Here is a 41,936-nt window from a genome sequence, read left to right as displayed (position 1 = left end):
GCAGCAGATTCATCAGATCGGCCTCGACGAAGTAAAGCGCGACGAAGCAGAGATGCTGGTCATTGCGCAGAAACTCGGCTTCAAGACGGTCGCTGATCTGCGTGCATCCGTGGCCGCGAATCCCAAGCTGCATCCGACCACGAAGGACCAGTACCTCGATGCCTACCGCACCGACATCGACAGGATGAAGACGAAGCTGCCCGACCTCTTCGGCCGTCTGCCGAAGGCGCCGCTCGCGGTTGAAGCGGTTCCGGCCTTCATCGAAAAGGACCAGGCGCCCGCGTACTACGAGCGCGGCACGCCCGATGGCAGCCGCCCAGGTACGGTCTACGTAAATACTTACGATGTGCAGCATCGCTCGCTTGCCAACGTCGAGTCGATCGCCTACCACGAAGGCCTGCCCGGCCATCACCTGCAGATTTCCATCGCGCAGGAGCTGACCGGCCTTCCGGAGTTCCGTAAATATCTCGGCTATACCGCTTACACCGAGGGCTGGGGACTCTACGCGGAGCGACTGGGCAAGGAAGTCGGCTTCTACCAGGATCCTTACTCCGACTACGGCCGGCTTGAGACAGACGTTTTCCGCGCCATCCGCCTCGTGGTCGATACCGGCGTCCACTCCGAGCACTGGTCGCGCGAGCAGATGGTGCAGTACTTCAAGGACCACTCCGGCCTCGACGACGCGACCGTGCAGTCCGAAGTCGACCGCTACATTGCGTGGCCGGGACAGGCACTCGGCTACAAGATCGGCCAGCTGAAACTGCTCGAACTCCGCGCGGATGCGGAGAAGACGCTGGGGCCGAAGTTTGACCTCAAGGCCTTCCATGACGAGGTGCTCGATTCCGGCGCTCTGCCGCTCGACGTCCTCGATCAGCGCGTGAAGAGCTGGGCCTCGCAGCAGGCCGTCACCGCGAAATAAGTCCCAGGGGAGACAGCGGGCAGCACTCTGATCCCGCCCTCCACATTGAAGGGCTGCGCCGGCTCGCCCGCATCTTTCTCACTACGCCCGATCGGCTTTTGCAGGAACTCACAGAGCTTGCGGTCGAGCTATGCGGCGCGGACAGCGCGGGCATCAGCATCGAACGGGAGAACCCCACGGATGACGACTACTTCCGGTGGATCGCCGCGGCCGGAGAGTATTCCGCCTTCCTGGATGCCTCGCTTCCCCGCTATCCGAGCGCGTGCAGCATCTGTCTCGAGCGCGACCACCCACAGCTTTTCCGCGTAGGCAAGCGCTTCTTCGACATCCTCGGCGTCACCGCTCCTCCAGTCACCGATGGCCTGCTGCTGCCATGGAACACGGAGAAGACGCGCGGCACCATCTTTGTGATGGCGCATGGACGGCGGGAAGCCTTCAACCAGGACGATTGCGAGCTGATGCAAACCCTTGCCGGTTTCGCCGCCATGGGCATGCGGCATCGCGAACAACATCAGCTCCTGGTGGAGCAGGCAGGCGCCACCGCCGCGGCTGCCATGGCGAACGAACTGGCCCACCGCATCAACAACCCGCTGCAGGGGCTCACAAATCAGCTCTACCTGGCGGCATCCGGCAGCTACGGAGAGGAAGCACGCAGGCTCGGCGAGGAAGCCTCGGTCGAACTGGCGCGGCTTTCCGCCCTCGTGCAGGAGTTGCTTACGCTTCCCGGACTGGACCCGCGCAAATTGCGGACCTGAAGAAAACCAGGGCTCCTGTACTCTGATTCCAGCATGAATACTGCGGTTATGAATCCAGACCTCTCCTCATTACGTGTAGCCGTGCTCGGTGCCGGCAAGATGGGCGGCATCCTGCTGCAAGCCTTCCTGAAGCAGCAGATTCTCACCCCCGAACAGCTGCTGGCGACCGTCGCGCACCCTGAGCGCGCCGCCGTCCTCTCCGCGCAGTGGGGTGTCGAGGTTTCCACAGACAACCTCGCCGTGGCCGAGCAGGCCGACATCATCCTGCTGGGCGTGAAGCCCTTCCAGATCCCCGACCTTATCGCGCAGATCCGCCCCGCGCTCACGCCGAACAAGCTGCTCATCTCGTTCGCGGCATCGGTAAAGACCGGCGCGATCGAAGAGGCGGCGGGCATCGAAATCCCGGTCATTCGCTCGATGCCGAATACGCCATCCATGCTGGGCGCGGGCGTCTCGGCGCTCTGCCGCGGCCGTTTTGTTTCCGACGCGCAAATGGCGCTTGCCGAGCGTATCTTCGAGACCGTCGGCCGCACCGTGATCGTCGATGAAAAGCACATGGACGCGGTCACCGGTCTCTCGGCCAGCGGTCCGGCCTTCATCTACATCATTCTGGAATCGCTCGCCGAAGCGGGCGTGAAGGTGGGCCTGCCGCGCGATATCGCTACACTGCTGGCCGCGCAGACGACCTTCGGCTCGGCCAAGATGGTGCTTGAGACGGGCTACCATCCGGCGCTGTTGAAGGACGCGGTAACAACGCCCGCCGGCTGCACCATCGACGGCATCCTCGAACTCGAAGAAGGCGGCCTGCGCGTGACGCTGATCAAGGCCGTGATGCGGGCCGCGCAGCGCGCGAAGGAACTGGCCGCGGGCTAAGGCTGGTTGTCATCCGACCGAAGCGGAGGGATCTGCGGTTTGGCTTTCATGATGGAGATGATTCGATGAAAAGGCACAACAGCAGGTTCCTCCACTTCGCGCCCTTTGGCGCTCCATGGTCGCTCCGGTCGGAATGACAACACGCAAGAGAGCAAGCAGGCAGTGAAGCCGAGCATGCGCTGGGTGCTGTTTACAGAACTGCTGCTGTTGTTTCTGCTCGTGCCGCTGGCGCTCTTCCTGCTCCCGCCATTTCTGCCGCCGATGCCCCTGCTGTGGGCCCTCGCCATCTACTGCACAGTCACATTGCGGAGCGATCCGACGTTCCAGCGTACGCAGCTGTGGAATCGCAACGCGCTACCCGGCTCGCTGGCCACAATGCTCACGTTGTTTTCGGCCGCCGCCCTCCTGCTCACACTTTTAGTCTGGAAGTTCGCGCCTGCGCAGCTATTCACCCTGGTGCGGCATCACCCGGTGCTGTGGACGCTCATCATGCTGCTCTACCCGGTGCTCTCGGTTTATCCGCAGGGGCTTGTCTATCGCGTCTTCGTGATGCATCGCTACCGCGAACTTGTCCCGCAGAGGCAAAAGGAAACGGCGCTGATTCTGCTCAGCGCCGCTTGCTTCGCGATGATGCACCTTGTCTTCCACAACTGGGTCGCGATCGCGCTCACCTTCCCCGGCGGATTGCTCTTTGCCTGGAGGCAGCAGCGAACTCGGTCGCTGCTTACCTCCTCAGTGGAGCACGCACTCTATGGCGGTTATCTCTTCAGCGTGGGACTGGGCATGTACTTCTACGCCCGGCTGGTCTGAGAAGAGATTCGTAACGACACTTACGCCTGGGGCGCTGCGTCGTTCACCTTCTGGTCGGTTTCCTTGGTCTTGTCCGAAGCCTTGGTCTCTGCCTGGTGCGCGTTGTCCTTAGCCTTGGAGCCGGCTTCCTTCTTCGGAGCGAATACCTTCTCCGTGCCTTCCTTGGTCTTGTCGGCGGCCTTTTCGGTACCTTCCTTGGTCTTGTCGTAAGCCTTGGTGCTGCCTTCCTTGGTCTTATCGTAGGCCTTGTGCGTGCCGCTCTTGGTGTCCTTCGCCGCTGTCTTGGTACCGCTCTTGGTCTTGCTGTATCCCTTCTCCGTGCCGCTCTTTACCGCGTGACCGGTGTCCTTGGCCGCATCCTTGGTGTCGGTGCCGGCGGTCTTGATGTCCTGCTTCGCTCCGGAATCCTGTGCGAAGACGATCGAACCGGTCCCACCGAGAAGGGTGGCGGCCAGCAGGAAGCTAAATGCCCGTGAGTTCTTCATAGATTGGGACAGATTACCGTGGATTGCCAGAAGTTGCCTGCCCGCCCGCTAAAATAGAAGTGGAGTCGCCATGAACGCTGTGTCCGCACCCTTTCCTGCGACCTCGCTGCCGGTGCAACAACCTGCGCGGGGCCTTCGCCGCTTTGCCTGGGGCGTGGTGGCCTACAACGTCCTCGTCATCATCTGGGGAGCAGCAGTGCGAGCCACCGGATCCGGCGCAGGCTGCGGCGATCACTGGCCGCTGTGCAACGGTTCGGTGATTCAGCATCATCCGACCATCTCGACCATCATCGAGTTTGCGCACCGCTCCATGAGCGGCGTCGCTCTGATCGCCATCGTGGCACTGCTGGTGTGGACCGTCCGCGCGACCGCAAAACGGCACCTGGCACGCGCAGCCGCCGTCGCAGCGCTGGTGCTCACCTTGAACGAGGCTCTCCTCGGCGCGCTTCTCGTACTGCTCGGCAAGACGGCTACCGATCAATCGGCCTCGCGCGGCGTCTATCTCGCCCTGCACCTGGCCAACACCCTGCTCATGGTTGGGGCGATGACCCTCACTGCGCACTTTCTTTCGCGTGAGCGCGGTTTTATGCGCGGCAGTGTGGAGATGCGCAGGCCCACATTGGCCATCACCGGCCTCCTTGCCGTGATTATCACCGGCATCTTTGGTGCCCTGGCCGCGCTCGCGGACACACTCTACCCCTCGCCCAATGTTCGCGCAGCCATCCTCGAAGACTTCGCCGCGGACTCGCCGACACTGGTACACCTGCGCTGGCTGCATCCGGTCATCAGCCTCGTGGCCGGAGCCTTCATTGTCTGGATCGTCTTCCGCGCCTTCCACTCGGTCGCCAATCGCGGTCTCGCTGCCGGCGTCATCGGTCTGCTCGTGCTGCAATACTGGCTGGGCTTCGCGGACCTCGCACTGCTCGCCCCCGTTGCGCTGCAGATGCTGCATCTGCTCGGCGCGGACCTCCTTTGGATCGCGCTGGTCGTGCTCACAGCACGGCTCTATCTGCGTCCGATTGGCTGTACCGAAGGCATGTGCGGTAGGTAGGGCTCAGAGCTCAGACGAGAAGTATCAGGGCGCGGCTTTAGCCTTGCCAATACCGGATAATCTCGAAAGGGCTTCAGCCCCCCTGTGCCAGTAACAACAAGCTCTGTCATTCCGACCGGAGCGAAGCGCAGTGGAGAAACCTGCGGTTCTCTTTCAATAAGCGTAAATTCGGGTGCCCCACGTCTCGATTCTGAGACGCGGGAGAGCACGAATCCCGCAGACCCTCGTTCCGGCCATAATAAGAACTCCAGACCCGCGACCGAAGGGAGCGGAGGCCGAAGGAAACCGCTCTGCGCGAAGCAGAAAAAAATGGCCCGGCGGGAGCCGGGCCAAGTCACTCATCGGGAAACACTCAGAACCGGAGACGTCCGGTGATCTGGATATTTCTGGGGCCGTTTTCGATAGCCGTCGGAACGCCGAACCCGAAGTCTGCGGGATTCGTATCCGGCGGCGAGAAGTAGTGGCGATTGAAGGCGTCGAGGAATTCGGCCTTCAACTCGAAGTCCAGACTCTCGTGAATGGGAATGTCCTTGAGCAGGCTGAAGTCTTCGCTGAGCCACTTCGGCATGCGGATGCCGGTGACACGCGGCGTATTGCCGAGTTCGTAAGGCACGTTGTTTCCAGCGATCGCATTTGTAACATTCACTGCTGCATTCTGGTCATGGAAAGCAGGGTTGGCCTTCTGATAGGTCGAAGCGCTGGTGTCCGATCCGTTGAAGAAGCTGTTGCTGTTTGGATCGCTGCCGACGCCGCCGTTGAGATACGAGAAGGGATTGACGTGTCTCCAGCCCCGCTTGTACGCGGCGCTCTTGACACTCGCCCCCGAGATCTCGTCATACCGGATGGACTGTTCCCAGCCCGGAATGCCGACCGTGCAGCAGAAGGCCAGAGGCTGACCGTTCTGATAACGCTGCACGCCGCCGATCTTCCATCCACCCAGCGTGTAACTAGCGATCCCGTGGTTGAGCCACTTCTTCCCCTTGCCGAACGGGAGCTCATAGAGATAGCTGACGACGAAGCTGTTGGGCAGATCCTGAATACTGATGGCCTTTTCTTCCTTCAGATTCGCGGGGTTCTGCACCTGGGGCTGTCCGGGGTTGGTGTTGGGCAGAGCGCTGTCGGTGTCATTCTCATTCTTTGAGAAGGTGTACGACGCCTGCAGGCTCAGGCCGTTGTGGAACTGCCGCGCCAACGAAACCAGCAATGCTTCATAGCTCGAATGACCGGTCGCCTGCAGGCAGCAGCCTGAGTCGATGTAGTCATACTGCGGGAACGGACGCAGCGCCTGCTGCACGGTGACGCCATCGCCCCACAGGTTGAAGTAACCGGTGAACGGCACAGCCACCCCATAGGGATTGTTCATCAGCTGCGCATTCAGCGTATTACCGCCGGTTGAGAATTCCTTGTTGTAAGGAATGTTGTTGATGTTCTGGTTGTTCGCCTGCAGGTTCTGGCCTGCGCTGCCCACGTAGCCGATGGTCAGCACCAGATCCTGCGCCAGCTGCTGCTGCACCTGCATATCCCAGTTGTAGATCGCCGCCGGACGGCCAGCCTTTTTCTCGATATAAGAGCCAGGCAGATAGGAGCCGTTATAGAGGCCGGGATCGAGATCCGGCGGAGAAGCGAACGCCGGATATCCGCTGTCGATCTGGAAGGACGGATCGAAGCCGTTCTTCGAGGGGAAGGTGGGGCTGGACTTGTAGCCTGCATTCATCGAGCCGCCGAAGTCGTCATACTGCAGCGGTCCGTAGAGGATGCCGAAGCCGCCGCGCAGCACCGTCTTGGTGTTGAGCCACGGCGGAGTGTAGGCAAAACCCAGGCGTGGCGCAATGTCCTTGTAGTACGTATCGGCCCACTTCGCATTGCAACCGTTGCACTGCGTGCCAAAGACCAGCGCGCCGGGTACACCATATTCCGGATCGGTCGCCGTCGCGCTGAAATTCGAGGTGTAGTTCAACGCTTCGTGCCGCGGGACATCGACGCTGTAGTTCACGCCCAGGTTCAGCGTCAGGTTGCGGTTCACCTTCCAGTCGTCCTGCACATAGCCGGAGTAGTACCAGGAGATCCAGCGCGACTGGTGTGAGTAGAGGTTCTGGCTGCCGCCGCAGGCATTGCCGAGCAGCTCGCTGGCCAGTCCGTTGCCGTTGTTCGCGGAGCCGGTATAAGCCGATGTCTGCCCCGTGCAGAAGTTGATCACGGGAGAGTTGCCGTCGATCGGCGAGTACTGCTGGTAGCGCATGTCCACGCCGAAGGTGAGGCTGTGCGCGCCCTTCTGCCACGTCACGCTGTCGACAAGGCGGATACCGTTATCGATGTTGTCGTCGTTCTGCGCCGGATTGCCCTCGTTGGTCGTTACGCCGTTGGTAATCTGCGGGAAGTTGAACGAGTCTGCATTCCCGATGCCCGCCTGCTCGGTGTAATTGATCTTGTTAAACAACGGGAAGGCGTAATTGATGCTGTTGCTGCGATTGGTGCCGACAATCAGGTGGTTGAGCAGGTTTGGCGTGAGCGAGTAATCCCAGCCCAGGCGCCAGAAGTGCGTGTCAAAGTCCTGCTTCCAGGTGTTGGGATCGATCGGATACGGCAGAATCTGCGGTGTGCCCGAAACGCGGTTGTTATCGCGCGTGCTGTAGGAGCTCCACAGCTTGCTCTTCGCCGTCAGGTTCGCGTCGATGCGCAGGGTGTAGGTGGTGTTCTGAATCGGAGACGTGCTCGAAAGCACGTAGTTATTGAAGACGTTGCTGTTCGTCGCCTGCGGGAAATAACTCAGCAGCTTCAGCGCCGCCGGCGAGAAGCCCCCGGGGATCTTGTTGCCCGGGAATGCGGTGCGGCACTCCACGCCATTCACCGTGCGCGTGGTCGAAGGGTCGAAAATCTGCCCCTGGTAAACCGGCGTTCCATCGCAGGGGTTCGTGCCTACGATGTTCGAGGTGTTGAAGAGAGCCGGCGCTGAGAAGTCGCCGCCAAGCTCCGCCGCCGTGGGAACGGTCGCCGTCGTAATCGCGCCGACCGAGTAACGGATCTGCTCCCAGCCGTAGAAGAAGAACAGCCTGTCCTTCCCGTTGTAGAGCTTCGGTATCCAGATGGGACCGCCGAGATTGCCGCCGAAATCGTTCTTGCGATCGACCGGAGTTGCATAGGTGGAGCGGCAGGCCGGGGTATCGTTCGCTCCCGCGCAGTTATACGATTCAAGCCCGCCGTTCAGCCACGAGTTCGCATCGAGATCGGTGTTGCGGAAGAGCTCGAAGGCTGTGCCGTGGTAGCTGTTGCCGCCGCTCTTGGTGGTGAAGTTCTCAAAGCCGCCGGTCGTGCGGTTGTACTCGGCTGGAGGGACCGCGTCGGTTACCGTCAGCTCTTTCAGGTTCTCGACCGAAGGAGCCTCTTCGTCGAAGGACGAGCCGTTTTCACTGCGCTGCTGGCTGAGACCATCAATCAGCACTTCGGCGCCGTAATCCTGGCCGCCGGCGATCTTGCTCTCAAAGACGCCGTTGTTGCTGTTCGCTGTGCCGGGGCCAGTGTTGCCGGGTAAGAGGAAGATGAAGGCCTCCGGCGAACGCAACGCGCCCACGCCGCCAAGCGCCAGCGGCAGATCGTTGTACTGCTGCTCGGTGATCGATCCGGTGATATCGGAGCTTGCCGTCTGCAACTGCTGCGACGATGCATCGACCGTGACCGTTTGCGTGGCCGAGCCAACCTGCAGCGTGACATTCACCGCCGTGGTCACCTGCAGGTTCACCTTTACGCCGGTGAGCTGCTGCGCCTGGAAGCCGGTGGCCGTCACCGCGAGGTTGTAGGTGCCGATGGCAGCTTCGGGAAACCGGAAGGTGCCCGCCGAGCTTGTCGTGGCCTGCAGCTTGAAGCCCGACTGCGTTTCGGTAGCGACGACCTGTGCCCCGGGCACCACCGCCCCCGTGGAGTCGGCAACCGTGCCGACCAGCGTGCCATATACCGTTTGTGCGCCCGCCCAATGGCATGCGAGCAGAAGCCCCAGGCACATTAGCGCCAGACGGCTCCTCCACTGAATCCCTGCGTTCATCCTTGCCTCCTGGAAAAATCCTTCACGCGAAGCCCTACGGTGCTGCTTGTCTCTCGGTACTGCTGCGGCTCGCCAGTCTGCGCCGGAGAAGCCGTTTCAATCGTGGAAAAGTTGTTTCATTTACGATTCATGTAAGCGCATTCATTCATTAATGGAAACGCATACATTCACGAAACGAGCCAACTTATACGCGCCACTCACAAAACATGTCAACAGGAAAGGATGCGCTTCCAGCCGGGCTTTTATCGTGTGAAATTTGTTTGTGGCACGTCCGTCAGGGATTCCGCGCGAGGCGAATCTCCGCATTTACGCAAAAACTTGGCAAGCACGATCCCACGCGTGCAAACTTGTGCCAGCAGTCCAGCGACCCAAGAGAAAACGATTTACTACGGCACTTCGCCGTATAGGCCCCAGACCACCATCGCGCCACACCCAGCCGGATTGACCAGAAGGAAATTGATGAGCCAGAGTGTCCCGCAGTCCACGTCCGTCCTAGCCTCTGCCCCCGACGCCGCACAGAGCCGGGAAGGCGAAATCTCCATCAAGTTTGAGCGCCTGCTTCCCTTCCTCGAAGAGCGCGGATTCTCCGCCGTGCTGCTGAGCCGGAACGAAAATCAGGCCTGGATCACGGCCGGGCAGTTCGAAGCCCGCGTCGCGCTGGGATCGGAGTCCGCGGTCGCATCCTTTCTCATCACGAAAGGTGGCCGGAAATATTGCATCACCAGCGAGAACGAAGCGCCGCGTCTCACGCACGAAGAGCTCGCAGGGCTCGGCTATGAGCTGGTCACGTATCCGTGGTGGGGTTCGCCTGCCGGCATCATCGGGGAGCTCGCGGGCGATCGCCTGGGCGCCGACACACCGCAGCCCGGAGCCGAACTCATCAACCTGACCGGCCTGCGCGCGCCGCTGCTCGAGACAGAGATTGCCCGCTTCCGCCAGCTTGGTGTGGAGACCGCTGAGGCCACGGTCGCGGTGCTCGAAGATCTCGAGCCCGGCGTGACCGAGCACGAGATGGCCGCGCAGATCTCCTTCGAGCTGCTGGTCCGCGGCATTACCCCAACCGTGCTGCTGATGGGCGCGGACGAGCGCATCTACAACTACAAGCATGCCGTACCGCGCTCTGGCGTGCTGGAGCGCTACGGCATGCTCAATCTCTGCGCACGCCGCTCCGGGCTGGTCATCTCCATCACCCGCTTCGTCCACTTCGGCGAGCCGCCGGCTGAGCTGCTGCGCAACTTCGAGCACGTAGCAAAAATCAACGCAGCGCTGCTGCACGCGACCAAGGACGGCGCAACCTCGTCCGCTCTCTATGCAGCGGCAGCCGAGGCCTTCGCCGCAGCGGGCGCCCCGGATGACATCCGCCTGCATCACCAGGGCGGCCCATGCGGTTATGGCGAGCGTGACTGGATCATCACGCCTGAAGGCGCGCAGCGGGTTACGCTGCCGCAGGCCTATGCCTACAACCCCAGCCTGCGCGGCGCCAAGGTCGAGGACACGGCCATCGTGACCCCTTCCGGCGTTGAGGTGATCACCGCAACACCGACGCTGCCGGTCATCGAGACAGTGCTTGACGGCGTGGTCTACCCGGCGTCGAATGTGCTGGTGAAATAAGCAGCGCTCTGAGGTGAGTGGCATTTGGATGTCACTCACCTTGTCTTCTTCAAATCCGTTTCGCTTCCCACATCTTTAAGGAGCAATAGAAATGCCGGTACTTGCTTCGCTTTGCCGCCGCGCTGCCATCGCGGCGCTTTCTGCCACGGTGATGATGCCCTTCGCCTCGGCGCAAGCCACACAATACGCGGACCAGCCACCGCTGCTGGTGGGTGCTGCCTGGTATCCCGAGCAGTGGCCCGAATCGCAGTGGGAGCCCGATCTCGAGCGCATGGAAGCCGCGCACATCCATCTCGTCCGCGTCGGAGAGTTCGCGTGGAGCACCATGGAGCCGCGTGAGGGCGAGTACCACTTCGAATGGCTGGAGAAGGCGATCGCACTCGCCGCGAAGCACCACATCTGTGTTGTGCTCGGCACACCGACTGCGGCGCCGCCCGCATGGTTCACGCAGAAGTATCCCGACACGCTGCGCGTCGATAACGACGGCCGCCGCGATGAGCACGGCAATCGCCAGCAGTTCTCTTTCGCGAGCACGAAGTATCGCGAGCTTGCCTACAAGATCTCCGAGCAGATGGCGGAACGCTTCGGGAAGAACCCCGATGTCGTCGGCTGGCAGCTCGACAACGAACTGGCCGCGGACTCCTTCGATCCCGATGCCATTGCGCAGTGGCATGCCTATCTCAAGCAGAAGTACGGCACCATCGACAACCTGAACAGGCACTGGGCCGCCGCGTACTGGAGCCAGTCGTATAACGACTTCGACCAGATTCCCGCGCACAACTCCGACGAAAATCCGGCGCTGCTGCTCGAGTGGAAGCACTTCGTCAGCGAGACCTGGAAGAGTTATTCGGAAAACGAGATCCGCGCCATCCGCCCGCACGCGGACAAGCGCCAGTTCATCACCACGAACACCATGGGCTGGTTCGACGGTTTCGATTCGTACGTGGAGCACTCGGTGCTCGACATCGCCGCATGGGACGACTACATCAGCACCGACGTGCTCGATCCCTACGACAACGGCCTGCGCCACGACCTGACGCGCGGCTACAAGCAGAAGAACTTCTGGGTGATGGAGACCGAGCCGGCCTTCGTGAACTGGCGCCCCACCAATAACGCGCTCGACAAAGGCCAGACGCGCGACCTCGCATGGCAGGCCATCGGTCACGGCTCCGATGCGGTCGAATACTGGCAGTGGCGTGCCGCTCCCAATGGGCAGGAGGAGTACCACGGCGTGCTGGTCGGCATCGACAGCAAACCCGTTCCGGTATACGACGAGGTGAAGCAGGTCGGCGAAGAGTTCGATAAGGCAGGCAAGGCGCTCGCCGGCACCTCGCCGCATGCGGACGTTGCACTGATCAATGATTTCGACAGCCGCTGGGCCATCGACTTCCAGCGCCACAGCGCGCATTTCTCTCCCACCGCGGAGATGACGGACTTCTATCGCCCGCTGCGCGACGGCGCACAGTCTGTCGACGTCATCAGCGTGCATGCGCCGCTCGACAGCTATAAGGTTGTCGTCGCCCCCGCACTCAATGTGCTGCCGCAGGAAGTCGGCGATCACCTGCTGGCCTACGTAAAGCAGGGCGGCAATCTCGTTCTGGGCCCGCGCTCAGGCATGAAGGACGAGTACGATGCGCTGAGTGTTCAGCGTCAGCCCGGTCCGTTGGCCGAGGCGCTCGGCGCGAATGTCTCGCAGTTCTACGCGCTCGACAAGCCTGTGCCCGTGGAAGGCGACGCAGGCTCCGGCGAAGCGAAGGTATGGGCTGAGACCATCGCCGTCCATTCACCGGAGACAAAGGTGCTGATGCATTACGGCGCCAGCAATGGCTGGCTCGACGGACAGCCCGCAGTGGTTACACGGCATGTCGGCAAGGGCACCATCACTTATATTGGCGCGTGGCTCGAACAGCCCCTGCTGGATAAGCTGGTGGCCTCCGTGCTCTCCGATGCCGGCGTGAAGCCGCTGATCGCCAATGTCCCCAGGGGCGTCGAAGTCTGCGAGCGCTCAGGCGACGGCAAGCATGTCTTCATCCTGATCAACCACACGCAGCAGGCTCAGCAGGTAAGCCTGCCGTCTGCGATGCATAACCTGCTCGGGGATGGCACCGTCTCATCCGTCGAGCTGCCGAAGTACGGCGTTGCCGTCCTCGCACAATAACTTCACACGACAGAAAAGCCGGAGGCTCAAGCGCCTCCGGCTTTTCTATTTGTCACTGTGACAGTTACTTGAGTGAGCGCAGCAGATCGCAGGCGCGCTGCAGATCATGCTCGCGCTTGGCGAAGCAGAAGCGCAGCAGGTTCTCACCGCCCCCTTCGGTGAAGAACGCCGTGCCCGCTACAGCTGCGACGCTGGTCTCGCGCAGCAGGAAACGGGCTCTCTCCTTCGCATTCGCACCTGGCAGCCGCGAAGCATCGGCCAGCACGTAGTAAGCGCCGGTCGGAACCGAGGGCGTCATGCCGATATCCGTAAGCGCGGAGCAGAGCAGATCGCGCTTCGCCTGGTACTCGCCCGACATGCTCTCGTAATAGGTGCGCGGCAGCTCCAGCAGGCCAGCGGCAGCGCCGTACTGAAAAGCCGAGGGGCTGCAGACATACGTCAGGTCATGAAAGTATCCGATGGCCCCGGTCCACTTTCTGTCCGCAGCGAGATAGCCCACACGCCAGCCGGTAATCGAGAAGGTCTTCGAGAGGCCGGAGATGGTGATCGTCCGCTCTTTCATGCCGGGCAGCGATGCCGGGCTGATGTGCTCGGTCCCGTCGAAGACAAAATATTCGTAGATCTCGTCGGTGAAGACGAAGAGGTCGTGCTCGATCGCCAGTTCGGCGATGGCCTCAAGCTCCTTGCGCGAAAAGACCTTGCCGCAGGGATTCGAAGGCGTGTTCACGATAATCGCCCGTGTCTTCGGCGTGATCGACGCGCGCAGCCGGTCCAGATCGAGCTCCCACGTATGCGTCGCCAGCGGGACGGCGACGGGCTTCATCCGCAGCGCGAGCAGCGTGTTCAGGTGGTACCCGTAGAAAGGCTCGAAGAGAACGACTTCATCGCCCGGATTGAGCAGCGCAAGCGCCGTGGCGTACAAGCCGCCGGTTGCGCCGGAGGTGACCAGCACCTCGCCTTCAGGATCGGCTTCGATGCCATTGTCCCGGGCCAGCTTCTTTGCGATGGCCTGGCGCAGCACCGCAACGCCATCGAGGCGTGTATAGATGTTGTGGCCCTCATGGATCGCCGAGATCGCGCGATCCACCACCGGTGACGGCACTTCCGTGTCACAGATACCCTGCGCAAGGTTCACGCCGCCCAGGCGGTCGCATTCGACGCTCATGGAGCGGATTTCGGACTGAACAACATGAGGGGCAATCTGGCTGAGTTGCAGCTTCGTCGTAGCAGTGGCCATAAGGATTGCATCCATGATGTCATTGCCGGCGGCGGGAATCTACCGAAATGTGCCATTGAACCCGTGCCGGAGCTGCCTCTATGCTGCGAAAGTAGCCGGCAGAGTCGGGATCTTCAAGAAAGCTGGGAACTTCGAGATGAAGAGTAAGTGCGGGATGATTGCCGCGTGGATGCTAGGCGCGGCGCTGGCTGGTCATGCAGGGATGGCGCAGACACAGACGCAGGAACAACTAGTCTGGTCGGATGAGTTCAATGGACCGGCCATGAGTCAGCCCGATCCACAGAACTGGACTTACGATACCGGCAAAGACGGCTGGGGCAATCACGAGCTCGAGACCTACTGCAGCTGGAGATCCTCGGCTGCGCCCTGCAACACCGACGCTCCCAATGCCTATGTAGGCGGCGATGGCTATCTGCACATCATCGCGCATTCACTGGGCAATGGCGTCTTCACCTCCGCGCGGCTCAAAACCAAAGGGCTACACAGCTTCCTTTACGGACGGATTGAGGCGCGCATCCAGATGCCTGCCGGTCAGGGCCTGTGGCCTGCATTCTGGATGCTCGGAGACGATATCGATCACGTGCCGTGGCCGGCCTGCGGAGAGATCGACATCATGGAAAGCGTCAGCAAGACGCCGACCATCAATTACGGCTCCGTGCATGGCACCGGCTTCACCGGCACCTCGATCACCAGCATGTACCAGCTGCCCGGCGGCGCGCAGTTTGCCGAGGGCTTTCACACCTTCGGCATTCTATGGTCGCCGAAGGAGGTTCGCTTCTATGTCGACGACCCCTCGAAGCCCTATGCGATCGACAAGCCATCGGACCTCCAGGGCGGAGGCATCTGGCCCTTCGATACGCGCAAATTCTTCCTTTTGCTGAACCTTGCCGTCGGCGGAGACTGGCCCGGCGCGCCGGGACGCAACAGCAGCTTCCCGCAGGAGATGCTGGTCGACTATGTGCGCGTCTACTCGATGCCCGCGGCGCGCTGACGCAGCTCATCGCGCCCACGCAACACCAGCTCACGCGTCTGCCGCGCGGCCGCACGCCGGTCGGGATAAGGAACGTCCGCGGGGAGGAAGCGGATTCGCGCGCGGATGCCCTTCTTCCCCAGCACGGTGAGTAAATGCGGCCCAAAGGTGATGTCGCCGTAGTAGCAGAGATCCGCCTCGCGGACATCGCTGGCGACATAACCGATGGCGGCCGAAGCGATTGGCTCCCTCGCCCCCAGCGCTGCCTCAAACAGCGCCGGAAAGAAGGGCAGCACGTGGCTGCCGTCCGTACTGGTGCCTTCGGGAAAAAGAACCACCGGGATACCGGCGGCAAAGGCAGCCCGCATCTTCTCCGCAACGGAGGCCAGCACAGAGCCCTGCCCACGCTCGACAAAGATGGTGCCCCCGCAGGAGGCCAGCAATCCGAAGAGCGGCCATTGTCTTACTTCGGACTTCGACACGAAGACACAGGGGCCTAGTGTGGAGAAGAACAAGATATCCAGATAACTCAGATGGTTGGCGACGATCAGCCCGCGCGAGGGCATAGGAGCCGAAGCCTCTACCTTCATGCCGAGGCGGGATACCACCCGCATGCATGAGGCTTGAAGCCAATGCGCCCGCTGCTGCAGGCTTACCCCTCCGCCACTGCGCAGCTGCAGCAGAAAAAACCGCAGCTGTAGTTCGAGCAGGGTCACGAGCAGCAATGTCCCGCGAAATACAATCCGGAGCGGCCGGATAACTCCCTGAATCAGGCCTCTTCGCCCAGAAAGCGGTTGCGCGCAGCCGGGCTGAGGTTCTCGAGGTCCAGCAGCGTCAAGAAGTCGATCGTTCGGAATTCCCTGTCCCATGCCGGCGTGCTGCAAATCCTCGCTCCTACCCCAATGTATGCCCTCAGCAGGCGAGGCACCTTCTCCTGGATCTCGCTGGGCGCTGCCGCCTGCGGAAGCATATACTCCTCGCGCGGTTGTGTAAGGAACGGACCCGGAGCGAGAAACGGAATGAGCTGCTCATACACAGACCAGCCTGTCGCCGGCACCTCGGAATTGAGAGAAGAGCAGCCGATCAGATAGCGCAGTCCGTGCGAGCGGGCATAGGTTGCGATGGCGCGCCAGAGAAGGTTCAGCACTTCGCTCGTTCTATGTTCCCGGTCGATGGAAGCGCGCCCGAGTTCCAGCAATTGATCGCGAACCGGCTCAAAAGGCGATAAGTCGAATTCCTGATCGCTGTAGTAACCAATATTGCGTAAAGCCATGGCGCCGGACTGCATGCGATAAGTGCCCACCACTTCGCCGTGCATGCGGTCTGTCACAATCAGGTGATCGCAGAATAAGTCGAATGCGTCCTGATCCATACCAGTGGAGTAGGAACTTGAGAGCCCTTCCCCCAGTTCTATATTGAAGACCTTGAAGCGCAGGCGGCAGGCAGACTCACGCTCCGCAAGCGATTGAGCAACCCGGATCTCATATCGCCCCTTCTCAGTAGTGGTCCGGGGGGGCGGCGTGGAAGAGACATGTGAGGACGAAATATGGAGGGACGGGACATGCGTCTCAACCGCAGTCTGTCCTCCGCCCTCGAATTCATGCGGCAGCGCAGCAGCATGATATGGGGTCATCATGCTGCTATCATGCGTGCGGAAATCAAACTGAGTCTTAAAGTTTTGCTAAAAGAGGACAAATTATCGTTAAACGCCGCAATGATTCGGCAGTAACATAGATGCAGCATTTTCCCGATTTCAGGGAGAGATGAACGCTATATCCTAGTGCCGTATTGGCTAGGATTGGTGTTGCAAGTGTTTCTCCCAACTGTTGCAACTAAAAAAGTAAATTAAGGATAAAAAAACTTTATGAACCGTGAACAAATTATCGCAGCCCTCGACGAAGAGATCGCGCGACTTCAACAAGTGAAGAAACTCCTCCAGAGCACAAGTGGACGCAGCATCGACGGTAGCGGCGCAGCTGTAAAGCCTGCTTCCAAGCGGATTCTGAGCCCTGAAGCTCGCCAGCGCATCGCCGCAGCGCAGAAGCGTCGCTGGGCCAAGCAGAAAAAGGAAACCTCCGCATCCCCTGCTAAGAAGTAGTTCGGATGCTGAAAGTCAAACTCCTCCACCCGCAAGCCCAGCCCCCTACCGTTGCCTACGCGGGCAGCGATCTGGGCTTCGACCTCTACTCCATCGAAGATATCGACTTACCTCCCGGCGTGCCCGTAAAGGTTCGCACCGGGATCGCAGTAGAAGGGCCCGCTGGCTGTGGTTTTGTACTCGGAGATCGTTCCTCCATGGCTTCCAAGGGAGTTACTTATGCGGGCGGACGCATTGACGCAGGTTATCGGGGAGAGATCCTGGTATGCCTCATCAATGTGAACCAGCCTGTTTACTCCCTGGCTGTTGACCGCAATGATTCCGGCTTCGTACAGGATGTGCGCCTTGAGCGAAGCGATGCCACGATTCGTATCCGTAAAGGTGACAAAATCGTGCAGATGTCGCCGTTCCAGGCTCAAACAACTTTGCCCATCACTGTTGTAGACGAACTCGCTGAAAGTGATCGTGGCACAAAAGGTTTTGGTTCCTCGGGGCGATAAACAACTCGCCATCCCTATCGTCATTTCGGGAATAACCGGGTTCGAGCGCCTGCCAATAAGTGAATTGGCAGGCGCTCCATCATTTTCAGCCGCAGGAATGTAACCAGCTTTCTGTCATCGGAAGTAATCGAAACCTGTGATTTATGTAACAGGTTAAGTATTAACAGTGTGCCCAGTTTTTTCCGCCTGACTTATCCGGCAAAGAATCTGTGTCGTCGCACACATCTTCTCCTAAAGAAAAGCAGGAGCGAGAGGCGATGAAAGGGCGAAATTCGGCTGCCGCAAGAGATGCCGCTCCGGCATCCACTCATGCGCCCAACCAAACTTTCGGTTTCATTTCTGGCCCGCAAACCCGTCAACAGCGCGTGAAATCTTCGGTTCACGTCGTCTCTCAGATGGGCTGAAAGCCGCATTTTTGTAGTCCCGCCGTTAACGATCTACAATAAATCCACCACCGCGCGCGAACCCTCCTGTATCCGGTTCCGGCCGCGGTGCATCTTTTTTATATGATCGAGCACCCGCTTCCCGAAGCCCTGACCTTTGATGACGTCCTGCTTGTTCCTGCCTACAGCGACGTAGTTCCCGCGCAGGTAAGCACGACGACGCGCCTGACGCGCCGGATCAGCCTGAATACCCCCTTGCTGAGCGCGGCCATGGACACCGTAACCGAATCGCGCATGGCCATCGCCATGGCGCAGCTGGGCGGCCTTGGCATCGTGCACCGCAACCTGTCGCCGGAGCAGCAGGCCAGCGAGATCGACAAGGTAAAGCGCTCGGAGAGCGGCATGATCGTCGATCCGGTGACCGTCTCCCCGGATCAGCTCATCTCCGACGCCCTCGATGTAATGCGCCGTTACAAGATCTCCGGTGTGCCCGTTACCAAAAACGGCAAGCTGGTCGGCATCCTGACCAACCGCGATCTGCGCTTCGAAACCCGCGCCGACATTCCGATCCGCGACGTGATGACCAAGGAAAACCTCATTACTGTGCCCGTAGGCACCACGCTTGAGGACGCAGAGCTGATCCTGCACAAGCACCGTGTCGAAAAGCTCCTGGTCGTCAACGATCAGTACGAGCTCAAAGGCCTCATCACGGTCAAGGACATCCAGAAGAAACTCAAGTATCCCAACGCCTCGAAGGACGAGCAGGGCCGCCTGCGTGTCGGCGGCGCCATCGGCGCGACCGGCGACTACCTGGAGCGCGCCGCAGAGCTGGTCAAGAATCGCGTGGATGTTCTCTCGATCGACTCCGCGCACGGCCACTCTTCGCGTGTGCTCGAAGCGGTGCGCGAGATCAAGCGCAAGTTCCCGGAAGTGGACCTGCTGGCGGGCAATATCGCCACCTATGCGGGCGCGAAGGCGCTGATTGAAGCGGGCGCGGACGCGGTCAAGGTCGGCATCGGTCCCGGCTCCATCTGCACCACCCGCATGGTCACCGGCGCAGGCATGCCGCAGATCACCGCGGTCAGCGAAGCCTATCGCGCGGGCGTCGAGTTCGACATTCCGATCATCGCCGACGGCGGCATCAAGTATTCGGGCGACCTGGCCAAGGCCATCGCTGCCGGAGCATCCTCGGTCATGATCGGCTCGCTCTTCGCCGGCGTGGACGAGAGCCCGGGCGAGACCATCCTTTACCAGGGCCGTTCCTTCAAGACGTATCGCGGCATGGGCTCTCTCTCTGCGATGGCCCAGGGCTCGGGTGAGCGCTACTTCCAAGGCAAGGAAGACATGTCGAAGGAAGGCACAGAAAGCGTCGTCGCCCGCGAGAAGAACGGGCAGAACCGCCTGGCCAAGTTCGTACCGGAAGGCATCGAGGGCCGCGTGCCCCATCGCGGACCGCTCGAGGCGATGGTCTACCAACTCGTCGGCGGCCTGCGTTCCGGCATGGGCTACCTCGGCTGCGGCTCGATCGAAGAGCTTCAGCAGAATGCCCGCTTTGTGCGCATCTCGAACGCCGGCCTCAAGGAAAGCCACGTGCACGATGTCATCATCACGCGCGAGGCCCCGAACTACCACGTCGAGTAGCTGCTAACTCATTCAAATAAAAGCTGAATGCCCGGCTTCCCATGGAAGCCGGGCATTTGCTTTTTACACACATATATAGCTGTCATTCCGACCGGAGACGGCGGTTTCGTCTCGCGTAGTGGAGGAACTTGCAGTTCTGGCCACCCTCGAAAGCGTTCCACAACGAAAAGCCTCACCGCAGGTTCCTCCACTACACTCCCTGCGGCCACTTCGGTCGGAATGACAACTTCGATGCCCTCGGCTACGTTCCCCAGCACGCAGCCCGCTTCCTCGTAATCACCCGCAGCCGCGTGCGCCAGTCCTCTCCCACCCCCACAACCTGCCATGGAATCTCGGGAGAGAGATGGCTAAGCACCGTATCAGTCGCAGGATGCAGCCGCAGCACCGGCGTCACCAGATAGAGCAGAGGCGGCGCATCCGATAGCTCTACTCCCTGAAAATATCCCTGCCGGGATAGCGTGCCCTGGCGCTGCAGCTCGCGGACGCGCGTCCAGTAATCGAGCGCCTGCAATGGGAGCTGCAGGTCGTCGTCCGCCTTTACCTCGATCACCGCGAGTCGTCCTGACCGGGTCACGGCGAGCAGATCCATGAGTCCTCGCATGAGCCCGCGCTCGCCAACGCTTGCGGCTGCAACCTGCGTGTACACGGGCCCCGGGCAGAGCGCCGGATCGATCTCCTCCAGGCTGCGGCGGATCACGGACTCCAGCCATCGCTCCGGCTGCAGACGATAAAGCGGGTTGCGGAGGTCTTTTTCCGGCCGCCGATGCTCCCACAACTGCCGGGCAAGCTCGCAGAAGAGTGATTCGGTCTCCACGGTGAGCGGTGTTTCATGCGGTCCCGCGCCAAATGTGACCTCGCCGTTCAGCGCAAACGAATTCCCCGTAAAGCCTTGCCGCACCCGCGCATACTCCAGCCCATGCAGCGCGAGCGAGACCTCGGCCGGGGAGTTCGCCCGAATCTCTGAAAGCTCGCGCAGACCTGGAGGAAGCAGCCCCAGCAGCCGGTCCAGCTCTCCCCGGCAACGCTCGATCGCCGATGCCGGATCGAAGGCCCGAACCAGGCGGGGCTGTGCCAGGCCAATCTCCGCGGGAGGCACGAGATGACACATCTCGCTCTTGGCCTCGACTCCATACAGCTCCCAGGAGGCGACACGCGGATTGAACCATGGCAGCAGCGTGCGTGTGAACTGCGTTTGCCCATCAGGCACAAAGAGCTTCAATCCTGCAATCACCGAGCGCCCTCCGCCGTGCGCCCGGCAATGAGCCAGCCACAGCACTCCCAGCGTCAGAATGCCTTCCACTGTCGCAGGAGATTCGTCCGGACCGGCGGAGAGGATGGCCCAGGTGGAATGGCCGCGGCTCAGAAGCCCGCGAACATAACCAGGCCCGAAGCTGTTCTCCAGATCGGGCGAAACCGTCAGGCTGTCGATCGTGTAGTCGGGAAACTCGCGGCGCAACAGGCGCTCGAAGATGCGGAGATAACGCTCGCGCCCGGCACGGCGCGTCGACGGAGCGGAGCGCTCACGGCCTGATACCAGCTCGAGCGCCTGCGGCTTTGCCTGCCCGAAGCGCACTGTCTCGATGCGCAGCGAATCCTTGCGCACCCGCACGGACGAGATGGTCCGCACCAGATTCCGCTCCTCCGACCAGAGGTGCCAGAGACAGCGATCGCGCTCGGTGGTTAAAGAGGAATGAGCTATCTGCAGGTCGAAGAGAACGCGCCCATCTTCGAGAACCTGCGCCTGCGGATGCTCGAGGAGAAACTCTCCCAGCAGCCTGGCCAGCTCCTGCGCAGGCTGCTGGACTGAAGCAGCAGCCGCGCGTGTCGCCGTGGAATCCATCCCCGCGAGCATGCGCGGCACTGTCCCGGCCGATCAAGAAAATAGTAGCTGCCGGTCTACCAGCTGCGATTCTTTCGTAATGCCGTCACGTGCGCCACGTGGTGATCGGAGTGCCAGGCATAACTGGCCACGACCCATGCCAGCGTCGAACGCCCGCCCACGGAATGGATATAGCCGCGCGACTCCCAGTCCTCCGGCTTGAGGCCTTCAAAGACCGCGACCCAGCGGCGATGGAGTGAGTCCAGCAGCTCGAGCGAGATCTGCACCGGGGTGTGCGCGTCAGGAAGCTCGGCCCAGAGATTTTCGTCATAGGCCAGCGCCGGCGGCCAGTCTTCGGTGAGTGCCTGCTTCACGCGGCAGTAGGCATTCATATGGCTGTCCGCGACGTGGTGCACCAGCTGGCGAACCGTCCACCCTCCCTCGCGATACGGCGTGTCGATCTGCTCACGGCTCAGGCCATCGACAGCAGAACGAAGATTCTCGGGCAAGGCGCCGATCGTGGTGATGGCGGCACGAAGGACTTCAGGGGTGTACTCGACAGGGGCAGAAAAGCGCCCGATGGGGTAACGAGGATCAGACAGTGCAGGCGTAGCCATGGCTTCGACGTTAGCACAGCAAATGACCCTCTTCCTTTCCTGTTCCGGCTCCAAAGGACCAAAGCGGAAACGAACTCCTGGAAACCTTCCTTGCGGCGGATGACTCACCCTGGCAACAGCTCTACGATCCGAATCAAGGAGCTGAGGGGGCTGGCCTCACTGATCGAACTTGCCATGATCGTGCGCAATGGCGGCACAGCGCTGGCCCGCGCCATGGAAAGCGCGCGCCCTGCCGTCGATCGCATCGTGATCGGAGATACCGGCTCGACCGATGGTTCCGTCGAACTGGCGAGGAGCCTCGGCGCGGATGTCTTCGATGTGCCCTGGCAGGATGATTTCTCCCTCGCGCGCAATACCGTGCTCGCAGCATGCCGGGGAGACTGGGTCCTGATCCTCGACGCCGATGAGATGCTCGACCCAGCGGGAGCAGCCATCCTCCGCACGCTCACGGCCAAATCCGATATCGACGCGTGGGAGGTCTGGCGGTGGAACTATATCCGCACACGCAGCAGCCGCAGCGGAGTCGAATCATCGCGGCCGAATCCATACCTGCTGGAAGAATCGCGCCCCTATCCCGCCTACACGCGGCACCCCAACACGCTGCTCTTTCGCCGAAGGCCGGACCTGTACTTTGAATACGCGGTGCATGAGACCGTCGCGCGACGTGTCCACGCGCTGAAGCTGCGAACCGCAGAGGCGCCTTTCGTCATTCACCACTTCGGCAATGCCGAGGACTCCGAGGAGAAACGGCAGGAGAAACTCGAACGCTATCACCAGATGGGCATCCGCAAAGTCGAGTTGCATCCGCGGGATGACTGGGCACACTACGAACTTGGCCTAAGCGAACTGGAGTACCGGCGCGATCCGCGGGAGGCGCTCCTTTGTTTTGAGACAGCTCTGAAGCTGCAGCCGGATTTTGCCCCCGCATGGCTCTACGCCGGAATCTGCCTGACCCGGCTTGGGCGTCCTCGCGAGGCACTCACCTGCCTCGCACACGCTGAAGCCCGGTCGCGCCCCAATGCCCTGCTGCGCGAGGCCGCGGGCGATGCGTTCTTTCATTCCGATGAAATTGCGCAGGCTGCCGGGCAATACCGGCTCGCGGGAGGAGATGCGGAGCTGTCTCCGCTCGCCGCCTGCAAGCTCGGGGCCTGCGAGGTCCGGCTGGGGCAGTCGGCGCAAGGCCTGGCCAGGATTCAATCCGCGGTCGAATCCGAGCCCGGGGCCGCGGAACTTTATGACATCTGGACGGCAGCAGCCATGCTGGCGGGAGAGATCGAGACTGCCGCAAATGTCGCCGAGCGGCGGCTGCGTATCGCCCCGGCCTCGGCAGTCTCTTCGCCAGACCGCTTCGTGGTCGCGGCAGGCCTTCAGGCGCGCCTTGGACAATGGCAGCGCGCGGCGTCGATCCTGCGCGAGGCGATCCGGCAGTATCCGGAGGATGTCAGATTGCAGAAAGAATGGAAGATCGCGACGGATCGGGCGGAGAGCCGGCCGGCAAAGGAACTGGACAAAACGGAAACAGGGAGAGGCTGGAGACCACAGTCTCCCTGAAGCTCCGCGCATGGGCCGGAGCCCGACAACAGACAGTCATAGGCCGCGCAACGGACCGTGGAGCCGTTGCGCTACTGCCTATGCGTGGTGGTGATGACGGTGATGACGATGGTGATGATGCGGAGCGGCGAAGGCCGAACCGGAAACCACCAGCAGCAGGGCGAGGAGAACAAGCTTCTTCATGCGCTCATCGTAGCAATAAAGCGCAAAAACTGGCTGTGGAAGGTCTATCGGTAGTTACGATTTCATCGTTCGTTTCTCCCGCCGGATCGAAAGGGGCTCGAAAACCATCAGATAGAGGTCGCCTGCAACAGGGGCGTAACATAAGAGAGCGGCCCAACGCCGCGGGGAGACGCATGACCCAGACAACCACGCAGGCCCCGGGCCTCCACTCCGGAAGCTCTTTCGAAAAGCCTTCAGGCGCCAATCACAAGCGCTACTTCTTCGAAAAATTCGGCATTACCGAGCGGCTGCTGGAGCGCTGCCTGGGCGAGGCGCTTTCGGCCGGAGGCGACTACGCCGATCTCTACTTCGAGTCTGTCTCCTCCACCTCCATCGGCATCGACGAATCGATCGTCAAGTCCGCCAGCCAGGGTGTGAGCGCAGGCTGCGGCATCCGCGTGCTGAGCGGGGAACGCACCGGCTACGCCTACACTGACGAGCTCTCCACGGAGAAGCTGCTGCACGCTGCGCGCACCGCGGCGCTGATCGCCGGAGGACCCTCCAAGCAGCCGGTCGTCGGCTTCACGGAGACCAAGGCGCCGAGCCTCTACCCGGCTCCCGCGGTCGAACTGGACTCCGATCTCGTGAAAAAGCTGGAGCTCGTCAACCGCGCCGACAAGGCCGCGCGCGCCGTCGACCCGCGCATCACGCAGGTCCGCGCCAGCTATTCCGATGAGCTCCGCCGCATCTTGATCGCAGCTTCTGATGGCACTTTCGCGAGCGATACCCAGCCTCTGGCGCGGCTCAACGTCTTCGTCCTCGCCAAGGACGCGGAGCGGACCGCCCGCGGAAATTCCGGCGGCGGCGGCCGCGTCGAAATCGACTTCTTCGAGGCGGAAAAGACGCCGGAATACTTCGCGCGCGAAGCCGCGCGGCAGGCCATCCTGCAACTCAATGCAGTCGCGGCTCCGGCAGGCGAGATGGAAGTGGTCCTCGGCCCCGGCTGGCCGGGCGTTCTACTGCATGAGGCCGTGGGGCATGGCCTCGAAGCCGATTTCAACCGCAAGAAGACCTCGGCCTTCGCCGGCCTCATCGGCCAGTCGGTAGCCAGCTCCAAGGTGACGGTCGTCGATAACGGCACCATGCCCAACCGGCGCGGCTCGCTCAACGTCGATGACGAAGGCGCGGCCACCCAGGAGACGGTGCTCATCGAAAACGGCATCCTTAAGGGCTACCTAAGCGACAAGCTCTCTTCTCGCCTGATGAACATGCCGCACACCGGCAATGGTCGCCGCGAGAGCTACCAGGAAATCCCCATGCCGCGCATGACGAACACCTACATGCTCGCGGGCGAGGACGCGCCCGAGGACATCATCCGCAGCGTGAAGCGCGGGCTCTACGCGGTGAACTTCGGCGGCGGCTCGGTCGACATCACCAGCGGCAAATTCGTCTTCTCAGCCAGTGAGGCCTACCTCATCGAGAACGGAAAGATCACTGCCCCGGTCCGCGACGCCACCCTGATCGGCAACGGTCCCGAAGCGCTGAAATATGTATCGATGGTCGGCCATGACCTCGAGCTCGACGAAGGCGTCGGCAACTGCGGCAAGGCCGGCCAGACCGTCCCGGTGGGAGTCGGCATGCCAACCGTGAAGCTCGATCGCATGACCGTAGGCGGCACCGGTCGGTAGCGCGGATAAAGTGCTGCCGGGTGCCCCACCCATGACGCGGGTTGGTCATGGGTGGGTCTCCGAGAATCTAGAAAACAACCTACAGTTCGAATCCATTCGTGCCCGCTTCAGCCTCCTGCGATGACCGAAGTTATGCCCATAATGAGATAAAACTCCTACTCATAAGCTGGCTCCCCTACACTCCGTCCATGCCGGGGCATCTCCATCGCTATCAGCAACGTGGCGATTATCACTTCGTCACTTTCAGCTGTTATGGCAGAAGGCCGCTGCTTGAAGACGAGCGGATGTGCATCCTGTTTGAAGATGTATTGGAACGGCTTCGACGGCGACACGAGTTCTGCGTATTCGGCTATGTGCTGATGCCAGAACATGTACATCTTTTGATTTCTGAACCGAAAACTCTCTCTTTATCCAAGGTGGTGGGCGCGCTCAAGACTGATCTCTCGAAGCACCGAAGATCAGATGAGTTTCGATTCTGGGAAAAACGGTATTACGACTTCAATGTCTTTACACAGGCAAAACATACCGAGAAGCTGCGCTATCTGCACCGCAACCCGGTAAGGCGCGGACTAGTGGTGAATCCGGAGGAATGGCTCTGGTCAAGCTTCTACCACTACCTGACAGGAGAGATAGGACGGGTCGAGATTGAATCTCACTGGACTGTGAATCGAAGGTCCCTTGGGCTCTAACTTTGAAATCCTCGGAGACCCACCCATGACCAGAGACTGTCATGGGGTGGGGCACCCGGCTTCATTCCTGAACTGCCCTTCCCCCACTGATTTCCCCTCCAGTCACCGGCAAGTGCCCCGGGACGGTAAAATAGATGCACGGTTCCTTCGCAGCTCTGCGAGCACTTTTTACCGGAAGATTTGGATGCCCTTGACTGACAATGCCCTGAACACGAAGCTCCAGGCGGCGGCCCGCGAGGCCGGCCTGGTCGTTCTCGCCACCGAGACCGGTGCCGACTTTCACCAGCAGCCCACCTCGATCTATCGCTTTGCCGCCACCCCGGACGCCGATGCGAAGCACACGCTGTCGCTCGAGCTGAGTGCGAATTTCGACTTCGACAAGCCGGAATTCCTGCCCGAGCTGACCCAGCACCTCAAGGAAGAGGCGCGCCGCCTGCGCAATCCGCGTCCGGACGTGATGGTGACCCAGTACGGCATCCCGGTGCAGCTCACCGCTTTCCGCTGGCCGTTCCATCAGTCGACCTCGGGCGCGGACAGCTACATCGTGCATGGCACCCTCCACCTCGAAGACGGCACCGACTCGCCGCTTCACTCGAAGATCGCTGCAGCCGTCACGGTGACGTTTGCTGAAGTTCTGACGGCCATGGAACAGCCTTACGCCGAGAGCTTCATCTACAACGCCATCCGCAAGACGCTCGACCAAGGACAGCTGGAACTGCTCAAGAGCGGCAACCGCCAGCCGGTTCCCGTGACCACGCGCTACTTCTCGCGCTGGAAGAAGTCTTTCGTCTTCACCGATACCGACGAACAGGCACGCGCTGAGTTTCTGAAGCTGAAGGTGTACTGGCTCTCGGGTGTGCTCGGCCACAACGAGCCCGTCTGGATCTCCGATCCGCGTGACGCGCAGTATCTGAACACCACCCCGGCCGATCTCGAAAAGGTCGCCGGCGATCTCTCTCGCCAGGGCCTCATCAGCCTGCAGGGCGATGCCGCCGTGCCGACCCCGGCCCTGATGGCGCTCGCCCATGACTTCGAGGAGAAGCTCGAGGCCGGCATCGCGATCACCAAGCCCGCGTTCAACGAAGAGATGCGCGCCGGCCACACCAACATGTAAAGACAGGATGCAGGAGATAGTTTGCCTGCGTCTTCGCGATAAGAACAAAGCCCCGGCCTCGGCCGGGGCTTTTCTTTTGATGAGTTTGCGTTCTTAAGCCACCTTGTTGCCGCAGCGGGCGCAGAAGCGCGCTTCCGGCAGCACAGAGGCTCCGCAGACGGCGCAGGTGCGGGTAAGGCCGGTCGCGGGAACAGCGGCAGTCGCCACCGGTGCCGGAGCCCATGCAGGCGCCGCAGACGACGCAGCGACACCGGGATCGGGAATATAGGCCGGGCCTGCGCCCAGCTGCGTGGCAAAGTAATTCGCCAGGGCCAGGTTGTACTGCCGCACCCGCCCAGGCATAAAGAAGCATTCGACGAAGCTGATGATCGTCGGAATGCCTGTCCAGAAGAAGACGGCGTAGAGAATGCCAAGACCCGTCCGCCGCAGATAGAAGTGGTGGGCTCCGAAGGTTCCGAGAAAGAGAGCGAGCAGGACACCGACGACCTCGTCTTTACGCCACGCAGACATCTGGGCCTGAAAAACAGCACGCTGCTGGTCGGTCCAGCCAGCTTCGGCAAAAGGCAAAGTGGTAGCCATCGTACTCCTTAGATTCCGTGGGATATACGGGCCGGATGCGTGTCCATGGATGGTGTCGGCGGCCGTATGGAATCCTGCCACAGAATACGCGCATTGCAGCCCGATGGTTCCCGGACCTGATGACTCCCCGGCGCTCTCCCGCCAGGTTGTGGTCTTTCTTTCAGCGGCGGTATCGTTGAGGTCGGTGAGATCGGGGGCCGAGCGCATCTCACCAGCAACGCGTCTTCCTCGCACGAGGTCCGTCGAACGTTTATGCATTCGAATTCTGTCTCCCGGCCGCGCCGGGGGCTGCTCACCAGCGAGCCGATTATCCTGCTGGCGCTGGTGCTGGCCGGGCTTTATTTCGCACGGGAAATCCTGATCCCGCTGGCGATGGCGCTGACGCTGAACTTTTTGCTGGCTCCGGCGGTCATGCAGTGCGAGCGGTTGCGGCTGCGGCGGGTTACGGCAGTGATTCTGGTGCTTACCGTCACGACAGGCATCGTCGGCGGCGTGGGCTGGATCGTCACCCGGCAGGTGCTGAGCGTCGTCAACGACCTGCCCAATTACACCGACAACATCCAGGAAAAGATGGAGCAGTTGCATACGCCCGCCGATGGACAGGTCGGGCAGACGCTCAACAGCCTGCGTGCCATCGCCGCAGCCTTCACAGGAGAAAAGCCCAAGGATCAGACGGCACCGTCCGCGCCGGTCACGCCGTCGCTCGTTCACGGCAGCACCCGTCGGGCGCGCGAGCTGGCAGAACGCAAGCTCGAAGAAGAGCAGCTGGGCAAGCCCGTCCCCGTCTCCGTGATTCCTCCGGACGAAACCAGCCGGCAGTACGTTTCGGAATACCTTTCGCCCATGCTCAAGCCGGTAGGCACGCTGGGCATGGTGCTCATCTTCACCGTTTACATGCTGGTGAAGCGCGAAGACCTGCGCAATCGCCTGCTACTGCTGGCCGGCTTCGGACGCCTGAACCTGATGACCCAGGCATTGAACGACGCAGCCGCACGCATCAGCCGCTTTCTTGTCGTCAATGTTCTCGTGAATGTCGGATACGGTGCGATCTTCGCGCTGGGACTCTACCTCCTGCATGTGCCGAACGCCACATTATGGGGCGCGCTGCTCGCGATCCTGCGCATGGTGCCTTACGTGGGCACCATGATCGTCGGCACGGCGACGCTGCTGTACACGCTGGCCATCTTCACCACCTGGTGGCACGCGCTCTGGGTCTTCCTGCTCTTCGCGGTGATGGAGATCGTCATTTCGAACTTCGTCGAGCCGCATCTCTACGGCAGCCATACCGGCATCTCCGCGCTGGCTCTGGTGGCCATGGCCATGGTGTGGACGCTGCTGTGGGGCTGGCCGGGACTGGTCGTCTCGACTCCGTTGACCGTGTGCCTCATTGTGCTCGGCCGCTATCTGCCGCAGATGTCCTTCCTGCACATTCTGCTGGGCGATGAAGCTGAACTTGCGCCCGAGGCGAAGTTCTACGAGCGACTGCTGGCTACCGACCAGACCGAGGCCCACCACATCGCCGACCGCTTCCTGGAGACGCATTCCCTCGTCGATCTCTATGACGGCGTCGTGATGCCCGCGCTGACCATGACCGAGCAGGATCGCCACAAGGGCGTGCTCGACGAGATGCGCGCCTCCTATCTCTTCCAGAGCGCAACGGAGTTGATCGCCGAGCTGTCTGATTTTCGCAACCACACCAATCTCGACCCCGCGTGCCCGCCGGACAGCGTTATCGATCACGCCTCGCCGGTCGTCTGCATACCGGCCTTCGACCAGGCCGACGAGATCGCCGCGACCATGTTCGCGCAGCTGCTCGAGCAGTGTGGACACAAGACGCTCCTGTTGCCCGGCAGCGCCGTTTCCAGCGAGATCCTGGAGCGGCTGGCCGAGGAGCCGGAGACCATCATCTGCGTCTCCGCCGTGCCTCCCTTCGCCTTCGCACACGCGCGCAAGCTGGCGGTTCGCCTGCGTGAGAGCCTGCCGGAGAATCGTATCCTGGTGGGCCTGTGGGGCTCAGGCGGCGATAAAGATGCCCTGCGGGAGCGCTTCGGGGCCAGCCGTCCGGAGGTAGTAGCGGGCAAACTGCGGGATGGTCTTGACTGGGTTCGCACCAGCGCCGCCCCACTTCCGCACAACTTCGATGCAGCTTCCCGGGGTTAACACCGCGCGAGCGTTCCTATTCGGGACGCTATATACAAAACCTTTATCTTCAAATGAGACAATAGCTAATAGTGGCGCACAGACCGGCGTTTTCGCTGGTGCTGCCACCTTCGTGTAAGGCTACACTTAGGTAGTTGTAGCGCATCTGATCAGAAGTAGCATGGTCAGCCTCTCGTGCTCGGCCCTACCTTAGCTCTGTCAGCAACAACAAGTTTTGTCTTAACCCAAAAGCCCAGGGAGAAACACTATGCAAGTTCTTTGCGTGGCATCCAACGACTCTGCCGATATCGCCTGCACCGTATGCGGACACCAGTACAAGCTCTATTTCGAGCGCCCGTCCGAGAAAGAGCGTGCAGAAGCAGTCCGTAAAGTGGAAAGCGCCCTCAAGGATCATCATCTTTCGGGCGACGACCGTTCCGCTCACCCTGCCCATCCGTTCAACGTGCCGGCCTGGCGCGGTTCCGCGATGGTTTCCGGCGCAGCCATGCTCGGCGGCGCACCGCTTCGCCGGGTTTCGTAGTTCCCTTCTTTCGTCTTCATTCATAAAAAGCAGAACGGGCGCGAAATTCGCGCCCGTTCTGCTTTTTCCGCTTAAGCCTGCAGGTCAGACCTGCATGACCTCGGCTTCCTTCTTCTTCGACATCTCTTCCATCTTGCGGATCTCTTCGTCGGTGAGCTTCTGCATCTCGTCGAGCGAGCGCTTCTCCTCGTCCGCCGAGATCAGCTTGTCCTTCGCAGCCTTCTTGATGACGTCGTTGCCATCGCGGCGGATGTTGCGGACCGCGGTGCGGTGATCTTCGAGCACCTTGTTGAGGTGCTTGACGACCTCGCGGCGGCGCTCCTCGGTCATCGGCGGAATCGGCACACGCACGACCTTGCCGTCATTCTGGGGGTTGTAGTGCTGATCGGAGGCGCGCAGGGCCTTCTCGATCTCACCGATGAGGCTGGTCTCCCACGGCTGGATCACGATCATGTTCGCGTCCGGCGTGGTCAGCTGCCCGACCGCGCTCAGCGCCGTCGGCGTGCCGTAGTAATCGACGCGGATCTGGTCGAGCATCTGGATGGAGGCGCGGCCGGTGCGCGTGGAGGCCAGGTTCGCCTGGAAATCAACGACGGCCTTGTCCATGCGGGACTTGAGCTGCAGGTAGCTGTCCTTGAGGGCGGCGATGTTCGCCATTACGGCAGGAGGCATGTTGGTCTTCGTCCTTCAGGTTGCTGAAATTGCCAAGGTTGATTGTACGAGGCGGCCTGGTCTTACACCAGCAGGCGCACCCCGTTGGCCGAGTCTGCCTGCTCGTGCGCGTGATACGACGAACGCACCAGCGGACCGGACTCGACGTGACGGAAGCCCATCGCGAGCGCCTCGGTCTTCATGAAGGCAAACTCCTCGGGCGTGTAATAACGGGTCATCGGCAGGTGGTCTTTCGAGGGACGCAGGTACTGGCCAATGGTGAGAACGTCCGTGCCGACGTTCGCAAGATCGCGGTAAACGTCGATCAGCTCGTGCATCTCCTCGCCGAGACCAACCATGACACCGGTCTTGGTCACCACGGTCGAGTCGAGCTGCTTCGAGAACTCGAGCAGGCGCAGCGTACGCTCGTAGCGCGCGCCCGAACGCACGGCGCGATAGAGACGCGGCACCGATTCGGTGTTGTGGTTGAGGATCTCCGGATGCGCGTCGACGACAATGCGGATGGCCTCTTCGTTGCCCTGGAAGTCGGGAATGAGCACTTCCACCTGGCAGCCGGGAGCCTGCTTGCGAATCTCCTCGATCACCTTGGCGAAGGCGCGGGCGCCGCCGAGGATATCGTCATCGCGGTTGACGCTGGTGATGACAGCAAACTTGAGCCCCAGCTGCGCGACGGCCTCGGCCACGCGGCGCGGCTCGTCCATGTCGATCGGCTCGGGCTTGCCCTTGGGCACCGCGCAGAAACCGCACCGCCGCGTGCACAGGTTGCCGAGCATCATGAAGGTGGCCGTCTTGTGGTTCCAGCACTCGCCAATATTCGGACAGTGCGCGGACTCGCAGACCGTGTGCAGGTTCAGCTCGCGGGCCAGCTTCTTCAGGTTGTGGTAGTTGTCGCCTACCGGGGCGCGCGCCTTGAGCCAATCGGGCTTGGGAGCGGGCTTGCGCGGTGCAAGATTGATCTGGACAAGATCCCCAGCCAGATCCGGCTGATTCGGTGCGGTAGCCATAACCGTCTATTGTAAACGGGCGGAGGGGCTAGCTGGCTACCCGGAATGGATCTACTGCCTGCCAGCTCATCCTCTGTGGCAGATCGCAATCCGCATACTCGATGTGGATCACGCGCCGATGAGCTGGCGAGACCGCGGGCGAAGAGGCGTGGAGAATCAGCGGACGCATGAGCAGGACTCCGCCAACACCGACCGTGCAGGTCACTTCGCAGGGCCCGATATAACGCTCGATATCAGCTTCTGGAATGCGTCCAAACCTGTGCGAGCCCGGAATGACGCGAAGAGGGCCATTGTCATGACTGCAATCGTCGAGGTGGATTCGCACCGCCACCATTTGCTCGAGGATCGAAACCGGCGGCTGCACATGTACGATCCCGGCCTTGATCGACCACGGCCCGAAACCTTCAGCGTCCATTCTTTCCTGAACTGCGATGGTCAGATCCTGATGCCATGGCACCTTCCAGTTTGCCTCTGCGATCTTGTCAAAGAGGATGCCACGCACTGGCCGCCATCCCGCCCCAAGGATCGGCGTGACAAGGTTGCGCAGGGGTTCGGAAACAGCAAGTTGCGCAATTACTTCGTCGGTCAGGATATTCCGGGCGCCACCGATACGGCGCGAAGGCGCATCCTTTGCCAGCTCAACAGCAATTTCACGAAGCGAGGTGATCTGGTCAGAGGGAAACACCTCTTCCACTACGAGGAATCCATCAGACCCAATCTGGTCAAGTGCGTCGGAAGGCAGCATTGGCATGGCGTTTGCTGCGATTATTGCAGAAACATCGCGACGAAGATCGGGCATCGATGACACGGCAACAACGAATGCATCCTCCCCCCTTCGTTACAATGAGCCGATGATCCGTACAGTTCAGGCCACGCGGTACGCGCTGCCGCTGCGTGAGGGTGGGTCCTTACCGGGACTGGTCGAGGCCGACGACCTCGGCTTTTATGTTGTCAAGTTTCGCGGAGCGGGCCAGGGGCCGCTGGCCCTTGTGGCCGAGCTCGTCGCCGGAGAGATCGGGCGCAGGCTGGGCCTTGCGGTTCCGGAGTTGGTGTTTGTCGAAGTAGACCCCGCGCTGGGCCGGAACGATCCGGACGCCGAAATCCGTCACCTGCTGAAAGCCAGCGTCGGCCTGAACCTTGGCCTCGATTACCTGCCCGGATCGATCATGTTCGACCGTGAGGCCGGCGATACAGCATCCGCAGAGGTCGCATCGATGGCCATATGGTTCGACGCCTTCGTGCAGAATGTCGATCGGACCGCCCGCAATCCGAATCTGCTCGTGTGGCATCGTTCTCTGCACTTCATCGATCAGGGCGCGGCACTCTACTTTCATCACAACTGGCAGAGCGCAGCCTCCAAGGCGGAATCCCCATTCCCCGAAGTGGCGAAACATCTGTTGCTACCGTGGGCCAGCGCCATTCCGGCGGCCGCGGCAAAGGCGAAGTCGCTGCTGGACACAGATGCCCTGCGGGAGATTCTCGCTCTGGTCCCGGACGAGTGGATTGAGAGCGGTGAGCGGAGCGCACAGGAGCGGCGTAACGACTACCTCGAATACCTGACGCGCAGGCTCTCGGCCTCAGCCAATTTTGAAGAGGAGGCGATACGCAGCCATGACCGTCTCCTTTGATTACGCCGTGCTGCGCGTGGTGCCACGCGTGGAGCGCCAGGAATTCGTAAACATCGGGGTGATCGTCTTCTGCCTCGAGCGGCGTTTTCTCCAGGCGAAGGTGCATGTCGACGCAGCGCGTCTGCAGGCGCTATGGCCCTCGCTGGATATTGCCCTCGTCCAGCAACACGCCGATGCCGTGGTGCGAGTGTGCGCAGGCCAATCGCAGGGAGAGATCGCTTCCCTCTCGCTGCGCGAAAGATTTCACTGGATCACATCGCCGCGCAGCACCATGATCCAGACGTCGCCTGTGCATACAGGCATTTGCAGCGATGGCAGCAGCGAAGCCGTGGAGGAACGGTTAGACAGGCTCTACCGGCAGCTGGTTCTACCCGAGTAGCAGAGAGCTACTTCAGCCGCTCCAGCACTTCGGGCCGAATGAGATAGAGGAAGAAGACCAGGTTGACCACCACCATCACGATCATCGGCCCCTGGTGGAAGCGGAAGAGCAGGAAGCAACCATAACAAAGCGAGAGGAAGACGGCTGCGAGCGTGAGCGCCCATCCCCAGCGGCGCAGCTTGAGCAGTCCGTTGGCAGCCACGGCAAACGCAACCGACACCAGCAGCGCGATCGGCGGCAGGTGGTGCGTGATCACGCCGAAGAGCCCCAGCGCGCACTCGCCCAGCATCCATAAGCAGACGATCGCCATACCCGGCAGCAGGCTGGCGCTCGCATTCGCAGATTTGATGTTCGTAGAAGTGGACGGTTTCGGCGTGGACTCGGTCATGGAGACTCGTTTAGAGCGTGTGCAGATAGGCCAGCAGCGCGTTCAGATCGCTGTCGTCAAGATTATTGCGGAAGGGCGGCATAAGAGCACGCCCATTGCGGATGGCATCCGTCACGCGATCGTCGTTCGCCGGAGCTCCGCTAGGCAGGAATCGCTTTTTATAGAGCCCCTGCAGGCCAGGGCCATGCAGCGAACTCTGCGACTCGGCATAGTGGCAACCGGCACAGCGCGTCTGGTAGATGTCATAGCCCTGCCTCTCCACCGGTGAGAGCTGCGCCAGGGGCTTCGAGGGCGGTAGCGATGGGCCGCAGCCAGCGGTGAAGGCTGCGAGCGGTATCAGGACAGCGAGCGAGAGTAAGGGCCGGGGTGACAATCTGCCTCCGATAATACCAACGCTTTCAATTAGCGGCAGTGATGGCTGCAACAATCCTGTCCATCGCCACGCGCGCGGCCTCACCCGTCGGCGTGCGGTCATTGCAAAGGATCGAGAAGGTCAGTGTGCGTCCGCTGGCAGCGATCAGATAGCCGCTAAGCCCATGCACCTCGGAGAGCGTACCCGTCTTGGCGAAGACCTTGCCGCGCAGCGCTGGTTCTGTAAAGCGACTGGCCAGCGTGCCGTCCACACCGCCCACCGGAAGACTTGCGCGATACTCCGCGCCCCACGGCTGCGTCGCTGCCCAGCTCAGCAGCTTCGTAAACGCGCGAGGCGTAATCAGGTCCTGCGACGAGAGTCCCGAACCGTCATAGAAGATGATGTCTCCCGGATCGACCGCAGGGCCTGCGGCTCCGCCTGTCGTCAGAAATGTCCGCACCACGCGCAGCCCCTGCGCAAGCGAGCCATCACCGCCCTCGAGGCGTCCGAGCAGCCGCAGGTAGAGCTCCGCGTGCAGATTCTGGCTGACCTTGTTCGTCACCGTGATGTCCTGTTCGAAGGGCACCGATACATGCGAGGCCAACACCTGCATCGCCGTCGCGGGCGGCTCGATGGTCGTCATCGAAAGCGGGTGCAGCACGAGCGGCTGGTTTACCTCGGCGCGAAAGTCCATCGTGTCGATCGAGAGACGATGCTGCGCTCGGGCATTGCCCGTCACAGTGATGCCGCGCGCGAGCAGCATCTGCCGCAGCGCCGTGGCTGCATACTCGGCGGGGTCCTCGACGGCTAACGCGACATGCACGCCGCCCTGGTTCGCCGTGCCGAAGAGCCGCACCACCTTCGAGCCCACAGGCCGGTCGATTCCCGTGCTCGCCGTCGCATTGCCTGGCGTGAATGCGAGTGAATTTTCGAGCGTGTAGTACGGAGTATCCGGATTCCACGACGGCGTGCCGCCACTCGATGCAGGATTCGGTGCGATGTTCAGGTAGACAACATTGTCGTTCACCGTCAGCGCGGAGACCGGCGCGCCGTAGCTCCAGTCGAAATCATCCCACGCCCATCCCGAAGCATAGGGCTCGTGCACGAACCACGAGTCGTCACCCAATATGTCACCGTCAATGTGACGAATTCCCTTCGCCGCAATCTGGTCGGCCATCGCTTCCAGCGCGGCGAGCGGCGCGTTCGGTCTTTCCGTATGTTCGGAATACGGATACGCACGGCCCGACATCGTAGGATCGCCTGCGCCCAGCAGCGAGATGTTGCCGTGCAGCGTGCCTGTTGCATCGATCTGCCCCGCCGTCACAGCCGCCGTAGTCCATGTTGCCTGTGGAGGCAGCAAGGCCAGCGCTGCTGCCGTTACCAGCAGCTTCGCATTCGAGGCCGGCTCGAAGAACTGGCCATCGTTCAAACCGAAGACAGGCGCGCCATTCGCATCCGTCACCGAGATGCCCCAGTGCGCGCGGGAGACAGCAGGATCGGCCAGGATGGCGCTGATCTGATCGCCCAGAGTGCCGACGCTTTGCTTGTGGCTGGCGGGCTTCGCATGCCGCGAAGCTGCAGAGGCGGGCAGCGTGAGCAGCAGGCACAACGAGGCGGCGAGAGATGCGGAGCAGCGAAGTTTCATCTTTGCGCGGAGTGTAGCATGGCTACAGATGCCTTTTGCACCACGCGATCGCTTCGACTGGAAACTCCGCACGCGCAGCCTGCCACTGGGCCGGCGCACACTGGTGATGGGCATCCTCAACATCACGCCGGATTCCTTCTCTGACGGCAACCGCTACGTCTCTGTCGAGACCGCCGTCCAGCACGGGCTGCGCATGCTGGACGAAGGCGCCGACATCCTCGACCTCGGCGGCGAATCGACGCGGCCCGGCCGGCATCCCGAAGTCTCCGCGGACAAGGAGCAGGAGCGCCTGCTGCCGGTCATCGAGGCGATCCTGCGCGAGCGGCCGGATGCCATCCTCTCCATCGATACCTACAAGGCCTCGACCGCGCGTGTATCCATCGAAGCCGGCGCGGAGATCGTGAACGACATCAGCGGCTTCCAGTGGGATGAAGCCATGGCTCGTACCTGCGCCGAATTACGCTGCGGCGTCGTCCTGATGCACACACGCGGCCGCTCGGAGGACTGGCGTAGCCTTCCTCCGCTCATGCCCGAGGAGGTAACGCCGCTGGTGACCCACGAACTGGCTACCCGGCTGCGCGAGGCCGAAGCCGCAGGCGTTTCACGCGAACATATCGTCCTCGATCCCGGATATGGTTTCGGCAAATCCTTCGAAGAAAATTACCCGCTGCTGGCGCACCAGGGCGAACTGCGCGCCCTCGACTGTGGCCTGCTCGTAGGCGCCTCGCGCAAGTCGTTTCTTGGGCGCCGGTTGGCCGATCTCCACAGCGGTGCGGATGCCCCGGTCGAGGCTCGCGAGAACGCAACCGTGGCCGCGCATGTTGCAGCCATTCTCGCCGGAGCGCATATCGTGCGCGTACATGCAGTGCGCCCCATGGCGGAAGCCGCGCGGATCGCCGACGCCATACTCGAATACGCATAACGGCAAGCGTCGCACCGGATGAGTGCCGTATGATGACCGCACCATGAGAATGCGCCCTTACGCCGCTCTTCTCGCTCTTCTTTCACTTGCCGGACCCGCAACCTACGCCCAGACGCATCGCGCTGTTGCGCCCGCGGTGTATCCCATCACCGAGGGATACGTAGACGCGCATGGCGCGATGATCTACTACCAGACCATCGGACGCGGCACGCCATTGCTGATCGTGCATGGCGGCCCGGGCGAATCGCACGACTACTTCCTGCCCTACCTGCTGCCGCTGGCGCGCACTAACAAGCTCATCTTCATCGATGAGCGCGGCTCCGGGCGCTCGGAGAAGCTGGCCGATCCGCACCAGTACACCGTGGAAAATATGGCGGACGATGTAGAGGCAGTGCGGGTAGCGCTCGGGCTCGGCAAAATCAGCCTGCTCGGCCACTCTTACGGTGGCGTGCTGGCGCAGGCCTACGCGCTCAAGTACCAGGATCACCTCTCGCACCTGGTGCTGGCCTCGACCTTCGCAAGCACCACGGAGATGAACCAGGCGCTGGCAAAGATCAAGAGCCAGATGCCGCCGAACCGGCAGGCGTTGGCCACCGCGCTCGAGCACGCCGGCCTCTTCGGCAAAGGAGCACCGTGGGAGCACGGGCGATACCCGCAGGCCTACGCAAACCTCGCATGGGGTGATGGATACTTTTCAAAACTCTACGGCGCACGGCCCGATCCGAATTACGACCCCGGCTCGCAGGACACCGAAATCTCCTGGGATGTCTATCGCGAAATGTGGGGCTCAGATGGAGAATTCGTCATCGACGGCAACTTGAAAAGTGTTGAATATGTGAACAAACTCCCTACGATCAAGGTACCGACGCTGATCATCGCCGGCGATCACGACGAGTGCGACCCCTCGATGTCGAAGGAGATGAACGCGAAGATCAAAGGCTCGAAGCTGATCCTGCTGCCGAACAGCGGGCACATGGCCTTCGTCGATCAGCCGGTCCTGTGGAACGACGCGGTGGCGAAGTTCGTGAACAACAAGTAGGCTCCGCGCTTTGTCATTGCCGTGGCGCAGTCTTTATACTTTGGCGCGATGCCAATGCGACTGCGCTGCGCCCCTCTGCTCATCACGCTTGCCACTTCTCTGCTGCCCTTTGCCGCCGCGCAAAGCGGCGGTCATGATGCCGTCTCCTACGTAAATCCGCTGCTCGGCACGCAGCACAGCGCGATCGGGTACGGCGGCACCATGCCATTCGTCACCGCGCCTTTCGGCATGACGAACTGGACGCCGCAGACACGGCAGAACAAGCTCGGCGTCGTCTCCTACAACTACGACGATGCAACGATCTCCGGCTTCATGGGCACGCATCAGCCTGCTATCTGGATGGGTGACTATGGCTATCTCACCGTGATGCCCGAGTCCGGGCCGCTCGCGACATCGCCCGAAGCTCGAGCCCTGCCCTATCAGCACACATCGGAATCCGCGCACCCCGATGACTACACCGTCACGCTGCAATCGAAGAACGGCACGATCCAATCCGAGATGACGGCGACGGAACGCTGCGCGCAGATGCGCTTCAGATTTCCTGAAGGCGCGCCTTCGCGGCTTCTCGTCGAAGCATCGCGCCCGGGCATCGCAGGCATGGTGACTGTCGATGCGAAGACGCACGAGATCTCCGGCTACAACCCTGATCGTGTCGATCGCAACCTCGGTCCCTTCGCGCTGCCGAACTTCCGCGGCTATTTCGTCATCGAATTTCGTCAGGCATGGCGGGATGCGAAGACCTATGGGCTCGACGATGCCTCTGCCGCAACCAGCCGCGGAGCCTATGCCGAGTTCGCTCCGGGCGCGGAGATCGATGTCCGCATCGGCACCTCGTTCCTGAGCATCGACCAGGCGCGAGCGAACCTCCGCCGCGAACTTCCGGACTGGAACTTCGATGCAGCCCGTGCGCGCCTTCACAAGACCTGGGAAGACAAGCTCGGTCTCCTGCAGATTGATGGCGCAAGCGACCGCGAGAAGTCTCGGCTTTACACCGCGCTCTATCACGCGCTGCTCTATCCACGCATCTTCTCCGAATACGGCCGCTACTACAGCGCCTTCGACGACACGATTCACAACGGCGAAAGCTACACCGCGTACTCCATATGGGACACCTTCCGCGCCGAAAACAGCATGCTCACGCTGATGGCGCCTGAGCGAGTGGACGGCATGATCACCGCGCTGCTGCAGGACTACAAGGAAGGCGGCTGGATGCCGAAATGGCCGAACCCGAGCTACACGAACATCATGATCGGCACACACGCCGACTCACTGGTGGCCGAGGCAATCCGTAAGGGCTTTCACGGCTTCGATCGCGACGTGGCGTGGCAGGCCGTTTACAAGGACGCGATGACGCCTCCCGACGGCGATACCACGCGGCGCTGGTACGACCGCGAGCCGCATACCCCTTATGAAGCCCGGGCCGGCCTCACCTACTACAAGCAGCTCGGTTACATCCCCACGGACAAGACGGCCGAAGCCTCCTCCAGCACGCTCGAGGACAGCTACGACGACTGGTGCGTCGCGCAGGTCGCAAAGGTCCTCGGCAAGGAAAGCGATTATCACTTCTTCCTGCACCGCTCGCTGAACGATCGCCACCTCTACAACCCTGCTGTGGGCCTGATGAACGGAAAGCTCTCTGACGGATCATGGGCTCCGCTCGGCGAGATGGGCGACTCACACTCGAACAGCGGCGGGCCGGGCTGGACCGAGGGCGATGCCTGGGTCTATACATGGTCTCCGCTGCACGACCAGGCCGGCATCTTGGCTCTGATGGGTGGCGCCAGGGCCTACGACGCAAAACTTGATGCGCACTTCGAAGGCGGCCACAATTTTCACGCCAATGAACCGAGCCATCACTACGGCTATCTCTACGACTTCGGCGGCGAGCCATGGAAGACGCAGGCGAAGGTGCGCGAGATCGCAGCAAAGGAATACGGCTACGATCAGGGCGGCCTCGATGGCGATGACGACTGTGGACAGATGTCCTCCTGGCTGCTCTTTACCGCGTTCGGCTTCTATCCGGTGAACCCGGCAAGCGGCGATTACATGATCGGCAGCCCACTCTATGCAGCAATGTCCCTGCGGCTCGCAAGCGGCAGAACCTTTCGCGTGGAGGCCGAGCATAACTCAGCGACGAACATCTATATCCAATCGGCCACGCTCAACGGACGCCCGCTCGATATCCCCGTCCTCACCTGGGAGCAGATCCAGGCAGGAGGCACGCTCCACTTCGTGATGGGCGCTACTCCTTCGAAGTGGGGCAGCAGCTGGAGGCCTGCGCCTGTCGAGTAGCACGTTCGCAGGCTTATACCGATCGAAACCGAATGAAGCACGGACTGACGTTATGAACACAGAACGCCCTGCGGCAAAGCCAGACGATATGCGGCCTCCGTATAATCACTTCCATCTTGTTAAGGATCTGGGGATAGCATCGTGGCAGTTCGGCTGAAAGATATTGCGGCAGACCTTGGAGTATCGATGGTGACGGTTTCCAAGGTGCTGCGTGGCAAGCCCGACGTAGGCGAAGAAACACGCCAGCGCGTGCTCAAGCGCGTGGAAGAGCTGAACTACCGGCCAAACATGCTGGCGCGCGGACTCGCCTCGGGCAAGAGCTTCACCGTCGGCCTCATCGTGCCGGACCTCGTACACACCTTCTTCGCCGAATTTGCAAAAGGCCTCAGCAAGGCGCTGCGGCAGCGAAACTACCAGCTCATCCTGGCCTCTGCGGAGGAAGATCCGGAGATGGAGCGCGAAGAGATCGATCAGCTGCTGGGACGCGGCGTAGATGCGCTCCTGATCGCATCCTGCCAATCGAGCACGGAAGGGTTTGCCGCCCTGATCGAATCGAAGCGGCCCTTCCTGCTCTTTGACCGCCTGCTGCCCGAGCTGGATGCACACTTTGTCGGCACAGACGATCTTCAGGCCGGCCGCATCGCAACCGAGCACCTCATCAGCCTTGGCCGCAGGCAGATTGCGCACATCGGTGGCGAGGGCATGAGCACGGCTGCGGACCGCCTCGCGGGTTATCGCGCCGCGCTCGAGGCGCATGGCCTGCCCTTCCGCGAAGAGCTGGCGATCAAGCGTGCGCGCCTCGAAGATGTGGGCGATCAGACAGGCCGCGACGCCATGAACCAGCTGCTGCAACTACCGGAAAGACCGGACGCAGTCTTCTGCTACAACGACCTCACCGCTGTCGGCGCCATTGCGTCGATCCGCGCGCACGGGCTGCGCGTGCCGGAAGATGTGGCCGTGATCGGTTGCGGCAACCTGCGCCTCGCCCCCTATCTCGATGTGCCGCTGAGTTCCGTCGACCAGCTGAGCGCGCTGCAGGGCGAACGCGCCGCACAGATCGCGCTGGCCGTCATCGCAGGAAAAGCCGGGCAGGTGGAAAAAGAGATCCGCATGAAGCCGCAACTGATCGCGCGCGCTTCGACCGTAGGGAAATAAAGCAGCTTCTAGCTTCTAGAGGGAGATTATTGAT

At 61.5% G+C, this 41,936-nt stretch carries 37 protein-coding genes; 23 read left to right on the top strand and 14 right to left on the bottom strand.

Annotated features, from left to right (window positions below; genetic code table 11):
• The 4 genes from QM649_RS15265 to QM649_RS15250 all read left to right on the top strand — a co-directional run.
• Positions 1 to 919: DUF885 domain-containing protein (locus tag QM649_RS15265; protein ID WP_415199916.1), on the top strand; the 919-nt coding region annotated here is incomplete at its 5' end.
• Positions 886 to 1,674, top strand: coding sequence for a GAF domain-containing protein (locus QM649_RS15260; RefSeq protein ID WP_415199920.1), 789 nt, complete (start codon positions 886 to 888; stop codon positions 1,672 to 1,674). The genes QM649_RS15265 and QM649_RS15260, both read left to right, overlap by 34 nt.
• 48 nt (positions 1,675 to 1,722) lie before the next feature.
• Entirely contained in the window at positions 1,723 to 2,547 is an 825-nt protein-coding gene (proC, locus tag QM649_RS15255) for a pyrroline-5-carboxylate reductase (RefSeq protein WP_415199915.1), read from the top strand.
• A 162-nt stretch (positions 2,548 to 2,709) separates the two neighbouring features.
• Entirely contained in the window at positions 2,710 to 3,357 is a 648-nt protein-coding gene (locus QM649_RS15250; protein WP_415199914.1) for a CPBP family intramembrane glutamic endopeptidase, read from the top strand.
• Positions 3,358 to 3,377: 20 nt separating this feature from the next.
• Here the strand turns inward: QM649_RS15250 and QM649_RS15245 are convergent, their stop codons facing one another.
• Complete coding sequence (locus QM649_RS15245) at positions 3,378 to 3,842, bottom strand: hypothetical protein (RefSeq protein ID WP_415199913.1); 465 nt, start codon at positions 3,840 to 3,842, stop codon at positions 3,378 to 3,380.
• A 70-nt stretch (positions 3,843 to 3,912) separates the two neighbouring features.
• Between QM649_RS15245 and QM649_RS15240 the strand changes: the two genes are divergently transcribed.
• On the top strand, positions 3,913 to 4,893 hold the full coding sequence (locus QM649_RS15240; protein WP_415199912.1) for a COX15/CtaA family protein: 981 nt from the start codon (positions 3,913 to 3,915) through the stop codon (positions 4,891 to 4,893).
• A gap of 352 nt (positions 4,894 to 5,245) precedes the next feature.
• Here the strand turns inward: QM649_RS15240 and QM649_RS15235 are convergent, their stop codons facing one another.
• Positions 5,246 to 8,929 (bottom strand): TonB-dependent receptor, encoded by a 3,684-nt coding sequence (locus QM649_RS15235; protein ID WP_415199911.1) that lies wholly within the window; start codon positions 8,927 to 8,929, stop codon positions 5,246 to 5,248.
• A 459-nt stretch (positions 8,930 to 9,388) separates the two neighbouring features.
• Between QM649_RS15235 and QM649_RS15230 the strand changes: the two genes are divergently transcribed.
• Together QM649_RS15230 and QM649_RS15225 are read left to right on the top strand one after the other, a co-directional pair.
• On the top strand, positions 9,389 to 10,540 hold the full coding sequence (locus QM649_RS15230) for a M24 family metallopeptidase (protein ID WP_415199910.1): 1,152 nt from the start codon (positions 9,389 to 9,391) through the stop codon (positions 10,538 to 10,540).
• A gap of 91 nt (positions 10,541 to 10,631) precedes the next feature.
• Complete coding sequence (locus QM649_RS15225; protein ID WP_415199909.1) at positions 10,632 to 12,698, top strand: beta-galactosidase; 2,067 nt, start codon at positions 10,632 to 10,634, stop codon at positions 12,696 to 12,698.
• A gap of 64 nt (positions 12,699 to 12,762) precedes the next feature.
• Here QM649_RS15225 and QM649_RS15220 read toward each other — a convergent pair whose 3' ends face one another.
• Positions 12,763 to 13,935, bottom strand: coding sequence for a pyridoxal phosphate-dependent aminotransferase (locus QM649_RS15220; protein WP_415199908.1), 1,173 nt, complete (start codon positions 13,933 to 13,935; stop codon positions 12,763 to 12,765).
• 136 nt (positions 13,936 to 14,071) lie between these two features.
• Here QM649_RS15220 and QM649_RS15215 point away from each other — a divergent pair, with 136 nt between their 5' ends.
• Positions 14,072 to 14,926 carry a family 16 glycosylhydrolase gene (locus QM649_RS15215; RefSeq protein WP_415199907.1) on the top strand — a complete coding sequence of 285 codons (855 nt, stop codon included), beginning with the start codon at positions 14,072 to 14,074 and terminating at the stop codon, positions 14,924 to 14,926.
• On the opposite strand, the gene QM649_RS15210 is transcribed toward QM649_RS15215, so the two are convergent.
• Positions 14,902 to 15,519, bottom strand: a complete 618-nt coding sequence (locus QM649_RS15210; RefSeq protein WP_415199906.1) for a lysophospholipid acyltransferase family protein — start codon at positions 15,517 to 15,519, stop codon at positions 14,902 to 14,904. The two genes, QM649_RS15215 and QM649_RS15210, sit on opposite strands and share 25 nt — an antisense overlap.
• A 155-nt stretch (positions 15,520 to 15,674) precedes the next feature.
• Positions 15,675 to 16,538, bottom strand: coding sequence for a GNAT family N-acetyltransferase (locus QM649_RS15205; protein ID WP_415199919.1), 864 nt, complete (start codon positions 16,536 to 16,538; stop codon positions 15,675 to 15,677).
• A gap of 231 nt (positions 16,539 to 16,769) precedes the next feature.
• Here QM649_RS15205 and QM649_RS15200 point away from each other — a divergent pair, with 231 nt between their 5' ends.
• The 3 genes from QM649_RS15200 to guaB all read left to right on the top strand — a co-directional run bounded on the left by QM649_RS15200 (position 16,770) and on the right by guaB (position 19,527).
• The gene (locus tag QM649_RS15200; RefSeq protein ID WP_415199905.1) at positions 16,770 to 17,003 is read left to right on the top strand and encodes a hypothetical protein; all 234 of its coding nucleotides are present in this window, start codon (positions 16,770 to 16,772) and stop codon (positions 17,001 to 17,003) included.
• A 5-nt stretch (positions 17,004 to 17,008) separates the two neighbouring features.
• Positions 17,009 to 17,503: a dUTP diphosphatase gene (locus QM649_RS15195; protein ID WP_415199904.1), complete on the top strand. Its 495-nt coding sequence runs from the start codon at positions 17,009 to 17,011 to the stop codon at positions 17,501 to 17,503.
• A 506-nt stretch (positions 17,504 to 18,009) separates the two neighbouring features.
• Positions 18,010 to 19,527 (top strand): IMP dehydrogenase, encoded by a 1,518-nt coding sequence (gene guaB / locus QM649_RS15190; protein WP_415199918.1) that lies wholly within the window; start codon positions 18,010 to 18,012, stop codon positions 19,525 to 19,527.
• 241 nt (positions 19,528 to 19,768) lie between these two features.
• On the opposite strand, the gene QM649_RS15185 is transcribed toward guaB, so the two are convergent.
• Both QM649_RS15185 and QM649_RS15180 read right to left on the bottom strand, forming a co-directional pair.
• Positions 19,769 to 21,379 carry a hypothetical protein gene (locus QM649_RS15185; RefSeq protein ID WP_415199903.1) on the bottom strand — a complete coding sequence of 537 codons (1,611 nt, stop codon included), beginning with the start codon at positions 21,377 to 21,379 and terminating at the stop codon, positions 19,769 to 19,771.
• Positions 21,380 to 21,423: 44 nt separating this feature from the next.
• Positions 21,424 to 21,963, bottom strand: coding sequence for a YfiT family bacillithiol transferase (locus QM649_RS15180; RefSeq protein WP_415199902.1), 540 nt, complete (start codon positions 21,961 to 21,963; stop codon positions 21,424 to 21,426).
• Positions 21,964 to 22,062: 99 nt separating this feature from the next.
• Between QM649_RS15180 and QM649_RS15175 the strand changes: the two genes are divergently transcribed.
• From QM649_RS15175 to QM649_RS15160, 4 genes are all read left to right on the top strand, one after another.
• Positions 22,063 to 23,514: a glycosyltransferase gene (locus QM649_RS15175; protein WP_415199917.1), complete on the top strand. Its 1,452-nt coding sequence runs from the start codon at positions 22,063 to 22,065 to the stop codon at positions 23,512 to 23,514.
• Between the two features lie 356 nt (positions 23,515 to 23,870).
• The gene (gene tldD, locus QM649_RS15170) at positions 23,871 to 25,364 is read left to right on the top strand and encodes a metalloprotease TldD (RefSeq protein WP_415199901.1); all 1,494 of its coding nucleotides are present in this window, start codon (positions 23,871 to 23,873) and stop codon (positions 25,362 to 25,364) included.
• 98 nt (positions 25,365 to 25,462) lie between these two features.
• Positions 25,463 to 26,053: an REP-associated tyrosine transposase gene (locus QM649_RS15165; RefSeq protein ID WP_415199900.1), complete on the top strand. Its 591-nt coding sequence runs from the start codon at positions 25,463 to 25,465 to the stop codon at positions 26,051 to 26,053.
• A gap of 184 nt (positions 26,054 to 26,237) precedes the next feature.
• Positions 26,238 to 27,167 (top strand): hypothetical protein, encoded by a 930-nt coding sequence (locus tag QM649_RS15160; protein ID WP_415199899.1) that lies wholly within the window; start codon positions 26,238 to 26,240, stop codon positions 27,165 to 27,167.
• Positions 27,168 to 27,260: 93 nt separating this feature from the next.
• On the opposite strand, the gene QM649_RS15155 is transcribed toward QM649_RS15160, so the two are convergent.
• Entirely contained in the window at positions 27,261 to 27,746 is a 486-nt protein-coding gene (locus tag QM649_RS15155; protein ID WP_415199898.1) for an NINE protein, read from the bottom strand.
• 252 nt (positions 27,747 to 27,998) lie between these two features.
• On the opposite strand from QM649_RS15155, the gene QM649_RS15150 reads away from it, so the two are divergent.
• Together QM649_RS15150 and QM649_RS15145 are read left to right on the top strand one after the other, a co-directional pair.
• Positions 27,999 to 29,906 (top strand): AI-2E family transporter, encoded by a 1,908-nt coding sequence (locus QM649_RS15150; protein ID WP_415199897.1) that lies wholly within the window; start codon positions 27,999 to 28,001, stop codon positions 29,904 to 29,906.
• A gap of 247 nt (positions 29,907 to 30,153) precedes the next feature.
• Positions 30,154 to 30,426 carry a hypothetical protein gene (locus QM649_RS15145; RefSeq protein WP_415199896.1) on the top strand — a complete coding sequence of 91 codons (273 nt, stop codon included), beginning with the start codon at positions 30,154 to 30,156 and terminating at the stop codon, positions 30,424 to 30,426.
• An 84-nt stretch (positions 30,427 to 30,510) separates the two neighbouring features.
• Here the strand turns inward: QM649_RS15145 and frr are convergent, their stop codons facing one another.
• The 3 genes from frr to QM649_RS15130 all read right to left on the bottom strand — a co-directional run bounded on the left by frr (position 30,511) and on the right by QM649_RS15130 (position 32,853).
• Positions 30,511 to 31,098 carry a ribosome recycling factor gene (gene frr / locus QM649_RS15140; RefSeq protein ID WP_415199895.1) on the bottom strand — a complete coding sequence of 196 codons (588 nt, stop codon included), beginning with the start codon at positions 31,096 to 31,098 and terminating at the stop codon, positions 30,511 to 30,513.
• Between the two features lie 62 nt (positions 31,099 to 31,160).
• Positions 31,161 to 32,102, bottom strand: coding sequence for a lipoyl synthase (lipA, locus tag QM649_RS15135; protein WP_415199894.1), 942 nt, complete (start codon positions 32,100 to 32,102; stop codon positions 31,161 to 31,163).
• Positions 32,103 to 32,130: 28 nt separating this feature from the next.
• The gene (locus tag QM649_RS15130) at positions 32,131 to 32,853 is read right to left on the bottom strand and encodes a phytanoyl-CoA dioxygenase family protein (protein ID WP_415199893.1); all 723 of its coding nucleotides are present in this window, start codon (positions 32,851 to 32,853) and stop codon (positions 32,131 to 32,133) included.
• Between the two features lie 100 nt (positions 32,854 to 32,953).
• Here QM649_RS15130 and QM649_RS15125 point away from each other — a divergent pair, with 100 nt between their 5' ends.
• Together QM649_RS15125 and QM649_RS15120 are read left to right on the top strand one after the other, a co-directional pair.
• Positions 32,954 to 33,730: a HipA family kinase gene (locus QM649_RS15125; RefSeq protein WP_415199892.1), complete on the top strand. Its 777-nt coding sequence runs from the start codon at positions 32,954 to 32,956 to the stop codon at positions 33,728 to 33,730.
• A complete protein-coding gene (locus QM649_RS15120; protein ID WP_415199891.1) occupies positions 33,714 to 34,109 on the top strand; it encodes a DUF3037 domain-containing protein in 396 nt (131 codons plus the stop codon). Before QM649_RS15125 ends, QM649_RS15120 begins: the two co-directional genes overlap by 17 nt.
• A 7-nt stretch (positions 34,110 to 34,116) precedes the next feature.
• Here the strand turns inward: QM649_RS15120 and QM649_RS15115 are convergent, their stop codons facing one another.
• From QM649_RS15115 to dacB, 3 genes are read right to left on the bottom strand one after another with little or no spacing between them, the layout of a single operon-like run.
• The gene (locus tag QM649_RS15115) at positions 34,117 to 34,497 is read right to left on the bottom strand and encodes a DUF2127 domain-containing protein (RefSeq protein WP_415199890.1); all 381 of its coding nucleotides are present in this window, start codon (positions 34,495 to 34,497) and stop codon (positions 34,117 to 34,119) included.
• Positions 34,498 to 34,507: 10 nt separating this feature from the next.
• Positions 34,508 to 34,870 (bottom strand): c-type cytochrome, encoded by a 363-nt coding sequence (locus QM649_RS15110; RefSeq protein ID WP_415199889.1) that lies wholly within the window; start codon positions 34,868 to 34,870, stop codon positions 34,508 to 34,510.
• Between the two features lie 25 nt (positions 34,871 to 34,895).
• Entirely contained in the window at positions 34,896 to 36,494 is a 1,599-nt protein-coding gene (gene dacB, locus QM649_RS15105) for a D-alanyl-D-alanine carboxypeptidase/D-alanyl-D-alanine-endopeptidase (protein ID WP_415199888.1), read from the bottom strand.
• A 28-nt stretch (positions 36,495 to 36,522) separates the two neighbouring features.
• Between dacB and folP the strand changes: the two genes are divergently transcribed.
• The 4 genes from folP (at position 36,523) to QM649_RS15085 (ending at position 41,902) form a co-directional block, all read left to right on the top strand.
• Complete coding sequence (gene folP / locus QM649_RS15100) at positions 36,523 to 37,416, top strand: dihydropteroate synthase (RefSeq protein ID WP_415199887.1); 894 nt, start codon at positions 36,523 to 36,525, stop codon at positions 37,414 to 37,416.
• A gap of 43 nt (positions 37,417 to 37,459) precedes the next feature.
• Positions 37,460 to 38,455: a proline iminopeptidase-family hydrolase gene (locus QM649_RS15095; RefSeq protein ID WP_415199886.1), complete on the top strand. Its 996-nt coding sequence runs from the start codon at positions 37,460 to 37,462 to the stop codon at positions 38,453 to 38,455.
• A 54-nt stretch (positions 38,456 to 38,509) separates the two neighbouring features.
• Complete coding sequence (locus QM649_RS15090) at positions 38,510 to 40,747, top strand: GH92 family glycosyl hydrolase (protein WP_415199885.1); 2,238 nt, start codon at positions 38,510 to 38,512, stop codon at positions 40,745 to 40,747.
• Positions 40,748 to 40,888: 141 nt separating this feature from the next.
• Positions 40,889 to 41,902 carry a LacI family DNA-binding transcriptional regulator gene (locus QM649_RS15085; RefSeq protein ID WP_415199884.1) on the top strand — a complete coding sequence of 338 codons (1,014 nt, stop codon included), beginning with the start codon at positions 40,889 to 40,891 and terminating at the stop codon, positions 41,900 to 41,902.
• Positions 41,903 to 41,936: the final 34 nt, after the last annotated feature.

Source organism: Silvibacterium sp. (assembly GCF_047605705.1).
GTDB lineage: Bacteria > Acidobacteriota > Terriglobia > Terriglobales > Acidobacteriaceae > Silvibacterium.
The sequence above is the reverse complement of the archived record's forward strand: the minus strand, read 5'-3'. Positions and strand labels throughout refer to the sequence as shown.

What these genes read in the sequence shown, in the direction of transcription:
- QM649_RS15210 (WP_415199906.1), bottom strand. Translation starts at nt 15,519, where the DNA reads ATGCGGGTGGTATCCCGCCTCGGCATGAAGGTAGAGGCTTCGGCTCCT.
- QM649_RS15225 (WP_415199909.1), top strand. Translation starts at nt 10,632, where the DNA reads ATGCCGGTACTTGCTTCGCTTTGCCGCCGCGCTGCCATCGCGGCGCTT.
- QM649_RS15175 (WP_415199917.1), top strand. Translation starts at nt 22,063, where the DNA reads ATGACTCACCCTGGCAACAGCTCTACGATCCGAATCAAGGAGCTGAGG.
- QM649_RS15235 (WP_415199911.1), bottom strand. Translation starts at nt 8,929, where the DNA reads ATGAACGCAGGGATTCAGTGGAGGAGCCGTCTGGCGCTAATGTGCCTG.
- dacB (WP_415199888.1), bottom strand. Translation starts at nt 36,494, where the DNA reads ATGAAACTTCGCTGCTCCGCATCTCTCGCCGCCTCGTTGTGCCTGCTG.
- QM649_RS15115 (WP_415199890.1), bottom strand. Translation starts at nt 34,497, where the DNA reads ATGACCGAGTCCACGCCGAAACCGTCCACTTCTACGAACATCAAATCT.
- QM649_RS15215 (WP_415199907.1), top strand. Translation starts at nt 14,072, where the DNA reads ATGAAGAGTAAGTGCGGGATGATTGCCGCGTGGATGCTAGGCGCGGCG.
- QM649_RS15205 (WP_415199919.1), bottom strand. Translation starts at nt 16,538, where the DNA reads ATGACCCCATATCATGCTGCTGCGCTGCCGCATGAATTCGAGGGCGGA.
- lipA (WP_415199894.1), bottom strand. Translation starts at nt 32,102, where the DNA reads ATGGCTACCGCACCGAATCAGCCGGATCTGGCTGGGGATCTTGTCCAG.
- QM649_RS15160 (WP_415199899.1), top strand. Translation starts at nt 26,238, where the DNA reads ATGCCCTTGACTGACAATGCCCTGAACACGAAGCTCCAGGCGGCGGCC.
- QM649_RS15230 (WP_415199910.1), top strand. Translation starts at nt 9,389, where the DNA reads ATGAGCCAGAGTGTCCCGCAGTCCACGTCCGTCCTAGCCTCTGCCCCC.
- QM649_RS15185 (WP_415199903.1), bottom strand. Translation starts at nt 21,379, where the DNA reads ATGCTCGCGGGGATGGATTCCACGGCGACACGCGCGGCTGCTGCTTCA.
- frr (WP_415199895.1), bottom strand. Translation starts at nt 31,098, where the DNA reads ATGCCTCCTGCCGTAATGGCGAACATCGCCGCCCTCAAGGACAGCTAC.
- QM649_RS15095 (WP_415199886.1), top strand. Translation starts at nt 37,460, where the DNA reads ATGAGAATGCGCCCTTACGCCGCTCTTCTCGCTCTTCTTTCACTTGCC.
- QM649_RS15195 (WP_415199904.1), top strand. Translation starts at nt 17,009, where the DNA reads ATGCTGAAAGTCAAACTCCTCCACCCGCAAGCCCAGCCCCCTACCGTT.
- QM649_RS15120 (WP_415199891.1), top strand. Translation starts at nt 33,714, where the DNA reads ATGACCGTCTCCTTTGATTACGCCGTGCTGCGCGTGGTGCCACGCGTG.
- QM649_RS15200 (WP_415199905.1), top strand. Translation starts at nt 16,770, where the DNA reads ATGAACCGTGAACAAATTATCGCAGCCCTCGACGAAGAGATCGCGCGA.
- QM649_RS15245 (WP_415199913.1), bottom strand. Translation starts at nt 3,842, where the DNA reads ATGAAGAACTCACGGGCATTTAGCTTCCTGCTGGCCGCCACCCTTCTC.
- QM649_RS15220 (WP_415199908.1), bottom strand. Translation starts at nt 13,935, where the DNA reads ATGGCCACTGCTACGACGAAGCTGCAACTCAGCCAGATTGCCCCTCAT.
- QM649_RS15130 (WP_415199893.1), bottom strand. Translation starts at nt 32,853, where the DNA reads ATGCCAATGCTGCCTTCCGACGCACTTGACCAGATTGGGTCTGATGGA.
- QM649_RS15240 (WP_415199912.1), top strand. Translation starts at nt 3,913, where the DNA reads ATGAACGCTGTGTCCGCACCCTTTCCTGCGACCTCGCTGCCGGTGCAA.
- QM649_RS15125 (WP_415199892.1), top strand. Translation starts at nt 32,954, where the DNA reads ATGATCCGTACAGTTCAGGCCACGCGGTACGCGCTGCCGCTGCGTGAG.
- guaB (WP_415199918.1), top strand. Translation starts at nt 18,010, where the DNA reads ATGATCGAGCACCCGCTTCCCGAAGCCCTGACCTTTGATGACGTCCTG.
- folP (WP_415199887.1), top strand. Translation starts at nt 36,523, where the DNA reads ATGCCTTTTGCACCACGCGATCGCTTCGACTGGAAACTCCGCACGCGC.
- tldD (WP_415199901.1), top strand. Translation starts at nt 23,871, where the DNA reads ATGACCCAGACAACCACGCAGGCCCCGGGCCTCCACTCCGGAAGCTCT.
- QM649_RS15180 (WP_415199902.1), bottom strand. Translation starts at nt 21,963, where the DNA reads ATGGCTACGCCTGCACTGTCTGATCCTCGTTACCCCATCGGGCGCTTT.
- QM649_RS15145 (WP_415199896.1), top strand. Translation starts at nt 30,154, where the DNA reads ATGCAAGTTCTTTGCGTGGCATCCAACGACTCTGCCGATATCGCCTGC.
- proC (WP_415199915.1), top strand. Translation starts at nt 1,723, where the DNA reads ATGAATCCAGACCTCTCCTCATTACGTGTAGCCGTGCTCGGTGCCGGC.
- QM649_RS15155 (WP_415199898.1), bottom strand. Translation starts at nt 27,746, where the DNA reads ATGGCTACCACTTTGCCTTTTGCCGAAGCTGGCTGGACCGACCAGCAG.
- QM649_RS15090 (WP_415199885.1), top strand. Translation starts at nt 38,510, where the DNA reads ATGCGACTGCGCTGCGCCCCTCTGCTCATCACGCTTGCCACTTCTCTG.
- QM649_RS15150 (WP_415199897.1), top strand. Translation starts at nt 27,999, where the DNA reads ATGCATTCGAATTCTGTCTCCCGGCCGCGCCGGGGGCTGCTCACCAGC.